This window comes from Streptomyces sp. JK94, assembly GCF_053613315.1.
Genome location: NZ_JBSICH010000029.1, coordinates 57,672 through 112,746 on the forward strand (window position 1 = coordinate 57,672; position 55,075 = coordinate 112,746).

General features: G+C 74.1%; 52 protein-coding genes, 2 tRNA genes and 3 pseudogenes (2 of these 57 only partly in view). 28 read left to right on the top strand and 29 right to left on the bottom strand.

Annotation, left to right across the window (positions count from 1 at the left end; all coding sequences use genetic code 11):
• The 6 genes in view from ACVV2G_RS24450 to mnhG are tightly spaced (at most 26 nt apart) and all read left to right on the top strand, a layout consistent with a single transcriptional unit that may run on beyond the window.
• Positions 1-2,540, top strand: the 3' portion of a protein-coding gene (locus tag ACVV2G_RS24450) for a Na+/H+ antiporter subunit A (protein ID WP_453844901.1). 367 nt of this gene lie to the left of the window's left edge; 2,540 of the gene's 2,907 nt are visible here — the last part of the coding sequence; the start codon falls outside the window, past its left edge; the stop codon is at positions 2,538-2,540.
• Positions 2,537-3,298, top strand: a complete 762-nt coding sequence (locus ACVV2G_RS24455) for a Na(+)/H(+) antiporter subunit C (RefSeq protein WP_453844902.1) — start codon at positions 2,537-2,539, stop codon at positions 3,296-3,298. The genes ACVV2G_RS24450 and ACVV2G_RS24455 overlap by 4 nt, the downstream gene beginning before the upstream one ends.
• On the top strand, positions 3,295-4,926 hold the full coding sequence (locus ACVV2G_RS24460; protein ID WP_453844903.1) for a Na+/H+ antiporter subunit D: 1,632 nt from the start codon (positions 3,295-3,297) through the stop codon (positions 4,924-4,926). The genes ACVV2G_RS24455 and ACVV2G_RS24460 overlap by 4 nt, the downstream gene beginning before the upstream one ends.
• On the top strand, positions 4,923-5,522 hold the full coding sequence (locus ACVV2G_RS24465) for a Na+/H+ antiporter subunit E (protein ID WP_453844904.1): 600 nt from the start codon (positions 4,923-4,925) through the stop codon (positions 5,520-5,522). The genes ACVV2G_RS24460 and ACVV2G_RS24465 overlap by 4 nt, the downstream gene beginning before the upstream one ends.
• A gap of 26 nt (positions 5,523-5,548) precedes the next feature.
• Positions 5,549-5,836, top strand: coding sequence for an MrpF/PhaF family protein (locus ACVV2G_RS24470; RefSeq protein ID WP_453844978.1), 288 nt, complete (start codon positions 5,549-5,551; stop codon positions 5,834-5,836).
• Positions 5,833-6,198, top strand: coding sequence for a monovalent cation/H(+) antiporter subunit G (mnhG, locus tag ACVV2G_RS24475; RefSeq protein WP_453844905.1), 366 nt, complete (start codon positions 5,833-5,835; stop codon positions 6,196-6,198). The genes ACVV2G_RS24470 and mnhG overlap by 4 nt, the downstream gene beginning before the upstream one ends.
• Positions 6,199-6,210: 12 nt before the next feature.
• Here the strand turns inward: mnhG and ACVV2G_RS24480 are convergent, their stop codons facing one another.
• The 5 genes from ACVV2G_RS24480 to ACVV2G_RS24500 form a co-directional block, all read right to left on the bottom strand.
• Complete coding sequence (locus ACVV2G_RS24480) at positions 6,211-6,738, bottom strand: NUDIX hydrolase family protein (protein WP_453844979.1); 528 nt, start codon at positions 6,736-6,738, stop codon at positions 6,211-6,213.
• A 369-nt stretch (positions 6,739-7,107) separates the two neighbouring features.
• Complete coding sequence (locus tag ACVV2G_RS24485; protein ID WP_453844906.1) at positions 7,108-7,992, bottom strand: hypothetical protein; 885 nt, start codon at positions 7,990-7,992, stop codon at positions 7,108-7,110.
• Between the two features lie 105 nt (positions 7,993-8,097).
• On the bottom strand, positions 8,098-8,748 hold the full coding sequence (locus ACVV2G_RS24490; protein WP_453844907.1) for an HhH-GDP family DNA glycosylase: 651 nt from the start codon (positions 8,746-8,748) through the stop codon (positions 8,098-8,100).
• The gene (locus ACVV2G_RS24495) at positions 8,745-9,083 is read right to left on the bottom strand and encodes a DUF3140 domain-containing protein (protein ID WP_453844908.1); all 339 of its coding nucleotides are present in this window, start codon (positions 9,081-9,083) and stop codon (positions 8,745-8,747) included. The genes ACVV2G_RS24490 and ACVV2G_RS24495 overlap by 4 nt, the downstream gene beginning before the upstream one ends.
• 143 nt (positions 9,084-9,226) lie before the next feature.
• On the bottom strand, positions 9,227-10,036 hold the full coding sequence (locus ACVV2G_RS24500; protein WP_453844909.1) for an alpha/beta hydrolase: 810 nt from the start codon (positions 10,034-10,036) through the stop codon (positions 9,227-9,229).
• Between the two features lie 184 nt (positions 10,037-10,220).
• Here ACVV2G_RS24500 and ACVV2G_RS24505 point away from each other — a divergent pair, with 184 nt between their 5' ends.
• The 4 genes from ACVV2G_RS24505 to ACVV2G_RS24520 all read left to right on the top strand — a co-directional run bounded on the left by ACVV2G_RS24505 (position 10,221) and on the right by ACVV2G_RS24520 (position 14,763).
• On the top strand, positions 10,221-11,408 hold the full coding sequence (locus ACVV2G_RS24505) for a thiolase family protein (RefSeq protein WP_453844910.1): 1,188 nt from the start codon (positions 10,221-10,223) through the stop codon (positions 11,406-11,408).
• Between the two features lie 116 nt (positions 11,409-11,524).
• On the top strand, positions 11,525-13,036 hold the full coding sequence (locus tag ACVV2G_RS24510) for a long-chain-fatty-acid--CoA ligase (RefSeq protein ID WP_453844911.1): 1,512 nt from the start codon (positions 11,525-11,527) through the stop codon (positions 13,034-13,036).
• Positions 13,037-13,099: 63 nt separating this feature from the next.
• On the top strand, positions 13,100-13,945 hold the full coding sequence (locus tag ACVV2G_RS24515; RefSeq protein ID WP_453844912.1) for a sulfite exporter TauE/SafE family protein: 846 nt from the start codon (positions 13,100-13,102) through the stop codon (positions 13,943-13,945).
• Positions 13,946-13,965: 20 nt separating this feature from the next.
• Complete coding sequence (locus ACVV2G_RS24520; protein WP_453844913.1) at positions 13,966-14,763, top strand: cobalt-precorrin-6A reductase; 798 nt, start codon at positions 13,966-13,968, stop codon at positions 14,761-14,763.
• A 324-nt stretch (positions 14,764-15,087) separates the two neighbouring features.
• Here ACVV2G_RS24520 and cobF read toward each other — a convergent pair whose 3' ends face one another.
• Together cobF and ACVV2G_RS24530 are read right to left on the bottom strand one after the other, a co-directional pair.
• Positions 15,088-15,882 (bottom strand): precorrin-6A synthase (deacetylating), encoded by a 795-nt coding sequence (gene cobF / locus ACVV2G_RS24525; protein ID WP_453844914.1) that lies wholly within the window; start codon positions 15,880-15,882, stop codon positions 15,088-15,090.
• 98 nt (positions 15,883-15,980) lie between these two features.
• On the bottom strand, positions 15,981-16,520 hold the full coding sequence (locus ACVV2G_RS24530; protein WP_453844915.1) for a DUF309 domain-containing protein: 540 nt from the start codon (positions 16,518-16,520) through the stop codon (positions 15,981-15,983).
• Positions 16,521-16,620: 100 nt separating this feature from the next.
• Here ACVV2G_RS24530 and ACVV2G_RS24535 point away from each other — a divergent pair.
• Positions 16,621-16,694 (top strand) — tRNA-Pro (locus ACVV2G_RS24535).
• Positions 16,695-16,928: 234 nt separating this feature from the next.
• Here the strand turns inward: ACVV2G_RS24535 and ACVV2G_RS24540 are convergent.
• Together ACVV2G_RS24540 and ACVV2G_RS24545 are read right to left on the bottom strand one after the other, a co-directional pair.
• Positions 16,929-17,351 carry an ankyrin repeat domain-containing protein gene (locus ACVV2G_RS24540; protein WP_453844916.1) on the bottom strand — a complete coding sequence of 141 codons (423 nt, stop codon included), beginning with the start codon at positions 17,349-17,351 and terminating at the stop codon, positions 16,929-16,931.
• Positions 17,348-17,791: a MarR family winged helix-turn-helix transcriptional regulator gene (locus ACVV2G_RS24545; protein WP_453844917.1), complete on the bottom strand. Its 444-nt coding sequence runs from the start codon at positions 17,789-17,791 to the stop codon at positions 17,348-17,350. Before ACVV2G_RS24545 ends, ACVV2G_RS24540 begins: the two co-directional genes overlap by 4 nt.
• A gap of 165 nt (positions 17,792-17,956) precedes the next feature.
• Between ACVV2G_RS24545 and ACVV2G_RS24550 the strand changes: the two genes are divergently transcribed.
• The 5 genes from ACVV2G_RS24550 (at position 17,957) to ACVV2G_RS24570 (ending at position 20,616) form a co-directional block, all read left to right on the top strand.
• Positions 17,957-18,511: a quercetin 2,3-dioxygenase gene (locus ACVV2G_RS24550; RefSeq protein WP_453844918.1), complete on the top strand. Its 555-nt coding sequence runs from the start codon at positions 17,957-17,959 to the stop codon at positions 18,509-18,511.
• A gap of 7 nt (positions 18,512-18,518) precedes the next feature.
• Positions 18,519-18,665 carry a DUF1427 family protein gene (locus ACVV2G_RS24555; RefSeq protein WP_453844919.1) on the top strand — a complete coding sequence of 49 codons (147 nt, stop codon included), beginning with the start codon at positions 18,519-18,521 and terminating at the stop codon, positions 18,663-18,665.
• Positions 18,666-18,697: 32 nt separating this feature from the next.
• The gene (locus ACVV2G_RS24560; protein ID WP_453844920.1) at positions 18,698-18,898 is read left to right on the top strand and encodes a DUF1427 family protein; all 201 of its coding nucleotides are present in this window, start codon (positions 18,698-18,700) and stop codon (positions 18,896-18,898) included.
• Positions 18,879-19,883, top strand: a complete 1,005-nt coding sequence (locus tag ACVV2G_RS24565) for an amidohydrolase family protein (RefSeq protein WP_453844921.1) — start codon at positions 18,879-18,881, stop codon at positions 19,881-19,883. Before ACVV2G_RS24560 ends, ACVV2G_RS24565 begins: the two co-directional genes overlap by 20 nt.
• Positions 19,884-20,034: 151 nt before the next feature.
• Positions 20,035-20,616 (top strand): hypothetical protein, encoded by a 582-nt coding sequence (locus ACVV2G_RS24570; protein ID WP_453844980.1) that lies wholly within the window; start codon positions 20,035-20,037, stop codon positions 20,614-20,616.
• Here ACVV2G_RS24570 and ACVV2G_RS24575 read toward each other — a convergent pair.
• The 5 genes from ACVV2G_RS24575 to iolC are packed head-to-tail and all read right to left on the bottom strand — an operon-like array spanning position 20,565 to position 26,055.
• Positions 20,565-21,350 carry a GntR family transcriptional regulator gene (locus tag ACVV2G_RS24575; protein ID WP_453844922.1) on the bottom strand — a complete coding sequence of 262 codons (786 nt, stop codon included), beginning with the start codon at positions 21,348-21,350 and terminating at the stop codon, positions 20,565-20,567. The genes ACVV2G_RS24570 and ACVV2G_RS24575 overlap by 52 nt on opposite strands.
• A 32-nt stretch (positions 21,351-21,382) precedes the next feature.
• The gene (gene iolD, locus ACVV2G_RS24580; protein WP_453844923.1) at positions 21,383-23,254 is read right to left on the bottom strand and encodes a 3D-(3,5/4)-trihydroxycyclohexane-1,2-dione acylhydrolase (decyclizing); all 1,872 of its coding nucleotides are present in this window, start codon (positions 23,252-23,254) and stop codon (positions 21,383-21,385) included.
• A complete protein-coding gene (gene iolB, locus ACVV2G_RS24585) occupies positions 23,251-24,144 on the bottom strand; it encodes a 5-deoxy-glucuronate isomerase (protein WP_453844981.1) in 894 nt (297 codons plus the stop codon). The genes iolD and iolB overlap by 4 nt, the downstream gene beginning before the upstream one ends.
• Before the next feature lie 47 nt (positions 24,145-24,191).
• Complete coding sequence (locus ACVV2G_RS24590) at positions 24,192-25,079, bottom strand: Cgl0159 family (beta/alpha)8-fold protein (RefSeq protein WP_453844924.1); 888 nt, start codon at positions 25,077-25,079, stop codon at positions 24,192-24,194.
• A gap of 13 nt (positions 25,080-25,092) precedes the next feature.
• Positions 25,093-26,055 carry a 5-dehydro-2-deoxygluconokinase gene (gene iolC, locus ACVV2G_RS24595; RefSeq protein ID WP_453844925.1) on the bottom strand — a complete coding sequence of 321 codons (963 nt, stop codon included), beginning with the start codon at positions 26,053-26,055 and terminating at the stop codon, positions 25,093-25,095.
• A gap of 235 nt (positions 26,056-26,290) precedes the next feature.
• Here iolC and ACVV2G_RS24600 point away from each other — a divergent pair, with 235 nt between their 5' ends.
• Genes ACVV2G_RS24600 through ACVV2G_RS24615 form a run of 4 tightly spaced genes read left to right on the top strand, consistent with a single transcriptional unit; the run spans position 26,291 to position 30,271 of the window.
• Positions 26,291-27,313: a sugar ABC transporter substrate-binding protein gene (locus ACVV2G_RS24600; protein WP_453844926.1), complete on the top strand. Its 1,023-nt coding sequence runs from the start codon at positions 26,291-26,293 to the stop codon at positions 27,311-27,313.
• Positions 27,313-28,389: an ABC transporter permease gene (locus ACVV2G_RS24605; RefSeq protein ID WP_453844927.1), complete on the top strand. Its 1,077-nt coding sequence runs from the start codon at positions 27,313-27,315 to the stop codon at positions 28,387-28,389. The genes ACVV2G_RS24600 and ACVV2G_RS24605 overlap by 1 nt, the downstream gene beginning before the upstream one ends.
• A gap of 6 nt (positions 28,390-28,395) precedes the next feature.
• Entirely contained in the window at positions 28,396-29,367 is a 972-nt protein-coding gene (locus tag ACVV2G_RS24610; protein ID WP_453844928.1) for an ATP-binding cassette domain-containing protein, read from the top strand.
• A gap of 1 nt (position 29,368) precedes the next feature.
• Complete coding sequence (locus tag ACVV2G_RS24615) at positions 29,369-30,271, top strand: sugar phosphate isomerase/epimerase family protein (protein ID WP_453844929.1); 903 nt, start codon at positions 29,369-29,371, stop codon at positions 30,269-30,271.
• A 119-nt stretch (positions 30,272-30,390) separates the two neighbouring features.
• On the opposite strand, the gene ACVV2G_RS24620 is transcribed toward ACVV2G_RS24615, so the two are convergent.
• The gene (locus ACVV2G_RS24620; RefSeq protein WP_453844930.1) at positions 30,391-31,395 is read right to left on the bottom strand and encodes a Gfo/Idh/MocA family protein; all 1,005 of its coding nucleotides are present in this window, start codon (positions 31,393-31,395) and stop codon (positions 30,391-30,393) included.
• A 150-nt stretch (positions 31,396-31,545) separates the two neighbouring features.
• Positions 31,546-32,709, bottom strand: coding sequence for a Gfo/Idh/MocA family protein (locus tag ACVV2G_RS24625; protein ID WP_453844931.1), 1,164 nt, complete (start codon positions 32,707-32,709; stop codon positions 31,546-31,548).
• Positions 32,710-33,215: 506 nt separating this feature from the next.
• Here ACVV2G_RS24625 and ACVV2G_RS24630 point away from each other — a divergent pair.
• Positions 33,216-33,289, top strand: a tRNA-Pro gene (locus ACVV2G_RS24630).
• A gap of 143 nt (positions 33,290-33,432) precedes the next feature.
• Here ACVV2G_RS24630 and ACVV2G_RS24635 read toward each other — a convergent pair.
• From ACVV2G_RS24635 to ACVV2G_RS24640, 3 genes and pseudogenes are all read right to left on the bottom strand, one after another.
• Complete coding sequence (locus ACVV2G_RS24635) at positions 33,433-33,789, bottom strand: hypothetical protein (RefSeq protein ID WP_453844932.1); 357 nt, start codon at positions 33,787-33,789, stop codon at positions 33,433-33,435.
• Positions 33,790-33,893: 104 nt separating this feature from the next.
• Positions 33,894-34,262 (bottom strand): annotated as a pseudogene (locus ACVV2G_RS33340) (NsdA family TPR-like regulatory protein); the annotation flags it as partial.
• Positions 34,263-34,718, bottom strand: coding sequence for a helix-turn-helix domain-containing protein (locus ACVV2G_RS24640; RefSeq protein ID WP_453844933.1), 456 nt, complete (start codon positions 34,716-34,718; stop codon positions 34,263-34,265).
• A gap of 152 nt (positions 34,719-34,870) precedes the next feature.
• On the opposite strand from ACVV2G_RS24640, the gene ACVV2G_RS24645 reads away from it, so the two are divergent.
• Positions 34,871-35,287 (top strand): ATP-binding protein, encoded by a 417-nt coding sequence (locus ACVV2G_RS24645; protein WP_453844934.1) that lies wholly within the window; start codon positions 34,871-34,873, stop codon positions 35,285-35,287.
• Positions 35,284-35,445 (top strand): hypothetical protein, encoded by a 162-nt coding sequence (locus tag ACVV2G_RS24650; RefSeq protein WP_453844935.1) that lies wholly within the window; start codon positions 35,284-35,286, stop codon positions 35,443-35,445. The genes ACVV2G_RS24645 and ACVV2G_RS24650 overlap by 4 nt, the downstream gene beginning before the upstream one ends.
• A 261-nt stretch (positions 35,446-35,706) precedes the next feature.
• On the opposite strand, the gene absR1 is transcribed toward ACVV2G_RS24650, so the two are convergent.
• The gene (absR1, locus tag ACVV2G_RS24655) at positions 35,707-36,786 is read right to left on the bottom strand and encodes a beta-glucuronidase AbsR1 (protein ID WP_453844936.1); all 1,080 of its coding nucleotides are present in this window, start codon (positions 36,784-36,786) and stop codon (positions 35,707-35,709) included.
• A gap of 71 nt (positions 36,787-36,857) precedes the next feature.
• On the opposite strand from absR1, the gene ACVV2G_RS24660 reads away from it, so the two are divergent.
• Entirely contained in the window at positions 36,858-38,678 is a 1,821-nt protein-coding gene (locus ACVV2G_RS24660; protein ID WP_453844937.1) for a LuxR family transcriptional regulator AbsR2, read from the top strand.
• A gap of 19 nt (positions 38,679-38,697) precedes the next feature.
• On the opposite strand, the gene ACVV2G_RS24665 is transcribed toward ACVV2G_RS24660, so the two are convergent.
• On the bottom strand, positions 38,698-41,481 hold the full coding sequence (locus tag ACVV2G_RS24665; protein WP_453844982.1) for a CHAT domain-containing protein: 2,784 nt from the start codon (positions 41,479-41,481) through the stop codon (positions 38,698-38,700).
• Positions 41,482-41,651: 170 nt separating this feature from the next.
• Between ACVV2G_RS24665 and ACVV2G_RS24670 the strand changes: the two genes are divergently transcribed.
• The 3 genes from ACVV2G_RS24670 to ACVV2G_RS24680 are packed head-to-tail and all read left to right on the top strand — an operon-like array spanning position 41,652 to position 44,253.
• Complete coding sequence (locus tag ACVV2G_RS24670) at positions 41,652-43,085, top strand: S8/S53 family peptidase (protein ID WP_453844938.1); 1,434 nt, start codon at positions 41,652-41,654, stop codon at positions 43,083-43,085.
• Between the two features lie 8 nt (positions 43,086-43,093).
• The gene (locus ACVV2G_RS24675) at positions 43,094-43,732 is read left to right on the top strand and encodes an RNA polymerase sigma factor (RefSeq protein WP_453844939.1); all 639 of its coding nucleotides are present in this window, start codon (positions 43,094-43,096) and stop codon (positions 43,730-43,732) included.
• Entirely contained in the window at positions 43,729-44,253 is a 525-nt protein-coding gene (locus ACVV2G_RS24680) for a hypothetical protein (RefSeq protein WP_453844940.1), read from the top strand. The genes ACVV2G_RS24675 and ACVV2G_RS24680 overlap by 4 nt, the downstream gene beginning before the upstream one ends.
• Before the next feature lie 118 nt (positions 44,254-44,371).
• On the opposite strand, the gene ACVV2G_RS24685 is transcribed toward ACVV2G_RS24680, so the two are convergent.
• From ACVV2G_RS24685 to ACVV2G_RS24700, 4 genes are all read right to left on the bottom strand, one after another.
• Entirely contained in the window at positions 44,372-45,169 is a 798-nt protein-coding gene (locus ACVV2G_RS24685) for an N-formylglutamate amidohydrolase (protein WP_453844941.1), read from the bottom strand.
• Positions 45,170-45,273: 104 nt separating this feature from the next.
• On the bottom strand, positions 45,274-47,493 hold the full coding sequence (locus tag ACVV2G_RS24690; protein ID WP_453844942.1) for an NADP-dependent isocitrate dehydrogenase: 2,220 nt from the start codon (positions 47,491-47,493) through the stop codon (positions 45,274-45,276).
• Between the two features lie 141 nt (positions 47,494-47,634).
• On the bottom strand, positions 47,635-48,714 hold the full coding sequence (locus ACVV2G_RS24695) for a mechanosensitive ion channel family protein (protein WP_453844943.1): 1,080 nt from the start codon (positions 48,712-48,714) through the stop codon (positions 47,635-47,637).
• Between the two features lie 353 nt (positions 48,715-49,067).
• Positions 49,068-49,967, bottom strand: coding sequence for a lysylphosphatidylglycerol synthase transmembrane domain-containing protein (locus ACVV2G_RS24700; protein WP_453844983.1), 900 nt, complete (start codon positions 49,965-49,967; stop codon positions 49,068-49,070).
• Between the two features lie 243 nt (positions 49,968-50,210).
• Here ACVV2G_RS24700 and ACVV2G_RS24705 point away from each other — a divergent pair, with 243 nt between their 5' ends.
• Positions 50,211-52,094 carry an ABC transporter ATP-binding protein gene (locus ACVV2G_RS24705; protein ID WP_453844984.1) on the top strand — a complete coding sequence of 628 codons (1,884 nt, stop codon included), beginning with the start codon at positions 50,211-50,213 and terminating at the stop codon, positions 52,092-52,094.
• A gap of 41 nt (positions 52,095-52,135) precedes the next feature.
• Here ACVV2G_RS24705 and ACVV2G_RS24710 read toward each other — a convergent pair whose 3' ends face one another.
• From ACVV2G_RS24710 to ACVV2G_RS24725, 4 genes and pseudogenes are all read right to left on the bottom strand, one after another.
• Positions 52,136-53,920, bottom strand: coding sequence for an ATP-binding SpoIIE family protein phosphatase (locus tag ACVV2G_RS24710; RefSeq protein ID WP_453844944.1), 1,785 nt, complete (start codon positions 53,918-53,920; stop codon positions 52,136-52,138).
• Between the two features lie 276 nt (positions 53,921-54,196).
• Positions 54,197-54,349 (bottom strand): annotated as a pseudogene (locus ACVV2G_RS24715) (sugar ABC transporter substrate-binding protein); the annotation flags it as partial.
• A pseudogene (locus ACVV2G_RS24720) lies at positions 54,346-54,465 on the bottom strand (LacI family DNA-binding transcriptional regulator); the annotation flags it as partial. The pseudogenes ACVV2G_RS24715 and ACVV2G_RS24720, both read right to left, overlap by 4 nt.
• A gap of 6 nt (positions 54,466-54,471) precedes the next feature.
• Positions 54,472-55,075 carry the 3' portion of an endonuclease/exonuclease/phosphatase family protein gene (locus tag ACVV2G_RS24725; protein WP_453844945.1) on the bottom strand. 347 nt of this gene lie beyond the right edge of the window, so only the last 604 of its 951 coding nucleotides appear in the window; its start codon lies off the right edge, out of view; the stop codon is at positions 54,472-54,474.

The following is a 55,075-nucleotide window of genomic DNA, read 5'->3' on the forward strand; positions in this document are numbered from 1 at the left end:
TCCTCGCCGACGACCTCGTCCTGCTCTACGTCTTCTGGGAACTGACGACCGTCTTCTCCTACCTGCTGATCGGCCAGACCAGCGACCACAAGCGGAACCGGCGCAGCGCCCTGCAGGCACTGACGGTCACCACGCTCGGCGGTTTGACCATGCTCGTCGGTTTCCTGATCCTCGGTCACCAGGCGGGCACCTACCGGATCTCGGCGATCCTCGCCGACCCGCCGCCCGCGTCGGCGGCACTGTCCACGGCGATCGTGCTGATCCTCGTCGGCGCCCTCTCCAAGTCCGCGGTCTGGCCGTTCAGCCTGTGGCTGCCCAACGCCATGGCCGCCCCCACCCCGGTCAGCGCCTATCTGCACGCCGCCGCGATGGTCAAGGCCGGGATCTACCTCATCGCCCGGCTCGCCCCCGCCTTCGCGGAGGTCACACCCTGGCGGCCACTCCTGCTCGTCCTGGGCTCCGCGACGATGCTGCTGGGCGGCTGGCGGGCGCTGCGCCTGCACGACCTGAAACTCGTCCTCGCCCACGGCACCGTCAGCCAGCTCGGCTTCCTCACCGTCCTCGCCGGCGCGGGCCGTCACGACACCGGCCTCGCCGCCACCGCCATGATCCTGGCCCACGCCCTGTTCAAGGCCCCGCTCTTCCTGGTCACCGGGATCATCGACCATGCCACCGGCACCCGCGACCTGCGCAGACTGTCCGGGCTCGGGCGCAGACTGCCCGCCGTGTGCGCCGTCGCCGTGGTCGCCGGACTGTCCATGGCCGCCGTCCCGCCACTGCTCGGCTTCACGGCCAAGGAGGCCGCCTTCCAGTCCCTCCTGGACGGGGACACCGTCGACCGCTGGGCACTCGCCATGACGGTCGTCGGCTCGGCGCTGACCACCGCCTACACCCTGCGCCACCTCTGGGGCGCCTTCGCCCGCAAGCCCGGCGTCCCGGACACGGAACCGCACGCCGTCGCGCCGGCCTTCCTCGCGCCGCCCGCCGTGCTGGCCCTGGCCTGCCTCGTCCTCGGCCCCGGCACGTCCTGGCTCCAGGGGCTCCTCGGCGCCTACGCCGCACAGTTCCCCGTACCCGACCACCCGTACCACCTCGCGCTGTGGCACGGGGCGGGCCTCGCCCTCGGCCTGTCCTGCGCGGCCTGGGCGGGCGGTGTGGTGCTGTTCCTCGCCGCGAGTCCCGTCCTGCGCGTCGGGCAGGCCCTCGCCTGGCGCTCCGCCGACCGGGTCTTCGGGACGTTGCTGCTGGGCCTGGAACGCACCGCCCTGCAGTGCACCGGTTTCGTGCAGCGCGGCTCGCTGTCGGTGTACCTCGTGACGACCATGAGCGTGGTCCTCGCCGGGCAGGTCGCCGTCCTCCTCGCGGACGAGCCCTGGGCCTCGGTGCCCGCCCCGCGGCTGTGGGACCACCCGGCACAGGCCGGTGTCGCGCTGCTGACCTGTGCCGCCGCCCTGCTGTGCCTGGCCGTGCGGCGCCGGATGAAGGCCGTCGTGTTCGCCGGGCTCACCGGCTACGGCGCCGCGCTGCTCTTCGTCGTGCAGGGCGCGCCCGACCTCGCGCTGACCCAGTTCTGCGTGGAGACCGTCTCGATGATCGTCTTCGTGCTCGTGCTGCGCCGGATGCCGGTGCACTTCGAGGAGAACTACCGCCGGTGGCGGCGCCTGCTGCGGATGCCGGTGGCCCTCGCGGGCGCCGCCGCCGTCTCCGTCGTCGTCTGGATCATGGCGGGGCACCGCCGGGCCGACGGCGCCGGGCCGGCGATGGTCGAGGAGACCGCCCGGCACGGCCTGAAGGACGTCGTCGCGACGATCCTCGTCGACCTGCGGGCCTGGGACACGATGGGGGAGTCCGCGGTGCTCGCCGCCGCCGCGATCGGCGTCACCAGCCTCATCTACCTGCACCGCCGCACCGACGACGCCGGGCAGCCCGTACCGACGCTGCCCGGGGACCACCCGCACGCCGGTCTGCGCACCGCCTGGCGGGCGACCCCGTACGAAGCGGCGGGCCTGCCCAGCGGCGACGAGGGCGCACCGGAGAGCACCTGGCTCGCGGCCGGCTCCACCCTCGCCCCCGAACGCCGTTCCCTCGTCCTGGAAGTGGTCGCGCGCCTCATCTTCCACCCCATCCTGGTCCTCTCCGTCTACCTGCTCATGTGCGCGGAGAACCTGCCGGGCGGCGGCTTCGTCGCGGGCCTGACCGCCGGCGTCGCCTTCATCGCCCGCTATCTCGCGGGCGGGCGGCACGAGCTGGCCGACGCGGTGCCCTTCAAGCCGGGCCTGTTCACCGGCCTCGGTCTGTTCCTGTCCACCGGGGTGGCGCTGGGCGGCCTCGTCGAGGGCACCGTGCTGCACGGCTGGACCTGGCACGGCCACCTGCCCGTGTGGGGCGACGCCCACCTGTCCACCGCCGTCCTCTTCGACTGCGGGGTCTACCTCCTGGTTCTCGGCGTGGTCCAGGACATCGTCCGGGCCCTCGGCGGCCGCATCGACCGGCACCTCGAACGGGCCGCCGCCCGACGCGCAGAGGCGGGCCCCGCATGACCGTCAGCCTCGCCCTCCTGGTGTCCGCCGCCGTTCTCGGCGCCGTCGGCGCCAGCCTGCTGCTGACCCGGTCCCTGACCCGGATCCTGCTCGGCGCGGTCGTCCTCGGCAACGGCGTCAACCTGCTGGTGCTCGCCTCGACCGGCAGTGCGGGGGACGCACCGCTGCTCTACCCGAACGTCGTCCGCAACCGGGTCACCGACCCGCTGCCCCAGGCCATCGCCCTCACCGCCATCGTCATCACTCTCGCCACCACGGCGTTCCTGCTCGCCATGGCCTACCGCAGCCACCAGGTCACCGGCTCCGACGAGATCAGCGACGACACCGAGGACCGGCTGGTCGCCCTGCGCGCCGAGTTCCTCGACCGGCGCGGTGAACTGCGCGACCGCTACCGCGAAGCACGCGCCGAGCCCGCCACCGCCCCCGAACTGGACGCCCGCTACCGTGCCGCCCGCAGACGGCTGCGCCGGCGGGTCCGCGAGGAACGCGCCCACCAGGCCCGCGCCGACGACGTCTCCGGCAACCTGTGGAACGAGATCCTCGGCGCCGACCCCGAGGACTACCGCGAGGGCCGGGAACGGGGCTCCACCGACGCGGCGGGCAGGCCGGGTCCGGCACCGGCCCGTGAGGCCGGGCCCTTCAACGACCCCGGGGAGACCGGCCGCGAACCCGACTCGCACCCCGGCGAGGACTCCTGCCACGCGCCGCCCGGCCGGGCCGACGGCCCCGGGGGCGCCGGCCCGGAAGGAACCAGGTGAACGCGCTCGTCCCCCTCCCCGTCGTGCTGCCCCTGTGCGTCACGGGTCTGAAGCTGGCCATCGGCCCGCGGCTCCAGCGGTTCCAGCGCTTCATCAGCCTCACCGTTCTGGGCGCGGTCCTCGTGCTCTCCGTGATCCTCATGGTGGCCGCCGACCGCCACGGCCCGCTCAGCGTGCACCTCGGCGACTTCGCGCCACCGGTCGGCATCACCCTCGTCGCCGACCGGCTCGCCGGCCTGATGCTCACCGTGTCCAGCGCCGTCACCCTGCTCGTCCACGTGTACTCGCTGGGCCAGGGCATGGCCGACCGCGACGACCGGACGCCGGTCGGCGTCTTCCACCCCGCCTACCTCATCCTCGTGGCGGGCGTCTCCTGCACCTTCCTGGCCGGGGACCTCGTCAACCTCTACGTCGGTTTCGAGATCATGCTCGTGGCGAGCTTCGTCCTGCTCACCATCGGCGGCACCGCGACCCGCATCCGGGCCGGGACGACGTACGTGATCATCTCGCTGTTCTCCTCGGCGCTCTTCCTCATCGCCATCGCCATGACGTACTCGGTCGCGGGGACCGTGAACCTCGCCCAGCTCGCGGTGCGGCTGCAGGAGGTCCCGGCCGGGGTCCGCACCCTGCTGGAGGCGACGCTGCTGACGGTCTTCGCCATCAAGGCGGCGGTGTTCCCGCTCGCGGCCTGGCTGCCGGACTCCTACCCGACCGCGCCCGCACCGGTCACCGCCGTCTTCGCGGGCCTGCTCACCAAGGTCGGCGTGTACGCGATGCTGCGCACCCAGACCCTGCTCTTCCCCGGCCACCGCCTCGGCGACCTGCTGATGCTCACCGCGCTCGCCTCCATGATCGTCGGCATCCTCGGCGCGGTCGCCCAGACCGACCTGAAGCGCGTGCTCTCCTTCACCCTCATCAGCCACATCGGTTACATGGTCTTCGGCATCGCGCTCGCCGGACGCGACGCGATCGCCGGTGCGATCGTGTACGTGGCCCACCACATCACCGTGCAGACGACCCTCTTCCTCGTCGCCGGGCTCATCGAGCGGCGCGGCGGCACCACGCAACTCACCCGCCTCGGCGGCCTGGCGAGGACGGCGCCGCTGCTCGCCGTGCTGTTCTTCGTGCCCGCCATGAACCTGGCGGGCATCCCGCCCCTGTCCGGTTTCATCGGCAAGCTCGGCCTGATGCGGGCGGGCGTCGACGACGGCGGCGGCTGGGCCTGGGCGCTGGTCGCCGGGTCCGCCGCCACGAGCCTGCTCACCCTGTACGTCATGGCGAAGGTCTGGAACCTCGCGTTCTGGCGCGACGCCCCGCCCGGGGCCGAGGACGAGGGCAGGGTGCTGGAGGCCGCGGAGGACGAGCCCGACGACGAGGACGAGGCGGCGACCGGTTCCGGGAGCAGCCTGCCGGAACCGGCGGGCGCCGTGGTCCCCGCCGGCCTCCTGGGGCAGTCCATCACCACCACCAAGCGGCTGCCCTGGCCGATGCCGGCGGCGACCGGCGCCGCCGTCGCCCTCGGTCTGCTCTACACCGTGCTCGGCGGCCCCCTCACCACCTTCACCGAGGCCGCCGCCACCGAACTCCTCGCCCGCACCCCCTACATCGAGGCGGTACTCGGCCGATGAGCGACCTCCTGCGCGACCGCTCCCCCTACAGCTGGTCCTTCCGCGTGGGCAGCGGCCGACGCATCCTCGACCTGCCGCTGGTCGCCTGGCTCACCGTCATCTGGATCCTGCTGTGGGGCACCCCGTCCTGGGGCGACCTCGTCAACGGCGTCGTCGTCGCGGTGGGCCTGTGCCTCGCCTTCCCCCTGCCCGCCGTGGACATCGGCCTGCGGCTGCGTCCGCAGGGCATCCTGCGGCTGGCGGCCCACCTGCTGTACGACATGCTCTCCTCCAGCGTCGAGGTCACCCGGCAGATCTTCGCCAAGGGCCCCTACCACCCCGCGGTCGTCGCCGTCCCGTTGCGGGTGCGCAGCGACCTCATGCTCACCGCCACCGCCGTCGCCGTCTCCAACGTCCCCGGCGGCTCCGTGGTCGAGGTCCGCCGGTCGACGGCCACCGTGTTCCTGCACGTCCTCGACGCCGACGACCCCGGAGCGGTCGAGAGCGCCCGGCGGTCGGTGTGGCGCATGGAGGAACTCGTCGCCCGGGCCTTCGGCACCGCCGAGGACATCGCCCACGCCTCCCGTCCCGTACCGGAAGGGGACTCGTCGCCGTGACCACCCTGCACGCCGTGGAAGGGGCCATGCTGGTCGCCTCCGCCGTGATGGTCCTCCTCGCGGGCGCCCTGCTGCTGTACCGCGTCTGGTACGGACCCTCGATGCTGGACCGCGCGGTCGCCCTGGACGTGGCGGCGGCCCTCATCATCGCCGGCATCTGCGTCAAGGCCGCCCACGACGGCGACTCCTTCTACTTCCCGGTGATGCTGGTGCTCGCCTTCCTCGGCTTCACGGGCTCGGTGGGCATCGCCCGGTTCATCGCCGTACGCGACCGGCCCTCGCTGCGGGCCGACGGGACGGAGGACCACCGGTGAACGCCTGGGGCGAGGCCGCCGACCTGGCCGGAGCGGTCCTGCTGCTCCTCGGCTGCCTGCAGTGCCTGCTCGGCGTGATCGGGATGCTCCGCTTCCCGGACGTGCTCTCCCGCAGCCACGCCGCCACCAAACCGCAGACCCTCGGGATGGTCCTCGTCCTCGCCGGGGTGGCGCTGCGGCTGCGCCACGGTGTCGACCTGGGCACCATCGCGCTGGTCGTCTTCTTCCAGCTCCTCACCGGTCCGGTCGCCTCCCACCTGGTGGCCCGTTCCGCCTACCGCACGGGCCGGACCGGGTCCCGGGGCCTGCTCCGGGACGATCTGGACCCGCAGCTGAGCGACGGGGAGCCGCGGGACGAGTAGCCCGGGGGAGGGTCAGAGCACGCAGCCCACATGTGCCAGCGCCTGCTTCAGCAGCACCCCGTGCCCGCCCGGCATCTCACTCTGCACCGCCGGGGACAGGGCCTCCTGCGGGCTGAACCACACCAGGTCCAGGGCGTCCTGACGGGGCCGGCAGTCGCCGGCCACCGGCACCACGTAGGCGAGCGAGACCGCGTGCTGCCGGGGGTCGTGGTACGGCGTGACACCGTGCGTGGGGAAGTACTCGGCCACCGTGAACGGCTGGAGCGAGGACGGCACCCGGGGCAGTGCCACCGGGCCGAGGTCCTTCTCCAGGTGGCGCAGCAGGGCGTCCCGTACCCGCTCGTGGTGCAGCACCCGGCCGGAGACCAGCGTCCGGCTGACCGTCCCGTCCGGCCCGATGCGCAGGAGCAGGCCGACGCTGGTGACTTCGCCGCTGTCGTCGACGCGCACGGGCACGGCCTCGACGTAGAGGATCGGCATGCGGGCGCGCGCCATCTCGAGTTCGTCGGTCGTCAGCCAGCCCGGCGTGGTTTCGGTCATGTCAGACATCGCTTGATCATACTTTCAGCCGTTCCCGCTTCCCGGGCGGCGCTCCGGGACTGTGACGGGTCCCACGCCGCTCGGCCGTCGCCGACCGGGCGGCCGCCGTCCACGCCCGGTCCTGACCGCTCACCGTTCACCGCTCGGCGCGGTGGCCCGTCCGGCCCCGTCCGGGCGTCTGCCGGTGAGGAGGCGCTCTCGTTCACGTCTCGGCTCCTTCGCGCGCGCTGTGCGGCGTGCACCATCGTGCCGTTCGGTGATCACGCTGTCCGGGGTTCGTCCCAGGTGCACGGGACGGTGCCCCGCGCCGCGCCGGTGACGCGCCGCGGGGCGTGGTGCCGGGCCCGTCCCGTCGCGTCCGGTGGGCGGTCAGTCCATGGGGGTGGGCTGCGGTGAAGGGGTCCCGCCGCCCAGGACGGTCCTCAGCCGCTCGGTGCCCTGTCGCACCGCCTGCTCCACGGAGGTGGCCTGGCCGCCGTCCAGGCCGCCGCCGGTGACGGTGAGGGCCGAGGTGCCGACGCGTACGGCGGCGACGTCCAGGGTGAGGGTGGCAGCCTCGCCCGCCGCGCTCCCCTGCACGGTCACGTGCAGACCCTGCCGGGCGTCGCCCGCCTCGGGCACCGACGCCTCGGTCACCTGGACCGTGCGCTCCTCGCCCGCGGAGTCGGTCGCGGTGAACCGGTCGCACGTGTCCGGCAGGGAGGCCATCCACGTCAGGCGGTCGTCCAGTCCGGCGCGGTCGTAGCCGGCGACCTGTTCCAGCAGACGGGAGTCGCCCTGCGCGAAGCCGGTGAGCGCGGACGGGCCCGACGGCTCGCCCAGCAGGCTGTCGCGGTAGAGCCCGTCCAGCAGTTCCTGGCAGTCGGCGGCGTCGGCCTTCGCGGTGAGGAAGCCGGCCACGTCGACCTCGCCGACCAGCAGCCGGTCGCGCCACTTGTCCGCGTCCTGGACCTGGTTCCAGTCACCCTCCAGGTCGGCCTCGGTGAGCAGGGCGGCCTTCGCGCCGGACTCGGAGAGGGCGGACGGGGAGGCGCCGGGGGAGTCCGTGGGCGAACCGGAGGTCGAGCCGGTGGGTGAGCCGGAGGGCGCCTTCTCCACCGCGTCCTGCTCGGCGGCCCGGGCCCGTGCGGCGGCTGTGTCCGAGGCCGTTCCCGAGGTGCCGCCCCCGTTCGAGCAGGCCGCCGTGGTCAGCAGCGCGCCCGCCGCCAGGGCGGAGGCCAGGAGGCGGACGGGGTGGGACGGACGACGGCTCATCGCGGGATGCCTCCTGGGACGGGGAACGGTGTCCTCAGCGCATCACCGCGGTCGCGGACGCACCAGCGCACGGGGCTGTCCGGGTGACCGGCCCGGTGGCGGGGCTCACCCGGCGCGGTCGAGGACGTCCTGCGCGACCCTGCTGTCCAACGACGCGCGGACGAGTGCCGCCGCGAGTACGGCGGGCTCCGTCGGTCCGGCGAGGGTGAGGAGCCGGCCGGCCTCCCCGGGCAGTCCCAGCCGTTCCGCGCCCACAAGGGCCTTGCGGTCCAGGTGGGGGGCCACCTGCGGCCAGACCCGCTGGACCTCGCGCAGGAAGATGTCCGCGCCGGCCGGGCCCACTCCGGGGAACTCCCGGAGCAGCCGCCGCAGCTCGGGGACCTCGCCGTCCGCCTGCGCGCGCAGCCGGCGCAGGTCCCCGCCCCACCGCTCGGTCAGCAGCCCGGCGGCGTCACCGAGCTGGGCGGCGGTCCGCTCGTCGTAGCGCCGGTAGCCGCCCCGGCCGAGGGCGTCCACCCGCTCCTGCCGGCCGGCGTCGGCCATGCGGCGCGGGTCGCGCAGGCCGGCCTCGTGCAGGGCCCGGGCGGTCGCCACGGCGACCGAGCCGCGGATGCGGGCGCTGAGCAGATGGGCGAGGACCAGCAGCCGGTACAGCGGCTGCGGGGCGTCCCTCATCCGGATGCCCGCCTCCTCGGCGTACGTCCGCCCGTGCGCGTCGACGAGTTCGTGTACGACGCGCCGCGGGTCGCGGCTCACGGCCGGGGCTTCAGCGGGTCGTGACCGACCGTCATCAGGCTGTGCCTGAGCCGGGTGTCGTCGGCCTTCGGCTCGTTCTCCAGGTCGGCCCGCGACGTCACGGTGTCCACGACCTCGCGCATCGCGCGCAGGTCGTCCTCCGTCAGGTCGGTGCGCCGTTTCTGCAGGATCGCGAGGACGTGCCGCCCCAGCGGCGGTCCGGCGTCGTCCGGCAGCGGTTCGGTCAGCTCGCCGGAGTCGCGTACCCGGAGCCAGTCGGCGAGTTCCGCGGAGGTCATGTTCACCACGCGGTGGAAGTCCTCCCACAGCGCGTCGAGTTCGAGGGCGTCGGCCATGAGGTGCCCCTCATTTCGTCGTGCGTACGTGCGTACTCCGTGTGCGTGCGGAGCGGAGCGACGCGTGCGGCCGGCGGGTGCGGCCCGGCCGCTCCACGGGGGCGCGGGTGCCCGCGCGGGCAACCGCGCAAACGCCCGCGCGCTCAGCGGGCGAGCACGCCGTCCAGGAACCGCGTGACGTCCGCGAACACCTCGGCCCGGTTCGTCTCGTTGAAGACCTCGTGCCGGGCGCCCGGGTAGATCCGCTCGGTCAGGTTCCCGCCGCTGAGCCGTTCGACGCCGACACGGCTGCCGGGCAGCGGCACCAGCCGGTCGTCGTCCCCGTGCACCCACAGCAGCGGGAGGCCGCCGACGTCGCCGCCCTCGGCCACGGCTGCCAGGGTCCGCAGGAACGCCTCCAGCGTCGGCCGCTTCATCGGGCCGTGCCACACGAGCGGGTCCGCCGCGTACGCCGCGCCGACCGCGGGGTCCCGGGAGAGCGAGGCCGGGCTGATCGGGACGTCCGGGATCTCGTCGTGGGCGAGCAGCCGGCGCGGCAGCTCCCAGTCGCCGACGACCGGCCCGGACAGCACCAGCGCGCTCAGCTCGCCGGGACGGCGCTGCGCGTAGCGGGAGGCGATCAGGCCTCCCATGGAGTGCCCGATCATGACCAGGGGCAGCTCCGGGTGGGCGGCGCGGGCCCGCTCCGCCAGGGTGTGGACGTCGGTGACCACGTCCTCGAAGTCCTCGATCAGCACCCGTTCGCCGTCCGACCGCCCGTGGCCGGTGTGGTCGACGCCGTACACGGCCGCACCGTGCTCCGTCAGGACGCCGGCCACCTCGTCGTAGCGGCCGGTGTGCTCGCCGTACCCGTGCACCAGCAGGGCCACGTACCTCGGCCGCCCGGTGGGCCACTCGCGGGCGCCGAGCCGCCCCCGCGTTCCGGTCAGGACGTGCTCGCGGGCCTCGGTCATGTCTCCTCCGGCTGGGTCGGTGAAGGTCACCGGAGGATCTTCCCAGGGAGGGCGCCGACGGTCTATAGTCCAAAACTAGCAGTGCTAATTAATGTGCGTTCCCTCCGCGGCGCCCAGACGCGCGGAGGCCGGCCGGACGGCGCCGTGCCGCCCGGCCGGCGAGCGACGACGGTCAGGAGTTCTTGTGCGTCCCGTCCACTTCGCGGCCGCCCGCCGCACCCCGATCGGCAAGCTCCGCGGCGCCCTGTCCTCCGTGCGGCCCGACGATCTGGCGGCCGCGGTGATCCGGGGCCTGATCGCCGACGTGCCCGCGCTCGACCCCGCCCGGGTCGACGACGTGTACTGGGGCGCCGCCAACCAGGCCGGTGAGGACAACCGCAACGTCGCCCGCATGGCCGCCCTGCTGGCCGGCCTGCCCGAGACGGTGCCCGGTGCCACGGTGAACCGGTTGTGCGCCTCCGGCCTGGAGGCCGTCACCACCGCCGCGCGCACCGTCGCCGCCGGCGAGGCCGACATCGTGCTCGCGGGCGGCTCGGAGTCGATGAGCCGCGCGCCCTTCGTGCTGCCCCGCCCCGACGAGGCGCTGCCGCACCGCATCGAGACCGCCGACACCCGGCTCGGCTGGCGCCTGGTCAACCCCGCGATGAAGGAGCTGCACGGCCTGCTGGCCATGGGCGAGACCGCGGAGGAGGTCGCCGGGCGGTACGGCATCCCGCGCGAACGCCAGGACGAGTTCGCCCTGCGCAGCCACCGCCTGGCCGCCGAGGCACGGAAGAACGGGCACTTCGACGACGAGCTGCTCCCGGTCGAGCGCCCCGACGGCGTGATCGTCGACGCCGACGAGTGCGTCCGCGAGGACACCTCCGTCGAGAAGCTGGCCCGCCTCAAGCCGGTCTTCCGTTCCGGCGGCACGGTCACCGCGGGCAACGCCTCCCCGATGAACGACGGCGCCGCCGGTCTCCTCCTGGTCAGCGAGGAGGCCCTGAACGAGCTGGGACTGGAGTCCCTCGGTCGCTACGTCGCGGGCGGCTCGGCCGGCGTCCACCCGGACGTCATGGGCATCGGCCCGGTCCCCGCCACCCGCAGGGTACTCGCCCGGGCCGGCTGGACCGTCGACGACCTCGCGGCGGCCGAGTTCAACGAGGCGTTCGCCGCGCAGGCCCTGGCCTGCGTGGACCAACTGGGCATCGACCCCGGCCTGGTCAACCCCAGCGGCGGCGCCATCGCGCTGGGCCACCCCCTCGGCTGCTCCGGCGCCCGCATCCTGACCACCCTGCTCCACCGCATGCGCCGCACGGGAGCGGACCGCGGGCTCGCCACGATGTGCGTCGGCGTGGGGCAGGGCAGCGCGGTGCTCGTCGAACGGCACTAGGCCGGGCCCGGCCCCCGCCCGCCCCCGGGCGACGACGACGGGGCCGGCCGGACACGCCCCGGCCGGCACCGCCCACCCCTTCGCAGAGCCGCAGCAAGGAAACGGAGCAACACCCCATGGCAACCCTCTCCGTCGCCGCCATCCTCGCCGAGAACGCCCGGCGCCGTCCCGACAAGGAGGCGCTGGTCGAGGGCGACCTGCGGCTGACCTTCGCCGAGGTGTGGCAGCGGGCGCGCGCCCGGGCCGGCGCCCTCACCGGCCTGGGCGTCCGGCCGGGGGACCGGGTCGCGCTGATGGCGCCCAACACCGCCGATTTCCCGCAGGCGTACTACGCGATCGCCGCGACCGGTGGCGTCGTCGTCCCGGTCCACCTGCTGCTGTCACCGGCGGAGGTCGGGCACGTCCTGCGCGACAGCGGCGCCACGCTGCTGCTGTGCCACCCGGCGCAGGCGGAGACCGCGGCCGCCGCCGCGCGAGAGGCGGGCGTGCGGATGGTCACGCTCGGCGACGAGTTCGACGGGCTCGCGGCCGGCGCCGAACCGCTGCCCTCGTACGTCACCCGCGACGCCGACGACCCGGCCGTCGTCTTCTACACCAGCGGCACCACCGGCGTCCCCAAGGGCGCCGTGCTCAGCCACTTCAACCTGGTGATGAACGCGACCGTCAACGCCTTCGACGCCAACGACATCCGGCCCGACGACGTCGCGCTCGGCGCCCTGCCGCTCTTCCACGCCTTCGGCCAGACGGTCTCCCTGAACTCCACCTGGCGCGCCGGAGCCACCCTCGTCCTGCTGCCGCGTTTCGACGCCGCGCGCGCGATCGAGCTGATGGTGAAGGAGAAGGTGAACACCTTCCACGGCGTGCCGACCATGTTCGTCGCCCTCGCCGCCGCGGCGGGCGGTGCCGACGCCCTGCCCGAGCTGCGGGTGTGCGTCTCCGGCGGTGCCTCACTTCCGGTCGCCGTGCTGGAGCGGTTCGAGAAGGCCTTCGGCGCGAAGATCTTCGAGGGCTACGGGCTGTCGGAGACCTCCCCGGCGGCGGCCGTCAACCAGCCGGTGTTCGGCGCCAGGCCCGGCACCATCGGCCACCCCCTGTGGGGCGTGGACGTGGAGATCGCCCGCGCCGAGGTCGAGGGGAGCGTCGAACTGCTGCCGCCCGGGGAACTGGGCGAGGTCGTCGTGCGCGGCCACAACGTCTTCTCCGGCTACCTCGGCCGGCCCGAGGCCACCGCCGAGGCGCTCGTCGACGGCTGGTTCCGCACCGGGGACCTCGGCACCAAGGACGACGAGGGGTTCCTCAGGATCGTCGACCGCAAGAAGGACGTCATCATCCGGGGCGGCTACAACGTCTATCCGCGGGAGGTCGAGGAGGTGCTGATGCGGCATCCGGGCATCGCCCAGGTCGCCGTCATCGGGCTCCCGGACGAACTGCACGGCGAGGAGGTGTGCGCCGTCGTCGTCCCCGCGCCGGACGCCGAACCGGACGCCGGTGAGGTCACCGAGTGGTCCCGGCAGTACCTCGGCAAGTACAAGTACCCGCGCCGCGTGGAGTTCGCGCGGACGCTGCCGCTGGGCCCGAGCATGAAGGTGCTGAAGCGGGAGCTGCGGGTGCGGTACGCGGCCGAGTGAGAGGCCGTCCGGTGAGACGGTGCCCACCGGCACCGGCCGGTGCGCATAGCATCGGTGCCCGCAATGGACACCATGACACTCTGGCACCTCACCGGCTGGGAATTCGCCGCACTCGCCTTCGCGGCCCTGCTCGTCGGCTTCTCCAAGACCGCCGTGAGCGGGGCCAACACGGTCAGCCTCGCGGTCTTCGCGGCGGTCCTGCCCGCCCGCGCCTCCACCGGCGTCCTGCTGCCGGTCCTGATCGCCGGCGACATCCTGGCCGTCCTCGTCTACCGGCGCCACGCGCACTGGCCCACGCTGTGGCGGCTGTTCCCGGCGGTGGGGGCCGGCGTGGTCGTGGGCACCCTGTTCCTGGTGTGGGCCGACGACGCGGTCGTCCGGACGTCGATCGGCGTGATCCTGCTGCTCATGGCCGGGGTGACGGTGTGGCGCCGGCGGCAGGCCGACGCGGCTGAGCGGTCCGGTGCGGGCGGGCGGTCCGATGTGGCCGAGCGGTCCGACGCGGGCGAGCTGCCCGACGGGACCGAGCCGCCCGACGGGACCGCCTCCCGGACCGGCCGGGCCAAGGCACGCTCGTACGGAGTCCTCGGCGGCTTCACCACGATGGTCGCCAACGCGGGCGGCCCGGTCATGTCGATGTACCTGCTGTCCGCGGGCTTCCGCAAGCTCGGCTTCCTGGGCACGTCGGCCTTCTTCTTCCTGATCGTCAACGTCTCCAAGCTGCCCTTCAGCGCCGGCCTCGGACTGATCGACGGCCGCTCGCTGCTCCTCGACGCCGCGCTCGTGGTGTTCGTGGTGCCCGGCGCGTTCCTCGGCACCTGGGCCGTGCGCAGAATCAACCAGCGTCTGTTCGAGCGGCTGGTGATCGCGGCGACGGTCGTGGGGGGCCTCCAGCTCCTGGTGCGCTGACGCCCCGTAGCCTCGACGCCATGTCCCGCCCGTCCCCGCCCCCCGGCGCGGCCCCGCCCCGCCGTCCGCCCCCGTCGCCGCACGTGCTGATCCTCGGCGGCACCACCGAGGCCCGCCGGCTGGCCGCCGACCTGGCGGCGCGCCCCGGCGTCCGCGTCACCACCTCCCTCGCCGGGCGCGTGTCCCGGCCGGGTTCCGTCGCCGGGGAGGTGCGGACCGGCGGTTTCGGCGGACCCGAGGGGCTGGCCGCCTGGCTGCGCGAGCAGCGCGTGGACGCCCTCGTCGACGCGACCCACCCCTTCGCCGAGACCATCACGGCGAACGCGGCCCGGGCCGCGGCGGCCACCGGCACCCCCGCGGTGGTCCTGCGCCGCCCGGGCTGGCAGCCGGGCCCGGACGACCGGTGGCATCCGGTCGCCTCGCTCGCCGGGGCGGCCGACGTGCTCCCGGCTCTCGGCCGCCGGGTGCTCCTGACCACCGGCCGCCTGGGCCTGGCGGCCTTCGCGCACCTGACCGGTCTTCACTTCGTCACCCGCTCGGTGGAGCCCCCGGACCCGCCCCTGCCGCCGGACACCCACGTCCTGCTGGCCCGCGGCCCGTTCACGGTGGCCGGCGAGACGGCCCTGCTCCTCGAGCACCGCATCGACGTCCTGGTGACGAAGGACAGCGGGGGAGGAGCCACGGAGGCCAAGCTCACGGCGGCCCGGGAGCTGGCCCTGCCGGTGGTGATGGTCCGCAGGCCCCCGCTGCCACAGGGCGTCCCGGTGGTGTCCGACGCACGGGCGGTACTGGAGCGGCTGGGCCTCGGCGGGCCGTGACCGGCTGCCGCGCGCGCCCGGGCAGACCGCTGCCGAGGTCCTCCACCGGCAGCCGCCCGGCGATCGCGTCGACCGCCGCGCGCAGGACCGTGTCCGAGGGGCGGCCGATGTCCTGCTCCACCCGGTCCTCCAGCCACGTGGCTTGGGCCCGCCCGGTCACCAGGGCCTCGCGGGCGCCGTGGAGGCCGGCGCCCATCACCAGGGCCCCGGGACCGGGAAGATCCGGTACCGCCCCGTTCTGCCGACCCCGCCGTACGATCACACCGGTGCACGGGCCACGCCCGCGGGGGCGGGCCGCCCGGGTGCGGGGCGCCGGCGGCCCGGCTACGTCTTGTCCGACGCGCCCCGGCCGTCGCCGGAACGGCGCCGCAGCAGGTACGTGTCCATGATCCAGCCCTTGCGCTCCCGGGCCTCGGCGCGCAGCCGCTCGATGCGGGGCGCGGCCTCGGCGATCGGACCGGAGGCGAGGATCTCGTCCGGGGTGCCCAGGTAGGCGCCCCAGTAGATGTCGATGTCCTGGTCCGTGTACCGCCGGAAGGCCTGGTGTGCGTCGAGCATCACCACCACGTCGTCCACGCCCTCCGGGAAGCCCTCCGCGAGCCGCCGCCCGGTGGTGATCTGCACCGGCCGCGCGACGCGGTTCAGCCCGGTGCGGTGCCGGGCGACCAGCGAGGAGACGCTGCTGATGCCCGGCACGACGTCGTACGCGAAAGTCACCTCGCCGCGCTCCAGGATCTCCTCCAGGATGCCCAGCGTGCTGTCGTACAGCGCCGGGTCGCCCCACACGAGGAAGGCTCCGCTCTCGTCCTCGCCCAGCTCGTCGGCGATCAGCCGCTCGTAGATGCCGGCGCGGGCACTGCGCCAGTCACCGACGGCGGGGGAGTACGCCGCGCCGCCCGCACTCCGGTCCCGCTCGGGGTCGCGCGCCTCGACGATCCGGTACGTCCCCTCCGGCACGTGCGTCTCCAGCATGTCCCGGCGCAGCCGCACCAGGTCGCCCTTCACCTCGCCCTTGTCCAGGACGAAGAACACGTCCGTGCCGCGCAGCGCCCTGACCGCCTGCAGGGTCAGCTGCTCGGGGTCGCCCGCGCCGATACCGATCACATGAATTGTCCGCACGCCACGAGTCTGCCGTACGCGGCCGGCAGTACTCCGGCGGGGCCGCCCGCACCGGCACGGACCGCCCGCACCGGCACGGGCCGGCCGCCGGGCGCCGTTCAGCCCCGCAGCCGGGGTGCGCGCGCCCCCGCGTCCACGGCCGCGCCGCCCTCCACGTCCCGCGCCAGGTCGCGGGCCCATCCGGCGACTCCGGGCAGATCGATCCCGTACGGCCGCTCCCGCCCGGACGCCGAAGCCGCCCAGTCCGTCACGGCCCCGGCGCCGCGGCGCAGCAGCCTGGCCCCGCCGGTCACGTTGCCGCGGGCCGCGTGTGTGAGACCGACGGCCAGCTGGGCCAGCCCCCGCCACAGCTCCCGCTCCTCCCCGGGACCCGACTTCCATGCGTCCTCGAAGACCTCGTGCGCGTGGAACGGTTTCCCCTCGTCCAGCAGCCGCTGGGCCTCGACGACCGTCTCCCCGGGGGGCCGCACGACACCCTCCGGCTGGCGGGGGACGCCGTCCGCGCCGTACGGCAGCGGGCGTCCCAGCCCGTCCCGCGGTCTGGCGTTGCGCGCGCGGCCTTCGTCGTCGCGGTCCCGCGCGTCCACCGGCCGGTCCGGGGCCGTGCTGTCCAGGGGGCTGTCGGCAGGGCTGTCCATGGGTCCGATTGTCCCCCGTCCGTGCCCGCTTAGGCGTGACGGGGGGCGTGGGGTAAAGTACTGTCCGCGTGATCGCGCGGTTCGCCGTGCGTGAGCACACCGGGACGTGGCGCAGCTTGGTAGCGCACTTGACTGGGGGTCAAGGGGTCGCAGGTTCAAATCCTGTCGTCCCGACGGTGAAGAAGCAGGTCAGAGGGGTCCTTCGGGGCCCCTTTCGATCTTTTCCAGGGCGCCGTCGCACAGAATCCCAAAGTGCCGTCGAGTGAGGCCGGCCGAGCGGTCCGCCGTGCTGCTGCCCGTACGCGAGGGCCGGCACCTCGCGGTGGGCGCCGTCGGCAGAGGTGTTTCGGACGGCTCTCGCGGGGCGGAGCCGGGGAGGCCGAGGACAAGGGGGCGGCGCGGGGCCGGTCACCGCCCCGGGCGCGCTCCCGCGGCCACGAGCAGCTCGACCGTCTCGGGGTGCGGCCCTTTCGACGCCCAGTCGAGCGGGGCCCACCCCGTGCCGTGGTCCTCCCTCAGGTTCGGGTCGGCGCCGTGAGCGAGGAGGGCGCGCACGGCCTCGGTGTGCCCCCAGCAGGCCGCGCCGCACAGCGGCGTGCCCTCCGAGCCGGTCCCGCTCTCCGTGTCGGGCGGGGCGCCCGCCGCCAGCAGCACGCGGACGAGGTCGGCGGCCCCGCTCACGGAGGCCAGGTACAGCGGCGTGGTGCCCGCGGTGTCGGTCGTCCCGGCCGGGGCGCCGGCCCGCAGCGCCGCCCTCACCCGCCCGATGTCGCCGACCAGCGCGGCGTCGACGAGGCGCCGGGACAGCTTCTTGTGCCGTCGCCTGTTCACGGGGCCTCCACGACCGGCGGCTCCCCGCGCGGCAGGGCCAGGGCGGTGCGCAGCGCGGTGGCCTCCGCGACGCCGATGCGGTCGGCCAGCACGTCCTCGATGACGGCGAGGGTCGCCTGGGCGCGCCGGTGGACGCGGGCGCCCTCCGGGGTGATGCGGATCAGGCGGTTGCGGGCCGAGGAGGGGTCCGGGACCTGCTCCAGCAGGCCGAGGCCGAGCAGGCCGTGGACCGCCTGGTGCGCGGTCTGGCGGGTCACGCCGAGCCGCCGGGCCAGCTCCGCCACCGTGGTGCCCTCCGTGTCCAGCAGGGCGAAGACCTGCCCCTGTGCACTGGTCAGCGGCTGCTCGCCGGCCGCGCGCATGCTCGCCATCAGCGCGTCGTCGAACCAGCGCCGGGCAGCCGCCAGGCGCAGGGGCATGTTCGGTGCGGCTTCGGGCATGTCTCCTCGGTCTTCTCGGGCTCCCCGGGGACGAGCATACGGGCGCCCGCTTCGGGCGGCGCCGTCGTTTTCCCGCGGAGGAACCTGTTGCCGCACCGTTTGTGTCAGGTAACCTGACCTCCGCCGAATGTCAGGCAACCTGACGTGTATCGCCGGGAGGCATCCATGACCATCGAATTCGCCAGGCGCTCCCACTCCCTCATCCCCGCCGAACCGGGCAAGCCGTACTTCATCGAGAAGGGCATGGGCGACCGGGCCCACCTCTTCGGCGACCTGTTCACCGTCTACGCGGGCGGCCCGCAGACCGAGAACACCTTCAACTTCTTCACCTGCGAAGGCCCCCAGGGCGACATCATCCCGGCCCACTCCCACCCCGACACCTACGAGGTCTTCTTCGTCACGCAGGGCGCCGTCCGCCTGTTCGTGGAGGATCTGCGGGGCGAGCAGGAGGAGAAGCTGCTCACCGCCGGCGACTTCGGCTTCGTGCCGAAGAACTGCCCGCACGCCTACCGCATCGAACGCCACCACAGCCAGGTCGTCGGCGTCGCGGCCGGCCCGGGCGGCACCTTCGAGCGGTTCTTCGAGACCCTCGGCACGGACACGGGGGAACTCGGCCTCCCGCAGCGCCCGTACGTGCCCGAGCCGCACCAGTTCGCCACCGTGCCGCAGCGGTACGACGTGACCTTCCTGCCCGACCACCAGTGGCGCACGGGGAGCTGAGCCCGCGATGGCGTACGTACGGGCGCTGCTGGCCGGCGCCCTCGTGGGCGCGCTGTACGCCGCCCTGAAGGTGAGGTCCCCGGCGCCCCCGCCGGTCGCCCTGTTCGGCCTGCTGGGCATGCTCGCGGGCCAGGCCCTGCTGGCGTCGCTGTGAGAGCCGTACGCCCGCGTGCACGCGGCCCCGTCGTGAGCCTCGCGGCCGGGCTGCTGATGGGGGCCGTCTACTGGGCCCTCGGCCTCACCTCGCCCGCCCCGCCCCTGATCGGCCTCACCGGACTGCTCGGCATCGTGCTGGGCGAGCGCGCCGTCACATGGGCGCGCGACCGGCTCGCCGCACCCGGACGGCACCCCTCGAAGGAGGACACCCATGACCCTTCCCGCTCCTGACCGCGGCCCCGGCCTCGTCGACGTCCACGCCCACTTCGTCACCGGCTCCTACGTGCGGCAGGCGAGGGCCGCCGGCCACGGAATGCCCGACGGCGTGCCCGCCTGGCCGGCCTGGTCCGCCGACGCCCATCTGGAGCTGATGGACAGGAACGGCATCCGCACCTCGGTCCTGTCCGTGTCCTCCCCCGGCGTCCACTTCGGCGACGACGCGGCCGCCCGCCGCCTCGCCCGCGAGGTGAACGAGGACGCCGCCCGCGTGGCCGGTGAACACCCGGGCCGCTTCGGCTTCTTCGCCTCCCTCCCGCTGCCGGACGTGGACGGCGCCCTCGCGGAGACGGCGTACGCACTCGACGCACTCGGAGCGGACGGCGTGGTGCTGGAGACCAACACCCACGGCGTCTACCTGGGCGACCCCCGGCTGGAACCCGTCCTCGCCGAACTCGGCCGCCGCCGCGCGGTCGTCTTCCTGCACCCGACCTCGCCCGTGTGCTGGGAGCGGTCGGCGCTCGGACGGCCGCGCCCCATGGTCGAGTTCGTCTTCGACACCGCCCGCACCGTCACCGACCTGCTGATGGCGGGCACCCTGGAACGCCACCCCGGCCTCGAGGTGATCGTCCCGCACTGCGGCGGCGCGCTGCCCGTACTGGCCGACCGCATCAACGGCTTCATGAAGCTCTTCCGGCCGCCGGGTGCGACGGACGCCCCCGACGCCGTGGAGCAGCTGCGCCGCCTGCACTACGACCTGGCCGGCCCCGCCTTCCCCCGACAGGTTCCCGCACTGCTCGGCCTGGTCGAGCCCGGCCGGCTGCTGTACGGCAGCGACTACTGCTGGACCCCGGCGCACGGCGTGGACGCCCACGTCGCGTCCGTCGACGCGGCCCCGGCGCCGACGGGCGCGTCCGACTGGCGGTCCCTGACGACGGCCAACGCGCACCGGCTGCTGCCGCGCCTCGCCGGCCGCCCGTCCCGCGACCCCGGGACGTGACGCCCGTGCGCCCGGACCCGCTCCGCTCCCGGCCCCGCCCGACGCCGCGACGCTGCCCCTGCCGCCGGCCGCAGGTCTCGGGGACGGCGTACGGCTCCTGCGCGCGGTCCCGTACGCCGTCCGCGACGGCAGTCGCCCGCTGGAACTCGACCTGTGGCTCCCCGGGGCCCCGGCCGCCGGCCCGCCGCCCGTCGTCCTCTTCGTCCACGGGGGCGCCTGGCGCACCGGACTGCGCGACGGCCTCGGCCCCCGCTTCCGGGCCTGGCGGCCCGGCCCGTTCGCCCGCCTCGCCCGCGCCGGGTTCGCCGTAGCCTGCCCCGACCACCGGCTCAGCGCGGAAGCCGTCTTCCCCGCCCCGCCGGACGACCTGGCCGAGGCGCCGGCCCGGCTGCGCACCCGCGCCCCCGGCTTCGGCATCGACCCGCAGCGGACCGTCGCCGGGGCGAGTCCGCGGGCGGCCCTCTCGCCGCGCTGCTCGCCCTCACCGCGGCCCCGGGCCCCTTGCGCGGCTGCGTCGTCTGGTACGGCCCCACCGACCTCACCGCCGCGCCCCCGCACAGCCCGGAAGCGGCACTCCTCGGCGCACCCGCCGCCGAGGTCCCGGACCGCGCCCGCGCCGCCGGCCCCCTGGCACGGGCCGCGCCCGGGGGCCGGGCCCCTCGCCACCACGGGGACAGGTGCCTACCCCCGCACCAGCAGCTGGAAGTCGAAGGCGTACCGGGACGCGCGGTAGAGGTGCGTCCCGTACTCGACCGGCCGCCCGGTGTCGTCGTACGCCGTGCGCCGCATGGTCAGCAGCGCGGCCCCCTCCCGCTCGTCGAGGCGGCCGGCCTCCTCGCGGGTGGCGGTGCGGGCGCCGACGGTCTGGCGGGCGCTGTGCAGGGTGATGCCGCGGGCGCGCATCATCCGGTACAGGCCGGTCGACTCCAGCCGGGCAGTGTCGAGTTCCAGCAGCGCGGCCGGCAGGTGGTTGCACAGCAGCGCGACCGGCTGGCCGTGGGTGAGACGCAGCCGCTCCAGAACGGTGACCTCGGTGCCCTCCGCGACGCCGAGGGCCGCCGCCACGTCGGCGGTGGCCGGAACACCCTCGTTGCGCATCACCCGCGTGCTGGGTCCCTGCCCGGCCGCCACCAGGTCGTCGTAGAGGCTGCTCAGCTCCAGGGGCCGCTTGACCTGGCTGTGCACCACCTGGGTGCCGACCCCGCGCCGCCGGACCAGGAGCCCCTTGTCGACCAGGGACTGAATGGCCTGGCGGACGGTCGGCCGGGACAGGCCGAGGCGCACGGAGAGGTCGACCTCGTTGCCCAGGAGGTTCCCCGGGGCGAGGACGCCGTGCTCTATCGCCGCCTCCAGTTGCTGGGCGAGCTGGTGGTACAGCGGCACGGGGCTGCCGCGGTCCAGGGTGAAGTCCAGGGTGCCGAGCGCGGAGGCGGGCACGCCGCGCGCGGGGTCGCCGGTTGTCGCCACGGACGTACCTCCCAGGGGTGGGTGACGGTCGGTCAGAGATGGTGGCGGCGGTCGGCGACGGCGCGTTCGTACTCCGCGCGGGCTTCGGTGGCGGGCTCCCGGGCGGACACCTCGGCCACCGGCACGTCCCACCAGGCCTCGGCCGAGGGCGTGGTCGGCGCCGGATCGGTCTCGACGTGGACGCAGGTCGGACGGGTCGCCGCGCGCGCCACGGCCAACGCCTCGCGCAGCTCGCGGACCGTCCTGGCGCGCAGCACCTCCATGCCGAGGCTGGCCGCGTTGGCGGCGAGGTCGACGGGGAGCGGGGCGCCGGTGAAGGTGCCGTCGGCGGCGCGGTGGCGGTAGTCGGTGCCGAAGCGCTCGGCACCCACCGCCTCGGAGAGGCCGCCGATGGAGGCGTACCCGTGGTTCTGGACCAGGATCAGCTTGACCGGCAGGTTCTCCTGGACGGCGGTGACCAGCTCCGTCGGGTTCATCAGGTACGTGCCGTCGCCGACCAGGGCCCACACGGGGGTGCCGGGCGCGGCCTGCTGGACGCCCAGCGAGGCCGGGATCTCGTACCCCATGCAGGAGTAGCCGTACTCCAGGTGGTACTGGCGCGGGGAGCGGGCCCGCCACAGCTTGTGCAGGTCGCCCGGGAGCGAACCGGCCGCGTTGATCACCACGTCCTCGTCGCCGACGACCGCGTCCAGCGCGCCCAGCACCTGCGTCTGGGTCGGGACGGCGCCGTCGTCGTCCGCGCGCAGGGCCGCCTCCACCCTCGCGGCCCAACGGGCCTTGCCCGCCCGGTACTCGGCCTCGTACACCGCGTCCACCCGGTGGCCCGACAGTCCCTCCGCCAGCGCCGTCAGCCCCGCCCGGGCGTCGCAGACCAGGGTGCGCGCGGCGAGCTTGTGCGCGTCGAAGGCGGTGACGTTCAGGTTCAGGAAGCGGACGTCCGGGTGCTGGAAGAGGGTGCCGGAGGCCGTGGTGAAGTCCGAGTACCGGGTGCCGACGCCGATCACCAGGTCGGCGGTGCGGGCGAGGGCGTCGCTGACGGCGGTGCCGGTGTGGCCGACGCCGCCGAGGTCGGCCGGGTGGTCGTGGCGCAGCGCGCCCTTGCCGGCCTGCGTGGAGGCGACCGGGATGCCGGTGGCGTCCACGAGTGCCGTCAGCGCCTGTTCTGCCTCGCTGTGGTGGACGCCGCCGCCCGCGATGATCAGCGGGCGTTCGGCGGCGCGGATCGCCCGCACCGCCTCGGTCAGCTCCACCGGGTCGGGGGCCGGGCGCCGTACCCGCCAGACGCGGTCGGCGAAGAACTCCTCGGGCCAGTCGTGGGCCTCCGCCTGCACGTCCTGGGGCAGCGCGAGGGTGACCGCGCCGGTCTCGGCCGGGTCGGTCAGCACGCGCATCGCCCGCAGCGCGGAGGCGACGAGGGCCGCGGGGCGGGTGATCCGGTCGAAGTACCGGGACACGGGGCGCAGCGTGTCGTTGACGGACACGTCGGCCTCGGCCGGGTGCTCCAGCTGCTGGAGCAGCGGGTCGGCGGCGCGGGAGGCGAAGTAGTCGCCGGGCAGGAGGAGCACCGGGAGGCGGTTGATCGTGGCGAGGGCGGCGCCGGTGACCAGGTTGGTGGCGCCGGGGCCGATCGACGTCGTCACGGCCTGCGCGGACAGGCGGTTGAGGTGCCGGGCGTGACCGACGGCCGCGTGCACCATGGCCTGCTCGTTGCGGCCCTGGTGGTACGGCATGGCGTCGGCGTACTCGACGAGGGCCTGGCCCATCCCGGCCACGTTGCCGTGGCCGAAGATGCCCCAGGTGCCGGCGATCAGACGGCGCCGGGTGCCGTCGCGTTCGGTGTACTGGGCGGCCAGGAAGCGCACCAGTGCCTGCGCGGTGGTCAGTCGGCGGGTGGCGGCGCTCATGCGGACCTCTCCGGTGCGGTGTAGAGGGGGAGCCGGGGGTCGACGGGCCGGTCCGGCCAGGTGTCGCGGATCCAGGCGTGGTCGGGGTGGTCGCAGATCAGCCAGGCCCGCTCGTCCTCCGGGCCGGCCATGACGTTGAGGTAGTACATGTGGTGGCCCGGCACGGCCATCGACGGCCCGTGCCAGCCGTCGGGGATGAGGACCACGTCGCCGTCGCGCACCTCGGCCAGCACGTCCGTGCCCTGTCCCCGCCCGGACGGGGAGACGCGTTGGTAGCCGAGGCCGGGGGTGCCGTCGTGGCCGGCGAACTCGAAGTAGTAGATCTCCTCCAGCACCGACTCCTCGCCGGGGCGGTGCTCGTCGTGCTTGTGCGGCGGGAAGGAGGACCAGTTGCCGCCGGGGGTGACGACCTCCACCGCGATGAGCTTGTCGCACTCGAAGACCCCGGCGGCGCCGAAGTTGTTGACCTGGCGGGAGCAGTTCCCGGTGCCCCGCAGCTCCACCGGCACCGACGACGCCGGGCCGTAGCGGGCGGGCAGGCGGCGGGTGCAGCGGGCGCCGGTGAGGGCGAACCGGCCGCCGCCGTGGGAGGTCACCGTCGTGCGGGCGTCCCGCGGCACGTACGCGAAGTCGCTGACGCCGCTGAACACGCTGTCGCGGCCCGTGAGTTCGAAGGTGTCCTGGCCGAAGTCGTCGGCCGTGGCGACGGTGCAGCCGCCGCTGAGCGGGAGGACGATCCACTCGCTGTCGCCGCTGTCGAAGGTGTGGCCGCCGCCGGGCGGCAGGTGCAGCACGCGCAGGCCGGCGTGGCCCCAGCCGGCGTCCTCGGGCCTCACGTCCACGGCGTAGGCGCCGTTCGTCGCGCTGCCCGCCGCAAGGTGGTGGGTCATCTCCTCGTCCCCTCTCGTCGTCTCGTCGCTCGTCGTCTCCTCGTCGGTCACAGCAGTCCGACGGCGGTGTCCACCGCCTGTTCCACGCTGCCCTCGGCCGGGTAGAGCAGCGACCGGCCGACGACCATCCCCTGCACGGTGGGCAGGCGGAGCGCCTTGCGCCAGCGCTCGTAGGCGGCGGTCTGATCGGCGGGGGAGCCCCCTATCTCGCCGCCCAGCAGGACGGCGGGCAGCGTGGAGGTCTCCAGCACCTCGCCCATGTCGTCGGGGTCGTGGGTGACGGGGAGTTTCAGCCAGGTGTAGGCGGAGGTTCCGCCCAGGCCCGAGGCGATGGCGACGGACCGGGTGACGGCCTCGGCGGACAAGTCGTTGCAAACCCGGCCCTCGACGCGGCGCGAGATGAACGGCTCGACGAAAACCGGCAGTCGGCGCTCGGCCATGGCGTCGACCGCGCGGGCGCCCGCCTCCAGCGTGGTCAGCGAGCCCGGGTCGTCGTAGTCGATGCGCAACAGCAGTTTCCCCGCGTCGAAGCGCAGACGGGCGATGTCCTCGGCGCGGTGGCCGGTGAAGCGGTCGTCCATCTCGAAGGCGGCGCCCGCGAGTCCGCCGCGGTTCATCGACCCCATGACGAGCTTGTTCTCCAGCACCCCGAGCAGCAGCAGGTCCTCCAGCACGTCGGCGGTGGCGAGCACCCCGTCGACGCCGGGCCGCGACAGTGCGGTGCACAGGCGTTCCAGCAGGTCGGCCCGGTTGGCCATGGCGAGCCGGCGGTCGCCGACGGCGAGCGCGCCGCGCGCCGGGTGGTCGGCGGCCACGATCATCAGGCGGCCGGAGTCGCCGATCAGCGGACGGCGTGCCCGGCGGGCCGCCGCCTGAGCGATCGCCTCCGGGTGCCGGGCTCTGACCGCGGTGAGGTCGGGGATGCTGAGGGACAAGACGAAGCTCCGTTCAGGGAGTGGCTCGCGCGAGGAGACCGTCGACCTCGGCCTCGGTGGGCATCGCGGAGGAGCAGGCGAGGCGGGAGGCGACCAGGGCGCCGGCCGCGTTGGCGTACCGCATGGTCCGCTGAAGGTCCCAGCCGGAGAGCAGGCCGTGGCAGAGCGAGCCGCCGAACGCGTCGCCCGCGCCGAGGCCGTTGACCACCTCGACCGGCACCGGCTCCACCTCGGACCTGCGGCCGTCGCGGTGCACGGCGAGGACGCCCTTCGGGCCCTGCTTGACCACGGCCAGCTCCACGCCCGCCGCGAGCAGCGCCTCGGCGCAGGCCTGCGGCTCGCGCACGCCCGTGGCGATCTCGCACTCGTCGAGGTTGCCGACCGCGACGGTCGCGTGCCGCAGCGCCTGTGCGTAGTACGGGCGGGCCTGGTCGGGATCGGTCCAGAACATCGGGCGCCAGTCCAGGTCGAAGACCGTGACCCCGGACTTGGCGCGGTGGGCCAGGGCGTCCAGGGTCGCCGTCCGGCTCGGTTCCTCGCTGAGTCCGGTGCCGGTGATCCAGAAGACGCGGGCCGCGCGGATCGCGTCGAGGTCCAGCTCCTCCGGGTGGATCTCCAGGTCCGGGGCCTTGGGGCGGCGGTAGAAGTACAGGGGGAAGTCGTCCGGCGGGAAGATCTCGCAGAAGGTGATGGGGGTCGGGAGGGCGGCGACCGGGGTGACCCAGCGGTCGTCGACCCCGAACTCCCGCAGCGCCCGGTGCAGGTAGGCGCCGAACGGGTCGTCGCCCGTTCGGGTGATGACGGCCGCGGGGCGGCCGAGACGGGCGGCGGCGACCGCCACGTTGCCGGCCGAACCGCCGAGGAATTTGCCGAAGGTCTCCACCTCCGACAGGGGCACACCCGTCTGCAGGGGATAGAGATCGACCCCGATGCGGCCCATCGTGATCAGATCGAAACGCGGGACTGACTCGGCCATGTGCGACGCTCCTCGGGCTGGGCGGGGGCCTGCCGCCTCCCAGGTGTATGGCCCCGGGGCGACCATGTCAATACTTTGTACTTACATTCGGACCTGCTTGTGAAATGATGTCTTAACAAAGTATTGACAGCGGGCGTCCCAAGGGCTTGTATCCGGTCCCAGCGCAACAGACGTTCTTCTCTGGTCTGGCACACGGCTTCCCCGTCGCACAGTCGCACAGTGAGGTGCAGGAAAGATGGACCGCTCTTCGCACGCCCGCTCCCGCGGATTCGCCCCGGCCGTGGCCCTCGCCGCCGCCGCGGCCCTGACCCTCGCCGGCTGCTCCAGCGGCTCCGGGGGGAAGAAGGCCGACGAGGAAGGGGGCTCGGGCGCCTCGGCGGGCAAGGCCGACACCCCTCGTATGACCGTCGCCCTGGTCACCCACCAGGCACCCGGCGACACCTTCTGGGACATCGTCCGCAAGGGCGCCGAGGCCGCCGCAGCCAAGGACAACGTCAAGCTCGTCTACTCCGCCGACCCGAACGCGGGCAACCAGGCCAACCTGGTGCAGAACGCGATCGACCAGAAGGTCGACGGCATCGCCGTCACCCTGGCCAAGCCGGACGCGCTGCGCAGCGTCCTCGGCAAGGCGGAGAAGGCCGGCATACCCGTGGTCGGGCTCAACTCCGGCCTCGCGGACTGGAAGAACCTCGGCCTGATGGAGTTCTTCGGGCAGGACGAGACGGTGGCCGGCGAGGCGCTCGGAAAGCGGCTCAACGAGGACGGCGCCAAGAACGCCGTCTGCGTGATCCACGAGCAGGGCAACGTCGGCCTCACCCAGCGCTGCGACGGCGTGAAGAAGACCTTCGAGGGCTCGATCGAGAACCTCTACGTCAACGGCACCGACATGCCCTCGGTGAAGTCGACCATCACCGCCAAGCTCAAGCAGGACGGCGGCATCGACCACCTCGTCACCCTCGGCGCCCCCTTCGCCATGACCGCCGTGCAGTCGGTGGACGAGGGCGGCAGCGAGGCGAAGGTCGTCACCTTCGACCTCAACAAGGAGCTGACCGGCGCCATCGAGAAGGGCGACATCGAGTTCGCCGTCGACCAGCAGCCCTACCTCCAGGGCTACCTGGCGGTCGACGGCCTGTGGCTCTACGAGAACAACGGCAACTACAGCGGCGGCGGTGAGCAGCCGGTGCTCACCGGCCCGGCCTTCGTCGACGAGTCCAACGTGAAGGCCGTCGCCGAGTTCGCCTCGAAGGGCACCCGGTGATGAGCACGACCCGGCAGGCAGAGCCGGCGGTGGCCCCGCCGCCGGCCCCGGGCCACCGGGAGACCGACGGGCGGACCCGGGAGCGCTCCCTGGCGCTGCGGCTGCTCGCCCGGCCCGAGGTCGGGGTCTTCCTCGGCGCCGTCGCCGTGTTCGTCTTCTTCCTGGTCGCCGCCCCCTCGGTGCGTGAGGGCGGCTCCATGGCGACGGTCCTGTACCAGTCGTCCACCATCGGCATCATGGCGCTGCCGGTCGCCCTGCTGATGATCGGCGGCGAGTTCGACCTGTCGGCGGGCGTCGCCGTGGTCGCCTCGGCCCTCACCGCCAGCATGCTCAGCTACCAGCTGACCATGAACGTCTGGATGGGCGTGATCGTCGCCCTCGCGGTCTCCCTCGGCATCGGCGCGTTCAACGGCTGGGTGCTGATGAAGACCGGCCTGCCGAGCTTCCTCGTGACGCTCGGCACCTTCCTGATCCTCCAGGGCGTCAACCTCGCGGTCACCAAGCTGGTCACCGGCAACGTCGCCACCGACGACATCAGCGACATGGACGGCTTCGCCCAGGCCGAGGCGGTCTTCGCCTCCTCCTTCGACGTCGTCGGCGTCCAGGTGAAGATCACGGTGGTCTGGTGGCTCGCCTTCGCCGCACTGGCCACCTGGGTGCTGCTGCGCACCAAGTACGGCAACTGGATCTTCGCGGTCGGCGGCAACCAGCAGTCCGCCCGCGCGGTCGGCGTCCCCGTCCGGTTCACCAAGATCACGCTGTTCATGCTGGTCGGCTTCGGTGCCTGGTTCGTCGGCATGCATCAGCTGTTCTCCTTCAACACCGTGCAGTCCGGCGAGGGCGTCGGCCAGGAGCTGATCTACATCGCCGCGGCGGTGATCGGCGGCTGCCTGCTCACCGGCGGCTACGGCTCCGCCATCGGCCCGGTCTTCGGCGCCTTCATGTTCGGCATGGTGAACCAGGGCATCGTCTACGCCGGCTGGAACCCCGACTGGTTCAAGGCCTTCCTGGGCGTGATGCTCCTCGGCGCCGTCCTCATCAATCTGTGGGTCCGCCGCGCGGCGACCCGGAGGTGATCGGAAATGACCAGCAAGACCACCGGCACCCACGGAGCCGTCCTCGCGGACACCCCGGCCGGCCAGGACCGGCCGATCGTCCGGCTGCGCGGCGCGGGCAAGGCCTACGGCAACGTCCGTGCCCTGCACGGCGTCGACCTCGACGTCCACCCCGGCCGGGTGGCCTGCGTGCTCGGCGACAACGGCGCCGGCAAGTCCACCCTCATCAAAATCATCTCCGGGCTGCACCAGCACACCGAGGGCGAGTTCCACGTCGACGGCGAACCGGTGCGCTTCACCACCCCCCGCGACGCCCTCGCCCGGGGCATCGCCACCGTCTACCAGGACCTCGCCACCGTGCCCCTGATGCCGGTGTGGCGCAACTTCTTCCTCGGCTCCGAGATGACCAAGGGCCCCTGGCCCGTCCGCCGCCTCGACACAGCCCGCATGAAGGAGACCGCGGACCGGGAACTGCGCAACATGGGCATCGTCCTGGACGACCTGGAACAGCCCATCGGAACCCTCTCCGGCGGCCAGCGCCAGTGCGTGGCCATCGCCCGCGCCGTCTACTTCGGCGCCCGCGTCCTCATCCTCGACGAGCCCACCGCCGCCCTGGGCGTCAAGCAGTCCGGCGTGGTCCTGAAGTACGTCGCCGCCGCCCGCGAACGCGGCCTCGGCGTCATCTTCATCACCCACAACCCCCACCACGCCTACCTGGTCGGCGACCACTTCAGCGTGCTGCGCCTGGGCACCCTCGAACTCACCGCCGCGCGCGCCGACATCACCCTCGACGAACTCACCCACCACATGGCGGGCGGCGCCGAACTCGCCGCCCTCAAGCACGAACTGGCGCAGACCGGCGGGGCCGACGTCGAGGCACTGCCGGGCCAGGACCCGGAGGCCCCCGTACCCGCCGCCCCCGTACCCGCCGCCCCCGCTCCCGGCTCCACCGGCGCCGCCGCGGTGACCGGCTCCGCATCAGCCGAAGGGAAGGCCTGACATGCCCGCTGCCCTGGACCGCATCCGCGTCGGCTCGGCCCCCGACTCCTGGGGCGTCTGGTTCCCCGACGACGCCCGGCAGGTGCCCTGGGAACGCTTCCTGGACGAGGTCACCGAGGCCGGTTACGAGTGGATCGAGCTGGGCCCCTACGGCTACCTCCCCACCGACCCGGCCCGGCTCACCGACGAGGTGACCCGGCGCGGCCTCAAGGTCTCCGCCGGCACCATCTTCTGCGGACTGCACCGGGGCCCCTCCGAGTGGGACGCCACCTGGGAGCAGGTCAGCCGCGTCGCCGCCCTCACCCGGGCCATGGACGCGAAGCACCTCGTCGTCATCCCGTCCTTCTGGCGCGACGACAAGACCGCCGAGATCCTGGAACCGCCGGAGCTGACCGGCGAGCAGTGGGCGCACCTCACCAAGGGCATGGAACGCCTCGGCCACGAAGTGCGGGAGACCTACGGGCTGGACATCGTCGTCCACCCGCACGCCGACACCCACATCGACACCGAGGAGCACGTCGAGCGCTTCCTCGACTCCACCGACTCCGACCTGGTCGGCCTCTGCCTGGACACCGGCCACTACGCCTACTGCGGTGGCGACAGCGTCAAGCTGATCGAGACCTACGGCGAGCGCATCGGCTACCTGCACCTCAAGCAGGTCGACCCGGAGATCCTCGCCGACGTGCGGGCGGGCGGGGTGCCGTTCGGTCCGGCCGTGCAGCGCGGGGTGATGTGCGAACCGCCCACCGGGGTGCCCGAGCTGGGACCGGTCCTGACCGCCGCCCAGCGGCTGGGCGTGGACCTGTTCGCCATCGTGGAGCAGGACATGTACCCGTGCGAGCCGGACAAGCCGCTCCCCATCGCCGTGCGCACCCGCAGGTTCCTGCGCTCCTGCGGAGCCTGAGGCCGGCGGGGCGGGCCCCGCCGGCGCCCCGTCCGGCCGACCGCCGAAGGGCATCGGCGCCCCGTCCGGCCGACCGCCGACGGGCGTCGGCGCGCCGGCCGCGCGGCCCGCCGGCCCGTTCAGCCCCGTCGTACCTCCGCGATCGTCACCGGCCGGTGCTCCCGTACCGACAGGGTGCACGCCTCCGCGATCCAGCCCGCCTCCAACGCGTCCTCGATCGTGCAGGGGGAGGGGCGGACACCGGCGACGACCTCGGTGAACGCGCTGAGTTCGGCGCGGTAGGCGGCGGCGAAACGGTCCATGAAGAAGTCGTGCGGAGTGCCCGCCGGGAAGGTCGCGCCGGGCTCCACCGAGCGCAGCGGCAGCTTGTCCTCCAGGCCGACCGCGATGGAGTCCGTGAAGCCGTGGATCTCCATCCGGACGTCGTAACCGCGCCCGTTGTGACGGCTGTTGGAGACCACGGCGATGGTGCCGTCGTCCAGGGTGAGGACCGCGCCGGTGGTGTCGGCGTCGCCCGCCTCCCTGATGAAGTCGGCGCCGCGGTTGCCGCCGACGGCGTACACCTCGGTCACCTCGCGGCCGGTCACCCAGCGGATGATGTCGAAGTCGTGCACCGAGCAGTCCCGGAAGACGCCCCCGGAGGCGGCGATGTACGCGGCCGGCGGCGGCGCCGGGTCCAGGGTGGTCGACCGCACGGTGTGCAGCGTGCCCAGCCCGCCCCCCTGCACGGCCGCCCGCGCGGCGACGAACCCGGCGTCGAAGCGGCGGTTGTACCCGACCTGCACCGGCACGTCACGGCCCGCGACGGCTTTGAGCACCTCGACGCCCTCCGCCATGGTGCGCGCGACGGGCTTCTCGCAGAAGACGGGGACGCCCGCCTCCACGGCGGCCAGGATCAGGCGCGGGTGGGCGTCGGTCGCCGCCGCGATCACCACCCCGTCCACCCCGGCGGCCAGGGCCGCCTCGGGGGAGTCGGCCACCTCGGCGCCGAACCGCTCGGCGGCGGCCTTCGCGGCGTCCGCGAACGGGTCGGCGACGACGAGCGAGTCGACGGCGGCGAGCCCGGAGAGGGTCTCGGCGTGGAAGGCGCCGATGCGGCCGAGGCCGAGGATGGCGATGCGCATGGTTCTCGTTGCTCCTTGTGCGTGGTTGCCGTGGTGGGGGCTCGGGTCGTGACGGGCCCGGCCGGACCCGGGCCCGTGGCCGCCCCGGGCCGGTCCGGCGGTGGCGAGGCGGTGGACCGGCGGCCGTTGATCCGTGCCGGGGCTCCGTCCTCACCCCTCGGGGCGGACCTCGACCCAGGTACCGCGCTGAGCCGACCGCGCCATCGCGTCCAGTACCGTCGCGCTGTGCACGGCGTCCGGCAGGGTGGCGCCGTACGGGGTCGCCTCCGCGATCGAGCGCAGGAAGCGGTGGGCCTCCACCACCTTGAGGTCGTCGTAGCCCATGGCGTTGGCGGCACCCGGCTGGAAGGCGGCGAACTCGCCGTGGCCGGGTCCCACGTAGACGGTGCTGACCGGCTGGTCCTGGTACGCCGTGCCCCGGCTGACGCCCAGTTCGTTCATGCGGCGGAAGTCCCAGAACACCGCGCCGGCGGTGCCGTGCACCTCGAAGCCGTAGTTGTTCTGCTCACCGACCGAGACCCGGCAGGCCTCCAGGACCCCTCGGGCCCCCGAGGCGAAGCGCAGCAGGCAGCTGACGTAGTCCTCGTTCTCCACCGCGCCCGGTTCGCCGTCCGCGGCTCGGGCGTGGCCGGCCGTGGCGGTGGTCGGGCGGGACCGCTCGGGCAGGAAGATCGCCGTGTCGGCGGTCAGGGACGTGATGTCGCCGAGCAGGAACCGGGCCAGGTCGACGCCGTGCGAGGCCAGGTCGCCGAGTACCCCGCTGCCGCCGCGCTCCCGCTCGTAGCGCCAGGTCAGGGCGGATTCGGGATGGGCGGCGTAGTCGCTGAAGAGGCGGATGCGGACATGGGTGACGGCGCCGATCCCGCCGGACGCGACGAGGTCGCGGGCGGCCTCGACGGCGGGTGCGTTGCGGTAGTTGAAGCCGACCGCGCCCTGGACACCGGCCTTGGCGACCGCGTCCGCCACCGCGCGGGCGTCCGCGGCGGTCAGACCGACCGGCTTCTCGATCCAGAGGTGCTTGCCCGCCTCGGCCATGGCCACGGCGATCTCCCGGTGCAGGAAGTTCGGGGCGGTGATGCTGACCGCCTTGACCCGCGGGTCGGCGGCCACGTCGCGCCAGTCGCGGGTCGTCGAGGCGAACCCGAACTGCGCGGCGGCCTCCTCCGCGCGCCCCGGTACCTCCTCGGCGACCGTCACCAGCTCCGGACGCAGGGCGAGCCGCGGGTAGTGGTGCCGGACGCGGGCGTACGCCTGGGTGTGCACCCGGCCCATCCAGCCGAAACCGACGACGGCGACACCGAGCGCATCCACCATGAGAGCCCCTCTTCGGACCGGTCCCTGCTCTGTCCCGCCCACCCTGGGCGAGCCTCGGTATCATGTCAACCTTTTGACAGGACAAAGCACGGCCGCCCGCACCCGTCCACCCGAGGCCGGCCGCGTACGCCTCGCGCGGCGTCTTGTGCACCGTCCACGTCGTACGGCCGCCCTCCCGCAGGACGGACGGCCTGGTCACCCGGCCCGACCGCCGGTGCCGGACCACTCGCCGCCTCTGCCGTGGCCGACCCGCTGAGCACGACGAACATCGCGTCCGCCCCGGCGTCGGCGACGACGCCCGCGGTGATCTGCCGGACGCCGCGCGCTCGTGACGGCCGTCCGCCGACCACCGGACCATCCTGCCGGTGACCTCGGGGGTGCCGGACAGGATCCGTTCGGGGGAGAGGGGCCCGGGTACGACTCCGCCTCGGCCCGTGCCCCGATGAGGTAGGCTCGACCAGCGCGATCACACGGAATCCGAGCGTACGGAACCGTGCGGCGCACACCGGGACGTGGCGCAGCTTGGTAGCGCACTTGACTGGGGGTCAAGGGGTCGCAGGTTCAAATCCTGTCGTCCCGACGGTGAAGTACACGATCAGTCGCCCTGTTTCGACAGGGCGACTGATCATTTCCAGGGCCGCCTCTGGAAGACCTCCCGCGACCCCGACCACGCGGCCAAGAAGGCCCGTGTCGAGCACCTCTGCGCGATCGCCGACGGCGAGGTCATACCCGAGGCGGACGAGCGCGCTCGGCGTATCCCCGAGCGAGCAACAAGTGCCCGTGGTCGGCCAGCACTTCGCGCGCCTCGGGTACGTCCTCGTACTCCTTCAGCCGGTGCAGGACCGTCCGGGCCCGCTCCGCCGTGCGCTCCGAGGAGAGGTCCCCGGACGTGTCGATGACGCGGCGGGCCTCCTCGGCGGCCTGCTCGGGTTCGTTCGCGTCGGCCAGGGCCACGGCCAGCCACGACCGGTACGGGGCGACCTCCCGGGCGTGCGTGGCGTCGTAGCGTCCCAGCACGTCCTGGAGCAGCGGCACCGCGCGCAGCGGGCGGCGCAGCTCGGTGAACACCCGGGCGTCCATGACCTCCAGCTCCTCGCGGTTCGCCCAGTAGGCCCACGTCGGTGCGGGGGGCCGTCGGTGGTGTCCAGAGCGGCGTGTGCCTGCCCGAGCGCCCGCAGTGCCGGTTGCGTCTCTCCGGCGCGCGTGTGCGCCCACGCCATGCGGTCCAGGAACAGGGCGCGGGTTGCGGCCGGAGCGTCCGGTCCGGCCTCCGCAACGGCCGCCTTCGCCAACTCCAGGCCCTCCCGCTCCCGGCCGCTGTTCGTCAGGTGGTAGCCGAGGCTGCCCGCGAGCTGTGCCACCAGCGGCGCGTCCCCGGCCTGGCGGGCGGCCGAGAGCCCGAGCCGGTAGGCGTGCTCCGCGTCCTCACCCCGACCGGCGTCCGAGGCGATCCATCCGGCGATCTGCCCCAACTCCCCGATCTGCACCAGCAGGTCGGGCCCCGTTTCCTCGGAGTGCTCGGACTCGCGAAACAGGCGGACGGCGGTGCGCAGCTAACGGAAGGCGGGAGCGATCAGGTCACCGCCGGACAGTACGTCGTCCGCGAGTCGGAGGCCGTGGACGCGAGCTGCCAGGCCGTCCACGGTGGTGGTGCCGATTCGACGGCCACCGGGGGCCGCCAAGGGCTCTGGAGCGTCCCCGTCGGGCAGCAGGTCCGCGAGGGTGGCCGCGACCCCGGGAAGGGTGGCCTGAGCGTCCCCCCGGGCGTACGCGGCGGCCTGCTCCAACTCGCGCACCGGCACCCCGAGCACCTGGGCAAAGGTGGGCAGCCACACGTCCGGGATGCGCTCCCCACGCTCCCACCGGGAGACCTCGTTCCGCGTGATCGACTGGGCGCCTGACACGGCGCACAGCACGGCGGCGAACTGCCGCTGCGAGCGGCCGGAGTGCCGCCGCAGACCGGCGAGGTAGGCGCCGAACTCGCGGCGTCGCTCGGTGGTGCCGCTCATGGTGGCCCCCTTCCGCATCCAGTGTGGCCCCTCCCTGGCCCCCTGGTCGGCTCCTCCGCATGATCACGCCCCCCCGGTTACCTGAACGCGAAGCGCCCCGGCGACCGCGAGAACGGCCCCGGGGCCGGCCGATCTGAAGGAAGCAGACCGACATGCCGCAACCTGCAACCCGGGCACGCCAGACCGGGCACCCCGGGTATAGCGAGACCCTGCCGAGGCGGCCCGAGAGCGCGGCCACCGCCCGGCGCCTGCTTCGTACCGCCTGTGCTGTCCGGGGACTGGACGACCTGGCCGAGGACGGGGCGCTGATCGTCTCCGAGCTGGTGGCCAACGCTGTGCAGCACGCCCGGCGGGAGTCCATCCGCGTGGTGGTGGAGCGCGCGGCCCGGGGCACGGTGCGGGTGGCCGTCGCGGACCTCTCCCGGGCGCGGCCGGTGGAGCGCGAAGCGGACGATAGCGAAGAGGGCGGGCGCGGTCTGCGTCTCGTGGCAGCGCTGGCCGCCGACTGGGGCACGGATGAGCGGCGCTGGGGCAAGATCGTGTGGGCGGACCTGGAGGGGCGCGGGTGACCACGGGAGAGGCCCCCGGCCGCAGTGCGGGGCGCGCCCATCTGTCGCAGTTGATCGAGCTGTTCGGTACGGACGGATGCCTGCGGATCAGTACGGCCCTTGCTGAACCCGGCCCGCCCGTCGTCGGCGGAGAGTACGAGGACGACGAGCAGAACTGACCGCCCCAGGGCGCGGGCGTCCGGTCGCGCGCCGCTCGGCGGCGATCCGTGCCGGCTCCGTCCCGCCGGGCCCCGGCGGGACGGAGCCGGCCGAACGATGTGACCGGGCCCGCCGCCTCCCCCGAAGCGGCGGGCCCGGTCGGCCGAGGGCGTCACCTCAACGCAGTGTCCGGACGACACTGCCCCCCGTGGGCGACGCACCCCGGCCGTCCCCGGCGCCGGACTGTGGCCGCGGCGCCCGGGTGCTGCGGAGCCGCGCGGTCACCAGCACATGACCGCCGTCTCACCCGCACCCCACGAGGAGTACAGGCGCACCCGGACGACATAGCGGCGGCCCTTGACCAAACGGGCCTTGATCGTGGCGTTGCGCGGTGTTCCTCCGTCGTCCTGCCCCGTGAGGTAACGGGGCTTCCCGTCCCGCACCTCGAAGATCACGACGACGGCGTCGCTGTCACCGAAGGTGCCCACGGTGTACTCGCGGGTCTCCGGCGGGTCGACGCGGAAGTCGGCCTGCTCGCCCGGCCCGAGACCCAGCGGCACCGAACGGAACGGCACCAGCGGTCCCGGCCGGCCGATCGGCGGGTACCAGCGCAGCGCGAACTCCTTGTCGGCGGCCGAGAGGGTGCCGGGCGGGTGCAGGCCGGAGCGGTAGTGCTCGGGCTCCAGTATCAGACCCGACGGAAACGGATACTCCATGATCGACTGCGGGTCCCAGACCGGACCGTTGGCCTCGTCCGTGTCGAGCTTGCGCAGGATGTTGTGGTACGTCCGCTCCCGGCTCCAGTGGTTCGGCGGACCCGCCAGCTCGGCGTAGACGGCCTCGTCGTCCCAGAGGATGCCGGCGAACGGGCTCTGGTGCTCGTGCAGCATGCCGAGCGCGTGCCCGATCTGGTGCAGCACCGTCGCGCGCTCCCCGGGAGCGGTCAGGTCCCAGCCGAAGTTCATCGTCCGGTCGTTCAAACCCACCTTGAGCGCGTCCTTGCCCACCGTCGACCAGGATCCGTCGTCGGGCCGGAAGCCGATGCGCAGCTCCGCCTCCGACCGGTCGCCCACCTCGGTGAGGACGAGCCCGATGCCCAGGTCCCGCCACTCCCGGAAGCAGTCGCGGACCACGTCCCGCTGCTCCTCGGTACCCACCCACGACATCCGCCGCGGCCGGCCCGTGCCCGGCATGGGAACGACGGAGGAGTCGGTGTCACCGCCGAGGAAGCAGTAGTGCAGGACCGTCCCGTTGACCCACATCCGCTGCCCGCCGACGAGCGCGGCGAGGCGCTCGGCGGCCAGTCCCGGCGCGAACGCGGGCTCAGGCTGCTGCGCGAGCGAGCAGTAGCGTGCGGTCATGTCCCCCAGACTGCCGTCCGGGCCGGTCCGGCGCCTGAGTCGGGGGCTACTCAAGTCGCCCTGTATCAGGGATGAGTACGCCGGCTCATGTTGCCGTGACGACTTCACTGCGCGACGCGAGGACGCTGGAGACCGCCTGGCCCTTCACCGGGCGGACGGACGAACTGGAACTGGTGCGCCGGACGCTGACGGCCGGACGGAACGGCATCGTGGTGACCGGCCCGGCGGGCTGTGGCAAGACCCGGCTCGTGACGGAGGCCGTCCGCGGCACCGACTGCGCCCGGGCGGCCGGGACGCCCGAGACCCGCGCCCTCCCCTTCGCCGCCTTTGCCCACCTGCTGCCCGACGGCGTCACCCTGCACCGCGCGGTCCACCTCCTGTCCGGCGTACGGCTGCTGCTGGTCGACGACGCCCACCTGCTCGACGACGCCTCCGCCGCCCTCGTGCACCAGCTCGCCGTGCACGGCCGCACCCGGCTGCTGGTCGTCGCCGCACAGGGCGAGCCCGCACCGGGCGCGGTGTCCCGGCTGTGGTCCGGCGAACTGCTGCCGCGACTCGCCCTGGAACCGCTGCCCAGAGAGGAGATCGCCGGACTGCTCGCGGCCGGCGCGGGTGCCGCCCTGGAGCCACTCACCGCCGACCGGCTGCACCGCCTGTGCCAGGGCGACCTGCGGCTGCTGCGCGAACTGCTGGCCGCCGTCCGTGAACGGGGGCTGCTCAGGCCGGTCCCGGGCACGGACCGGCAGGCGTGGCGGGGGCCGGTGCCGGTCACGCCGGCCCTGCGGGAGCGCGCCGCCCACGTACTCGACCGGGCCCGTGCGCAGGAGCGGGAGACGCTCGAACGCCTCGCCTTCGCCGAGCCGCTGCCCCTCGACCTCGACCACCTCGACGTGCGGACCCTGGAACACCTGGAGACCGAGGGGCTGATCACCGTCGACGACCACGGCGCCACCCGTCTCGCGCACCCCCTGCACGGCCCGCTCCTGCGCGCCGCCGCGGGCCGGCTGCGGGCCCGGCGCCTGGCCCGCACGCCGGACGACTCCTGCGGACCCGCCCTCGCCGCCGAACGGGCCGACCTCGCCCTGCGCATCGAGCAGGCCGACGTACGCGCGGCACAGACGCCCGTGGGGGAGTGGCTGGTGGCCGAGGGCGAGCCCCTGCCGGCGGAGTACGCGGCGCTGCGCGCCCGGTTCGCGCGCCTGCGGGGCCGGCTGGGCGAGGCCGCCGCCTGGGCCCGCGAGGGCCTGCGCACGAGCCCCGCCGACACTCCCTGCCACGACGAACTGGCCCTGGCGGTCACCCAGTCGGGCGACGTCGTGGCGGGCGGCGGGGGTGCGGCCGCCGCCTGGGCCGCCGCCGCGCGCGGGGACCTGGACGAGGCGGTCCGGGTGGCCGCCGCCGGCGATCCGTACGACGCCGTCCGGCTCGGTGCCCCCGAGCGGGCGGCCGGCCGGCTGACCGGCGTCTTCGCCGCGCACGCCGACGCGCTCGCCCGGGGCGACGGACCGGCGCTGGACGAGGTGGCCGGGCGACTGGAACGGCGGGGCTTCCTGCTCTTCGCGGCCGAGGCGCACGCCCAGGCGGTGGGCGCCCACCGCGACCCCGGCGCCGCCCGCACCGCCCGTGCCCGCGCGGTCGCCCTGGCCCGGCGCTGCGAGGGCGCTCGCACCCCCGCCCTGTCCGGCCTGGCACTGGGCGAACTCACCGCCCGCCAGCGGCAGATCGTCACGCTCGCCGCCGCCGGACTGAGCAACCGGCAGATCGCGGAGCGCCTCACCCTGTCCGTCCGCACCGTCGGCAACCACCTCTACGGCGCCTACACCCGCCTCGGCGCCGGGGACCGGGGCGCTCTGCCCTGGCTGGTGGAGCTGCCCGAGCCCCAGCCCGCCTGACCGCGCGGCGCGCGGGACCTCAGGCCGCCCCGAATGCGCAGAACGCCCACCCCGTCGCCTGGTGCACCGCGTCACCGGGCAGCGCGGCCCGCGCGTCGCGCAGCGCCTCCGCCAGGGACAGTCCCGCGTCCAGGCCCTTGTGCAGCGCGAGCATCAGCGGCACCACCGCGGCGTCGTTGACCGGCGCGCTGCACGCCACCACTCCGGCGGTGCCCAGCGGCAGCAGCGCGGTGACCAGGCCGAGCAGCTCGTCCGCGCCGACCGTGGCGAACCGCGCGGTGTCGCAGCAGGACAGGATGATCCGGTACGGACTGCGGTCCAGCCGTTCGAAGTCGTGCACGATGAGCGGACCGTCCGCCATGCGCAGCGACGAGAACAAGGGGCTGTCCGCACGGAAGGTCCCATGGGCGGCGATGTGCGCCAAAGCCGCACCGTCCAACTCCCGCAACACCCGCGGCACCCGAGCGGCGTCCCCCTCCAGCACGGTGGGCGCCCCCGGCCGGTCACTGCTCTCCGTCCGGTCACCGCTCTCTGGCCGGCCGCTGCTCTCCGTCCGGTCACCGTTTTCCTTCCGGTCACCGCCCTCCGGCCGGGCCGCCGGCCCGTGCGTCCCCGGTGCCCCGCCGCTCCCCACGGAAGCCGCCTCACCGGCCCCGCCCCCGGGCGGCGGCCCCCACGCCCGATCGCCGCCCGGCGCCCGCGACGTTCCGTAACGGTCGGCGAGTTCCGGTACCTCGGCCCCGCCGCTCGCCAGCCCCGGCCCGCGGACCAGCACCTGGCGACCGCCGGGCGGGGGAGCCGTCTCCTTCGCGCGCAGCCAGCTGGTCGCCGACGGGGAGACGCTCAGGACCCGTTCGCGCAGCGCGGGCAGCAGGGCCCACGGCACACGGTGCAGGCGGCCCGGCGGCACCACGACGACCGGACCGGAGCCCAGGTGCGCCGCGGCGGGGCCGAGCAGCAGCTCCTGAAGGCGCGCCCCCGCCGCCTCCACCAGCGGCAGCCGGGCCTGCGCCCCCGGGTGGGCCAGGCGCCGCAGACCGGCCTGGACGTGCTCGGCCTCCCGCTCCGCCTCCGCCAGCAGCCCGGCCTCGAACCGCCGCACCCGCCCCCGCCCGCACAGCAGGACGTGCACACGCCCGTCGAGTACGGCCAGCTCCACCAGACGTACGCCGTCGCCCAGCCGGTCCAGCAGCCGTCCGACGTCGAAGCGGTCACCGTCGCCGGGGTCCTCGCCCCGCATGTGCAGGGTGCGGGAGCGGATCTCCCGCTCCAGGCGCCGCTGTTCGCGTTCAAGGGCGGGGGCGGGCCGGCCACCGCCCGTGCGGGCCTCGTCCGCGCGGGCGGCCAGTTCCCGGAACGCCGTCATCGCACTCAGCAGCACCGGATCGGCCGGCGGCCGGGTGGGCGGCGCCGCCAGCACCGTCGCCCGCCAGCGTTCGCTCCACACCAGCAGCCGCCGCGGCCCGCCCGAGACCAGGCTCGCCCGCTGCGCCATCGCCGCCAGCTCCGTGCCCTGCGCGGTGGCCCGGGCCCGCAGCTCCGAGGCGCCCAGCGTCATCCGGTGGTCGTCGAGGACGTCCAGACCGCGACGGCAGGCCTCGAGCACGCCCCGCTCCGAACCCGCCGCCCGCGCCCGCAGCGCCTGCGCCGCCCAGCCCGTCATGCGCGCCAGCGGCGGACCGCCGTGCCGGCTGCGCGCGGCGACCGCCAGATGCCGCTCCGCGTCCGCCGTCCAGCCCAGGCCCAGCGCGATCCGGCCCGCGAGCAGGGACGCCTCCGGAGCGGCCGGCGCACCGAAGGCGGCCAGCCGCTCCGCCACCGCCGCCGCGTCCGCGACCAGCCGGCCCGACCCGCGCCCCGTCGCGACCCGGGCCTCGATCAGCACCAGCCGGGCGTGCGTCTCGTACCAGGTGCGCCGCTGCCCGGCGAACAGCCGCACCGCGACGGCCGCGCGCGCGAGCGCGGTCCGCGGCTCGCCCGCGAGCCGGGCCGCCCGCGCCGCCACCAGCAGCAGCTCCGCCTTGCGGGTGGACTGCCCGCCCATCCCGTCCAGCGCCGCTATCGCCCCGTCCGCCTCGGCCAGCGCCTCCGTGGCCAGGCCCGCCGCCATCAGCACCTCGCAGCGCCGGATGGTCAGCATGAACGTCGGTGTGCCCAGCTTGGCGTACCGCTCCTCGGCCTCGTCGAGCAGCCGCAGCGCCGTCGGCACGTCGCCCGAACGGAACGCCGCGAGTCCCCGGCTCTCCACCGCGTCGGCCTTGTCGTGCTCCTGGCCGGTGGTGTCCCACAGCGCCTCCGCGTCGGTGAAGTCGGCGTCCGCCCGCTCCACCGCGCCGAGCGCCAGGTGCACGGTCGCCCGCAGGGTCAGGGCCCGGGCCGTCCAGATCACGTCGTCCGCCTGCCGCAGCACCGGGATCGCCCGCCGTACGTCCTCCAGCGCCTCCCCGTGCCGGCCCAGCACCCACCACACGTACGCCCGCCGGTACAGCACCCGCGCCCGGGTGTGCCCGCTGCCGCGTGCCACTCCCTGCTCGAAGGCCGCCAGCCCCTCCCGGGTGCGGCCGGAGTGCACCAGCGCCACCCCGAGCGTGGCCAGTACGTCCGCCTCCCGCTCGGCCGAGTCGGCCCGGGCCGCGAGGTCGCGGGCACGCCGCAGATGGGCCAGGGCCTGCCGGGTGTCCCCGAAGTCCCGCTGCCAGATGCCGATCACCTGATGGGCGATCGAGGCGTGCAGCGGTGCGGGTGCGGCCCCGAGCAGCTCCTCCGCCCGCGCCAGCGCTTCGTTGGGGGCGGCGAACACCATCGGCAGCAGTTGGAGAACCGACTCGTTTCCCGCTGTCACTCCACGGATGGTAGTGCTCCGGAACCACGTCACACAGGTTCGAGTCTGTATCAATCAGGCCCCTCGGGACTCTGATTGACGACAGCGGCCACGAACGTCGTCACCACCGCCGCCTCAGTGGAGGACATGCCATGGCACCACAGCGATTCCGCGAGCAGTTCGACCAGATCCAGCGCTCGATGCCGGACGTCCCGCTGGTGATGGGGCCGGACGACTCCGCCGAGTTCTTCTACGAGAAGGGCGTCGTCCTCGCCCGCGACGGCGACGAGGCCCGCCTCGTCGAGGACACCGTGCGCGACCACTTCACCACCTTCGCCGGCCTGGCCCCGGACCACGTGCGCCGGGCGAGCCCCGAGACCAACCGCACCGGCATCACGCGCATCCAGGTCGGCGACCCCGGCGAGGGCGACCGCAGCGGCGACCCCGCCGTGGCGAACGCCCTGCGCTCCCTCCGGACGATGGAGGGGCGCGCCGGCCGCCGGCTGATCAGCCGCAACCACGTCGTCTCCATCGCCGTCAACGCCTGCCCCGGCGACGAGCCCATCCCCGTCCCGATCAGCGAGCCGCCCAACCCGGCCGCCGCCGAGACGCCGTACGACGAGGGGACCGCCGTCGGCGTCCTCGTCATCGACACCGGCCTCATGCGCGACTACCGGTCCTACCCGCTGCTCACCCACACCGACGGCGACGCCCAGCTCAGGGAGTGCGACGACGACGGCGTCCTCCAGCAGTACGTCGGCCACGGCACCTTCATCGCCGGGCTGGTCGCAGCCGTCGCCCCCAACACCGACGTGACCGTCCGCAACACGCTCAACGACGCCGGCGCCATCCTGGAGTCCGAACTGGGCGAGAAGCTCTTCGAGGCCGTCGACCGAGGCGGCTGGCCCGAGGTCCTGAGCCTCTCCGCCGGCACCCCCAACGGCCGCACCGACGGGCTGCTCGGTGTGCACGCCTTCATGGAGGAACTGCGCGAACAGCGCACCCTGCTGGTCGCCGCCGCCGGCAACAACGCCAGCGCCACGCCCTTCTGGCCCGCCGCCTACGCCGACCTGCCGGGCTGGGAGAACTCCGTGCTGTCGGTCGGCGCGCTGCGCGCCGACGGCGAGTTCGGCGCCTGCTTCAGCAACCACGGCGGCTGGGTCAAGGTCTACGCCCCCGGCGAGCGGCTCACCAGCGCCCTCACCGGCTTCGGCACGCCCGTGCCCTACGTCTACCAGCACTCCACCTACGACGCCTGCCGGTACGGCTTCGCCTACGCCTGCACCTGCCAGTACCCCCGGCACAACGGGGTGCTGAGCGAGCCCGGCGAGGCACCCGCGAAGCCGGACCAGGTGATGTTCGAGGGGCACGCCCAGTGGAGCGGCACCTCCTTCGCCACCCCCGTGGTCGCCGGCCTGGTCGCCTCCCACATGACCGCGCACAAGGAACGGGACCCGCGCGCGGCCCGCAAGCAGCTGATCGCGGCCAACACCGAGTACGCGGAGGTGCGCGGGGCGCACGTGCCGGCGCTGCTGCCGCCCACCTGGCACCCGGTCACCGTCGAGGCACCGGCCGGCGGGGCGTGAGCGGCCGCATGCCGGGCGGAACCACCCGCTCCGCGGCGTACGATGACGTGTCGTACACGAGGGGTGGGACCGTGGACCGTGCAGATGTCGGGGCGCTCGTCCAGTCGGCCGCCGACGGGGACGCGGCGGCGTGGAAGTCGCTGGTGGACGGGCTGGGCCCGCTGGTGTGGTCCGTCGTGCGGGCGCACGGCCTGTCGGACGCCGACGCGCACGAGGTGTACCAGACCGCCTGGTTCCGGTTCGCCCAGCACCTGGGGCGGATCCGCGAACCGGAGAAGACCGGCTCCTGGCTGGCGAGCACGGCGCGGCACGAGTGCCTGAAGCTGCTCAGGGCGTCGAAGCGGTGGACACCGACCGACGATCCGCAGCTGCTGGACCGGCCGAGTGAGGACCGTACGCCGGAGGAGTCGGTGCTCGACTCCGAGGAGGCCGCCGCGCAGACCGAGCGCGTGCGGCGACTGTGGCAGGAGTTCGAGGAACTGGGCGAGCGCTGCCGCCAGTTGCTGCGGGTGCTGATCTCCTCGCCGCCGCCCAGTTACCAGGAGGTGTCCGCCGCGCTGGGAATCGCGGTGGGCAGCATCGGGCCGATGCGCCAGCGCTGTCTGCGCCGGCTGCGAGCCCGACTCGAGGCACGGGGGGTGTCATGAGCGACATGCGCGACGACGGATTCGACGGGATCGACGGGATCGACGGCGGGACCGTCGGGGACGGCGAGGGGGGCTTCACGGACCTGGAGCTGGACGCCGGGCTGCTGGAGGAGGAGCTGCGGCAGGCCGCCGTGATCCTGGACCCGGTCCCGACGGAGCTGCGGCGGATCGCCGTCGACGCCTTCGCCCTGCACGACCTGGACGCCCGCGTCGCCGAGCTGACCTTCGACTCGCTGGTCGACGCCATTCCGGTCAGAGGGGAGAACGACCCGCCGCGGATGCTGACCTTCAGCGTGGACGAGGTGACGCTCGACGTCGAGGTGACCGCGGACGGCCTGATCGGCCAGGTGCTGCCGCCGGGCCCGGCCCGGATCGAGGTGCTGAGCGGTCCCCGGGCCCATGCGCGGCTGACCGCGGACGACCTGGGCCGGTTCACCGGCGAGGCCCCGCCCAGCGGCCCGTTCGCGCTGCGGCTGCGCACCGGCCGCGAGGTGGTCGTCACGGAATGGCTGCGCGCCTGACCCGCCGTCCCACCGGTGCCGGGCCCGGGTGCGGGCCGCCGGCCGGTGGGGCCGTCTCGCGTGTCCCGCGCCCCGCGTCGGGCGTGTGGGAGCCCCGGGCCGGCGGGCGGACCGGTGGTCAGCCGGACACGGCGTCGACGAGCGCCGCCAGCGACGCGGCGAGGCGGGGGAGTCCGGGCCCGGCCGGGCCGCCCGGTTCGCTCATGTAGGTGTCCCGGCGGATCTCCACCATCAGCGCGCCGACCTCGCGCCGCTTCCCGTGGAACTCCAGCGGCACGTACGCTCCGCTGAACGGGCTGTTCAGGCCGGTCTCCCCGCACGGGGCGAACGCCTTGCGGGCCGCGGCGAGCAGGTCGGGCGACGTGTGGAAGCCATCGGTGCCGAGACAGACCGGCGGGCGCGGGCCCCGGCCGTGCAGCTCGTAGGGCAGTGGCTCGGCGGGGTAGGAGTGCACGTCGACGATCACGGCCCGTCCGGTGGCGGCGAGCCGATCGGCGACCGCCTCGGTCATCGCCCGCGCGTACGGCCGGAAGTACCGCTCGATCAGGGGCGCCCGGTCGGCCCCGTCGGCCCGTAGCACCTCCCGGTGCGTGGTCCGCGTGTACACGGCGCCCATGCCGACGGCCGCCATCTCCTCCCGCTCGTCCGGGAACCGCTCCGGATCGACGACCAGCCGTGACGCATGGTTGACGAACCGCCAGGGCGTGAGGCCGGCCAGAACGGCCGCCTCCTCGGCGATCTCCGCGGTGTGCGCGTCGGTGATGCGGTCCAGCTCCCGTTCCAGCGCCGGGTCGTCCAGGACGATGCCGGCGCGGACGTCGGCCGGGACGTGCCGCGAGGAGTGCGGCACGTGGAGGATCACGGGGGACGCCGCGGCGCCGGGCAGCAGCCCGAAGGTGTGCGGGACGTCGGACATGCGGGGCGGCTCCGGGAGGCGGCGGGGACGACACGGACGGGCACCCCCGTCCCCGCCGAGCGGAAACGGGGGTGCCTGCCGTGACGTGCGTGTGGGCGCGGGGATCAGGCGAGGGACGCCAGCGCCTCGTTCCACGTGGCCGACGGACGCATGACCTCGGCGGCCTTGGCCGGGTCGGGCTGGTAGTAGCCGCCGATCCCGGCGGGGTTGCCCTGGACGGCGTTCAGCTCGTCGACGATCTTCTGCTCGTTCGCCGCGAGCGTCTCCGCGAGCGGGGCGAAGGCCTTCGCCAGGTCCGCGTCGTCGGTCTGCCGGGCCAGCTCCTGCGCCCAGTACAGGGACAGGAAGAAGTGGCTGCCGCGGTTGTCGATGCCGCCGACGCGCCGGGTCGGGGACTTGTCCTCGTTGAGGAAGGTCGCCGTGGCGCGGTCGAGGGCGTCGGCGAGGACCTTGGCCCGGCCGTTGCCGGTGACCTCGGCGTACTGCTCCAGGGACGGCACCAGGGCGAAGAACTCGCCGAGGGAGTCCCAGCGCAGGTAGTTCTCCTTGACCAGCTGCTGCACGTGCTTGGGCGCGGAGCCGCCGGCGCCGGTCTCGAAGAGGCCGCCGCCCGCCATCAGCGGGACGACCGACAGCATCTTGGCGCTGGTGCCCAGCTCCAGGATCGGGAAGAGGTCGGTCAGGTAGTCGCGCAGCACGTTGCCGGTGACGGAGATGGTGTTCTCGCCGCGGCGGATGCGCTCCACCGACAGCTTGGTCGCCTCCACCGGGGACAGGATCCTGATGTCCAGGCCCTCGGTGTCGTGCTCCGGCAGGTACGCCTTCACCTTGGCGATCAGGTTGGCGTCGTGGGCGCGGCCCTCGTCCAGCCAGAAGACCGCCGGGTCGCCGGTGGCGCGGGCGCGGGTGACGGCCAGCTTCACCCAGTCGCGGATCGGGGCGTCCTTGGTCTGGCAGGCGCGGAAGATGTCGCCGGCGGAGACCGCCTGCTCCAGGACCGCGTTGCCGTCGGCGTCGACCAGGCGGACCGTGCCCGTGGTGGGGATCTCGAAGGTCTTGTCGTGGCTGCCGTACTCCTCGGCCTTCTGCGCCATGAGGCCGACGTTCGGGACCGAGCCCATCGTGGAGGGGTCGTAGGCGCCGTTGGCGCGGCAGTCGTCGATGACGGCCTGGTACACGCCGGCGTAGGAGGAGTCCGGGATGACGGCGAGCGCGTCGTGCTCCTGGCCGTCCGGGCCCCACATGTGGCCGGAGGTGCGGATCATGGCCGGCATGGAGGCGTCGATGATGACGTCGGAGGGCACGTGCAGGTTGCTGATGCCCTTGTCGGAGTCGACCATCGCCAGCTCCGGGCCCTCGGCGAGCTCGGCGTCGAAGGAGGCCTTGATCTCGGCGCCCTCGGGCAGGGACTCCAGGCCCTTGTGGATGCCGCCCAGGCCGTCGTTCGGCGTGAGGCCGGCCTGGGCGAGCGTCTCGCCGTACCGCGCGAAGGTCTTCGGGAAGAAGGCGCGGACCACGTGGCCGAAGATGATCGGGTCGGAGACCTTCATCATCGTGGCCTTCAGGTGTACGGAGTACAGGATGCCCTCGGACTTGGCGCGGGCCACCTGGGCCGTGAGGAACTCGCGCAGCGCGGCGACGCGCAGCACGGAGGCGTCGACGACCTCGTCCTTCTTCACCGGGACGGACTCGCGCAGCACCGTGGTGGTGCCGTCGTCGCCGGCCAGCTCGATCCGCAGCGCGCCGTCCTCGGCGATCACCACGGACTTCTCGGTGGAGCGGAAGTCGTTCTCGCCCATGGTCGCGACGTTCGTCCGGGACTCGGCGGTCCAGGCGCCCATGCGGTGCGGGTGGGTCTTGGCGTAGTTCTTCACCGAGGCCGGGGCACGGCGGTCGGAGTTGCCCTCGCGCAGGACCGGGTTGACCGCGGAGCCCTTGACCTTGTCGTAGCGGGCGCGGACGTCGCGCTCCTCGTCGGTCTTCGGGTCGTCCGGGTAGGCCGGCAGCGCGTAGCCCTGGTCCTGCAGCTCGGCGATCGCGGCCTTGAGCTGCGGGATGGACGCCGAGATGTTCGGCAGCTTGATGATGTTGGCCGCGGGGGTCTTGGCCAGCTCGCCCAGCTCGGCGAGGGCGTCCGGGATGCGCTGGTCCTCGGTCAGGTACTCCGGAAACAGGGCGATGATCCGGCCGGCCAGCGAGATGTCGCGGGTCTCGACGGCGACCCCCGCCTGCGAGGCGTACGCCCGGACCACCGGCAGGAACGAATACGTCGCCAGGGCCGGGGCCTCGTCAGTGTGCGTATAGATGATGGTCGAGTCAGTCACCGGGTGCTCCGCTCCACGTCTGCAACATTGCTCGACATCAAGATATCTTGTGATCGACCTCGGCTCGACAGGGGTCGCACGGAGTTTCCGGACAACCGGCCGTGCGAACCCTGCCGGGCAGGCGAACGGGGCGGTGGGCGGTCAGGCGAAGGGGACCGCGTCCCCGCCCGCCCGCTGCTGCGGGAACACCACGGTGCCCTGCTGGAGCGCCACCGTCCGGGCGGGTGCGGGGATGCGGATGCCCTCTTCGCGGTAGCGCCGGTGCAGTCGTTTGATGAACTCGTGCTTGATCCGGTACTGGTCGCTGAACTCGCCGACGCCCAGAATCACCGTGAAGCCGATCCGGGAGTCGCCGAAGGTGTGGAACCGCACCGCCGGCTCGTGCTCCGGCACCGCTCCGGTGATCTCCCTCATCACCTCGGCGACCACCTCGGTCGTCACCCGTTCCACGTGCTCCAGGTCGCTGTCGTAGGACACCCCGGCCTGGACCAGGATGGTCAGCTTCTGCTCGGGCCGCATGAAGTTGGTCATGTTCGACTTCGCGAGCTGCCCGTTCGGGATCACGACCAGGTTGTTGGACAGTTCGCGGACGGTGGTCTGCCGCCAGTTGATGTCCTCGACGTAGCCCTCCTCGCCGCTGCTGAGCTGGATGTAGTCACCCGGCTGCACGGTCTTCGAGGCCAGGATGTGGATGCCGGCGAAGAGGTTGGCCAGGGTGTCCTGCAGGGCCAGCGCGACCGCCAGACCGCCCACGCCCAGGGCGGTGAGCAGCGGTGCTATGGAGACGCCCAGGGTCTGCAGCATCACCAGGAACCCGATGGCGAGCACCAGGATGCGGGTGATGTTGACGAAGATCGTGGCCGAGGCGGCGACCCCGGAACGGGACGTCGTCACCGTCCGTACCAGACCGGCGATCACCCGGGCCGCCGTCAGCGTCGCCACGAAGATCAGCAGGACCGTCAGCACCTGGTTGACGCCGTGCTGCACCGCCCGCGTCAGCGGTAGCGCCGCCGCGGCGCCCGCCACGCCGCCCGAGACCGCCGCCCACGGTGCCACCGTGCGCAGCGCGGCCACGATGACGTCGTCGCCGCTCCAGCGGGTGCGCCCGGCGTGTCCGGCCAGCCAGCGAAGCACCATGCGCAGCAGGAACGCCCCCGCCAGGCCCGCGGCCAGCGCGACGCCGGCGGGCACCAGGTGGTCCGCGGTCAGGTCGTCCGTCACCGGCCGCCTCCGAGGAATGCGGCTCGGGCGAAGGCCCTCGCCGACGGCCGGGTGTGGAGTTTCGTCACGTCGTCACCTGCTTGATTCCGGGGTGTGCGAACACGCCGGCCCGCAAGGCAGTTCGACCGGCGCGAGCGTCATCCTGCCGTATCCCGCGGGGTGGTCCGCACCGCGCGGGGGGAGCGGGGCCCGGTGGCTGGTCGGCGGTGGGGCTGTGTCTGTCGCGGCCCGTGTGTGGTCGGTCGGCGGTGGGGCTGTGTCTGTCGCGGCCCGTGTGTGGTCGGTCGGCGGTGGGGCTGTGTCTTCCGCGGCCCCCGTGAGCGCGGCCGGTGGTCACCTCGGTGCCGACGCCCTCAGATCACCCTCATCCGCACCAGCGCGGCCAGCGTCAGCGCCCCCGGCAGCAGGGGCAGCCACACCGTGAGGAGCCGGAAGGCGAGCACCACCGCCGTGGCCACGGCCGCCGGGCCGCCCGCCGCGACCAGCGCCACCACCAGCGCCGCCTCGACGGAACCGATACCGCCCGGGGTGGGCACCAGCGCGACGGCGACGGTCGCCGCCAGGTACGCCACCGCCATGTGCGCGGCCGGCACCGGCAGCGCCAGCGCCCGTCCCACCAGGACCAGTACCGCCGCCTGGAGCGCCGGGAAGGCGAGCGCGCCGCCCCACAGGGCCAGGGCCCGCGCCGGGCGGGCGTGCACCGAGCGGGCCTCGCCGAGGGCCGTCCGCAGGAAGGAGTCCGCCGCCCCGCGCAGCCGTGGCGCCAGCGCGAGCACGCCCGCCGCGACGACCGGCACCGCTCCGGCGGCGATCAGCAGCGGTCCCACGGCCCCTTCGGGCAGCAGCGTGCCCAGCCGCAGCGCGTCGGGGAAGGCGATCAGCAGGGCGGCCAGCAGGGCGACGCGGCCGACGCTCTCCGCCAGCAGGTACAGGGCGAGGGCGGCCGAGGACCGGGCGAGCGACAGCCCGCACACCGACATGAACCGCAGGTTGACCGCGCTCGCGCCCAGCCCCGTGGGGAGCAGGTGGTTGGCCGCGCCCGCCGCGAACTGCGTGGCCACCAGCCGCCGCCGGGGGAGCCGTTCCACCACGGCGCCCTGCCGGGTGCAGGCCGCGGCGACCCAGGTCAGACACGTCGCGCAGGCCGCCGCCAGCAGCCAGGGCCACCGGGCCGTCGCCAGATGGCCGAAGCCCTCGGCGAGCACGGGCAGGTGCCGCACCGCGACCACGGTCACCAGCAGCAGCGGGAGCACACAGAAGATCCGCCGGACCAGGCGGCCACGGTCGCGCCGACGGGCGGGGACGAGGACGGGGCCGGGGCCGGGGCCGGGTCGCTCGGAGAGTTGTACCGCTGTCACACCGCAAGAGATTCCCCCAGCCGCGCCAACTGCGGGTGGCCGACGCGCGGACGAGGGCTTACGGACCGCGGGCGCCCGGCCCACCCCCGCACCCTTGACCTCAAGGAAGATCGAGGTTCTACCGTCACCCGCATGAGCATGGAGACCACAGCCTGGACCCAGTTGCACAGCGTCATGAACGCCGAGCAGGAGCGCCGGCCCCTCGCCCGCGCGACGCTGCGCCGCGTCGGCGCGTTCGCCCGCCCGCACCGCCGCCGTATCGCCCGGTTCGTCCTGCTCGGGGTGGTGACCGCGCTGCTCGCCGTCGCCACCCCCGTCCTGGCCGGACACGTCGTCAACGCGATCGTGTCGGGCGACGACGAGGGCACGGTCGTCCGCCTCGCCCTCCTGATCGCGCTCATCGCGGTGGCGGAGGCGGGGCTCGGCATCCTCTCCCGGAGGCTGTCGGCGGCGCTCGGGGAGGGACTCATCCTCGATCTGCGCACGGCGGTGTTCGATCATGTGCAGCGCATGCCGGTCGCGTTCTTCACACGTACTCGTACGGGAGCGCTGGTCTCCCGTCTCAACAACGACGTCATCGGCGCCCAGCGGGCCTTCAGCAACACGCTGTCCGGCGTGGTCAGCAACCTGGTCACGCTGCTGCTCACCCTCGCCGTCATGCTCACCCTGTCCTGGCAGATCACCCTGCTCGCCCTGGTGCTGCTCCCGGTGTTCGTCCTCCCGGCCCGGCGGGTGGGCCGCCGCATGGCCCGCATGCAACGCGAGGCCGCCACCCTCAACGCCGCCATGGGCACCCGCATGACCGAGCGCTTCTCGGCGCCCGGCGCCACCCTGATCAAGCTCTTCGGCCGCCCGGAGGAGGAGTCGGCCGAGTTCGCCGACCGGGCCCGCCGCGTCGCGGACATCGGCGTGCGCACCGCCACCGCCCAGGCGGCGTTCATCACCGCCCTCACCCTGGTCTCCGCCCTCGCCCTGGCGCTGGTCTACGGCCTCGGCGGCTGGTTCGCCCTGCGCGGCACCCTGGACCCGGGTGCCGTCGTGGCACTCGCCCTGCTCCTGACCCGGCTGTACGCGCCGCTCACCGCCCTCGCCGGGGCCCGCGTGGAGGTCATGAGCGCCCTGGTCAGCTTCGAACGGGTCTTCGAGGTGCTGGACCTCGCCCCGCTCATCGACGAGAAGCCCGACGCCCGCCCGGTCCCCGAGGGTCCGGTCGCCGTCGAGTTCGACGACGTCCGCTTCGGCTACCCGTCCGCCGACAAGGTCTCCCTGGCCTCCCTGGAAGAGGTCGCCTCCCTGGACACCCGGGGCGGCGCCGAGGTCCTGCACGGCCTCTCCTTCCGCGCCGAACCCGGCCGGACCGTCGCGCTCGTCGGGTCCTCGGGCGCCGGCAAGTCGACCATCGCCCAGCTTCTGCCGCGCCTGTACGACACCGACGGCGGCACCGTGCGTGTCGGCGGCGTCGACGTCCGGGACCTGAGCGCCCGGTCCCTGCGCGACACCGTCGGCATGGTCACCCAGGACGGCCACCTCTTCCACGACACGGTCCGCGCCAACCTGCTGCTGGCCCGGCCCGGCGCGTCCGACGCCGAGCTGTGGGACGCGCTGGGCCGCGCCCGCCTGGTGGACCTCGTACGGTCCCTGCCCGACGGCCTCGACACCGTGGTCGGCGAGCGCGGCTACCGGCTCTCCGGCGGCGAGCGCCAGCGTATGACGATCGCCCGGCTGCTCCTGGCGCGCCAGCGCGTCGTCATCCTCGACGAGGCCACCGCCCATCTCGACAACACCTCCGAGGCGGCCGTCCAGGAGGCCCTCACGGAGGCCCTGGAGGGCAGGACCGCCGTCGTGATCGCGCACCGGCTGTCGACGATCCGGGCGGCCGACCAGATCCTGGTGGTGGAGGCCGGCCGCATCGTGGAACGCGGCACCCACGACGAGCTGCTGGCCGCCGGTGGCCGCTACGCCGAGCTGCACCGCACCCGGTTCGGACGGCGGACGGGCGTCAAGGCGGAGCAGGCGGCGTGAGCGAGCGGGCGCGCCGGGTGCGGGCCGGGGCGGTGCGGGCCCTACCGGGGGCCGGCCGGAGTGGCCCGCACGGGCAGGTCCTGTTCGGCCCAGACCACCTTGCCCGCGGGCGTGCGGCACGAGCCCCAGCGCCGGCACAGCATGTTGATCAACTGCAGACCGCGCCCGCTCTCGTCGCTCACGTCCGCGTGCTGGATCTGCGGCAGGTCGGGCCCGGAGTCGGACACTTCCACCGACAGACGCTCGTCGCGCAGCAGACGCAGCTCGCCGGGCGCGTTCCCGTAGCGCAGGGCGTTGCCGACCAGCTCGCTGACCACCAGCTCCGTCGTGTCGACCAGGTCCTGGAGGCCCCAGGCCACCAACTGCTCGCGCACCGCGGTCCGGGCCTGGCCGGCGGCCTTGCCGTCCGGCGGCAGCGTCCGTACGTACACGTCGCCGCCGGGTCCGAGCGGCCGGGCGCCGGCCACCAGGACGATCGCGTCGTCGGACCGGTCCCCGCCGACCCGTTCGGCGACCACCCGGCATCCCGAGCCGTCGCCGGGGACCCCCTCGCCGACCGCCTCGCGCAACCGTTCCAGCTGGGCGGCGAGGTCGGCTCCGTGCGACCTGACCAGGCCGTCCGTGTACAGCGTCAGCCGCCCCCGGTCGGGCACGGTGAGGTCGACCGGGTCGTACGGGATCACCCCGGTCCCCAGCGGCGCCCCGACGGGCAGGTCCAGGAACGCCGTGGTGCCGTCGGGCCCGGTCAGCAGCGGCGGCGGATGACCGGCGCTGGCGATGCGGAAGGTGCTGCCGTACGGGTCGTAGACCGCGCACAGACAGGTGGCGACCTGGTCCTCCTCCAGGTCGCGGGCGGCCAGGTCCAGCCGGGCCAGCAGCCGCTCGGGCGCGATGTCGAGCCCCATCAGAGTGCGGGCCACGGTGCGCAGCCGGCCCATGGTCGCGGCGGCGGCCAGGCCGCGTCCCATCACGTCGCCCACCATCAGCGCCGTACGGCCGCTGGGCAGCGCGACGACGTCGAACCAGTCGCCGCCCACGGCGGCCGGATCGTCGGCCGGGGCGTAGCACGTGGACACGTCCAGGCCGGGCGTACTCGGGCTGGACCGGGGGAGCAGGGCCCGCTGCAGCGTGACCACGTGCTCACGCTCACGCCCGTAGAGCCGGGCGTTGTCGATGGAGACGGCGGCCCTGGACGCCAGTTCCATGACGAGGGCCACGTCGGCCCGGGTGAAGGGTGCCCGGCTGCCGGCCCGGACGAAGTCGGCCAGTCCCAGCAGCACCCCCCGGGCGATCAGCGGCACCGCAAGGTACGAGTGCACTCCCGCGCGGCGCAACAGCTCGGCCGCCCGGGGAGAGGCCGCGACGGCGTCGAAGTCGGTCCCCTCCATCCGGGCGACCAGTACGGGCTTGCGGGTGGTCAGACACGTGCGCACCAGCCGGTCGGCGGTGTAGACGGCCACCTCGCCGACCGAGTCCGGCGCGAGGTCGAGCCCCGGGACCTCGGAGACCGCCATGGCCCTCAGCTCGGGCGTGCCCGGCTCCCCTCCGGCGCGGTCGCCCTCCTGGAACCGGAGCACCGACTCCAGCAGGTCCACCGCACACCCGTCGGCCAGCTCCGGCACGGTGAAGCCGGCCAGTTCCTCGGCCGTGCGCCGCAGGTCCAGGGTGGTGCCGATGCGCATACCGGCCTCGTTGAGCCACGCCAGCCGGCGCCGGGCGCGCACCGCCTCGGTCACCGGGTGCACGGCGGCCTTGAGGGCGCGGCGGCCGCCCGCGAGGCGTTCGGGAGGCAGGCGGACCCCGCGCAGCCACGGTCTTTCCCGCACGCGTCGCCTCCTCCCACGGCCTCCTGTCCCCGATTCTGCCTCGCTTCGGGGCGACCGGCGACGGCGACGCCCGGATTCGGCGGGACCACCGGCCGGGGCGGGGCCGCCGGGTCACCTCACGCGCGCAGCCACACCGCGGTGTCCCGCGGCAGCCGTCCGTGTCGAGGGGGCCGCCGGCCGGCAGGAGAGCGTGGGCCGGGGGCCGGCGTCGTCACTCCTCGGGACTGACCCCGTGGGCCCCGGAGGGCGGTGCGGCCCGCCTCCCGACGGAGCCGGTCACTGCGCGGCCAGTACCCGGTCGACCTGCCGCTCCGCGGTGGAGAGCAGCTTGTCGATGTCGGCGTCCTCGTTGGTGAGGAGGCCGGACGTCACGTCGTCCGGGACCTTGTGCACCTCCTGGGCCTTCGGCGGCTCGGCCCTGCCCGGGACCACGCGGGGAAGATCGGGTTCCGCAGTTCGGGCAACGCCGGCCCCACCAGTCGTGCGCGTTCTCCCCGCGGTCGCGTGGGCCGCTCGTAGCGCAGGACGTCCAACGTGCTCAGCACGGAAGGTCAGTGCGGCGTGACGCGGGCGACGACCGGAAGGTGATCGCTGCCGGTGGCGGGCAGGGTCCACAGGTGGCCGACGGTCGCGGAGCGGGCCATGACCTGGTCGATCCGGGCCAGCGGGAAGGCGGCGGGGAAGCTGAGGGCGACACCCCGCTCGGCCACGTTCAGCCGCGAGGTCAGCGGCGTCAGCGCGCGGTCGTCGACGGTGCCGTTGAGGTCGCCCAGCAGGATCACCCTGCTCAGCCTCTCGGCCGCGACGGCGTCCCCCAGCAGGCCGGCGCTCTCGTCCCGCCGGGACGCCGCGAGACCGCCGGCCCGGACGCGGACCGAGGGCAGGTGCGCCACGTAGACGGCGATATCGGCCCGTGGTGTGCGGACCACCGACCGCAGCCCGCGGTTCCACTCCCGCGTGATGCCCCGGGGCCTGATGTCGAGCCCCCGGACGTCGGTGAGTGGATACCTGGACCAGAGTCCGACCGTGCCCCGGACCGCCCGGTACGGGTACTGAGGGGCGAGGGTCTCGGCGTAGACGCCGAGGGCCGGGCGCACCAGCTCCTGGAGCGCGATGAGGTCGGGCCCGGCGTCGGCCAGGGCACGGGCCGTGCCC

Bases quoted from the DNA above. Each gene is read 5' to 3' on its own strand.
- ACVV2G_RS24530 (WP_453844915.1), bottom strand. From the start codon at position 16,520: ATGGACAGCCCTGCCGACAGCCCCCTGGACAGCACGGCCCCGGACCGG.
- ACVV2G_RS24495 (WP_453844908.1), bottom strand. From the start codon at position 9,083: ATGGCCGACGCCCTCGAACTCGACGCGCTGTGGGAGGACTTCCACCGC.
- ACVV2G_RS24620 (WP_453844930.1), bottom strand. From the start codon at position 31,395: ATGCGCATCGCCATCCTCGGCCTCGGCCGCATCGGCGCCTTCCACGCC.
- ACVV2G_RS24600 (WP_453844926.1), top strand. From the start codon at position 26,291: ATGGACCGCTCTTCGCACGCCCGCTCCCGCGGATTCGCCCCGGCCGTG.
- ACVV2G_RS24625 (WP_453844931.1), bottom strand. From the start codon at position 32,709: ATGGTGGATGCGCTCGGTGTCGCCGTCGTCGGTTTCGGCTGGATGGGC.
- ACVV2G_RS24550 (WP_453844918.1), top strand. From the start codon at position 17,957: ATGACCATCGAATTCGCCAGGCGCTCCCACTCCCTCATCCCCGCCGAA.
- absR1 (WP_453844936.1), bottom strand. From the start codon at position 36,786: ATGACCGCACGCTACTGCTCGCTCGCGCAGCAGCCTGAGCCCGCGTTC.
- ACVV2G_RS24500 (WP_453844909.1), bottom strand. From the start codon at position 10,036: ATGACCGAGGCCCGCGAGCACGTCCTGACCGGAACGCGGGGGCGGCTC.
- ACVV2G_RS24485 (WP_453844906.1), bottom strand. From the start codon at position 7,992: ATGAGCCGTCGTCCGTCCCACCCCGTCCGCCTCCTGGCCTCCGCCCTG.
- ACVV2G_RS24705 (WP_453844984.1), top strand. From the start codon at position 50,211: ATGGAGACCACAGCCTGGACCCAGTTGCACAGCGTCATGAACGCCGAG.
- ACVV2G_RS24480 (WP_453844979.1), bottom strand. From the start codon at position 6,738: ATGACCGAAACCACGCCGGGCTGGCTGACGACCGACGAACTCGAGATG.
- ACVV2G_RS24520 (WP_453844913.1), top strand. From the start codon at position 13,966: ATGTCCCGCCCGTCCCCGCCCCCCGGCGCGGCCCCGCCCCGCCGTCCG.
- ACVV2G_RS24515 (WP_453844912.1), top strand. From the start codon at position 13,100: ATGGACACCATGACACTCTGGCACCTCACCGGCTGGGAATTCGCCGCA.
- ACVV2G_RS24455 (WP_453844902.1), top strand. From the start codon at position 2,537: ATGACCGTCAGCCTCGCCCTCCTGGTGTCCGCCGCCGTTCTCGGCGCC.
- ACVV2G_RS24555 (WP_453844919.1), top strand. From the start codon at position 18,519: ATGGCGTACGTACGGGCGCTGCTGGCCGGCGCCCTCGTGGGCGCGCTG.
- ACVV2G_RS24605 (WP_453844927.1), top strand. From the start codon at position 27,313: ATGAGCACGACCCGGCAGGCAGAGCCGGCGGTGGCCCCGCCGCCGGCC.
- ACVV2G_RS24615 (WP_453844929.1), top strand. From the start codon at position 29,369: ATGCCCGCTGCCCTGGACCGCATCCGCGTCGGCTCGGCCCCCGACTCC.
- ACVV2G_RS24465 (WP_453844904.1), top strand. From the start codon at position 4,923: ATGAGCGACCTCCTGCGCGACCGCTCCCCCTACAGCTGGTCCTTCCGC.
- ACVV2G_RS24635 (WP_453844932.1), bottom strand. From the start codon at position 33,789: ATGGACGCCCGGGTGTTCACCGAGCTGCGCCGCCCGCTGCGCGCGGTG.
- iolD (WP_453844923.1), bottom strand. From the start codon at position 23,254: ATGAGCGCCGCCACCCGCCGACTGACCACCGCGCAGGCACTGGTGCGC.
- ACVV2G_RS24640 (WP_453844933.1), bottom strand. From the start codon at position 34,718: ATGAGCGGCACCACCGAGCGACGCCGCGAGTTCGGCGCCTACCTCGCC.
- ACVV2G_RS24545 (WP_453844917.1), bottom strand. From the start codon at position 17,791: ATGCCCGAAGCCGCACCGAACATGCCCCTGCGCCTGGCGGCTGCCCGG.
- ACVV2G_RS24610 (WP_453844928.1), top strand. From the start codon at position 28,396: ATGACCAGCAAGACCACCGGCACCCACGGAGCCGTCCTCGCGGACACC.
- ACVV2G_RS24645 (WP_453844934.1), top strand. From the start codon at position 34,871: ATGCCGCAACCTGCAACCCGGGCACGCCAGACCGGGCACCCCGGGTAT.
- ACVV2G_RS24470 (WP_453844978.1), top strand. From the start codon at position 5,549: ATGCTGGTCGCCTCCGCCGTGATGGTCCTCCTCGCGGGCGCCCTGCTG.
- iolB (WP_453844981.1), bottom strand. From the start codon at position 24,144: ATGACCCACCACCTTGCGGCGGGCAGCGCGACGAACGGCGCCTACGCC.
- ACVV2G_RS24660 (WP_453844937.1), top strand. From the start codon at position 36,858: ATGAGTACGCCGGCTCATGTTGCCGTGACGACTTCACTGCGCGACGCG.
- ACVV2G_RS24510 (WP_453844911.1), top strand. From the start codon at position 11,525: ATGGCAACCCTCTCCGTCGCCGCCATCCTCGCCGAGAACGCCCGGCGC.
- ACVV2G_RS24665 (WP_453844982.1), bottom strand. From the start codon at position 41,481: ATGGTGTTCGCCGCCCCCAACGAAGCGCTGGCGCGGGCGGAGGAGCTG.
- ACVV2G_RS24565 (WP_453844921.1), top strand. From the start codon at position 18,879: ATGACCCTTCCCGCTCCTGACCGCGGCCCCGGCCTCGTCGACGTCCAC.
- ACVV2G_RS24680 (WP_453844940.1), top strand. From the start codon at position 43,729: ATGAGCGACATGCGCGACGACGGATTCGACGGGATCGACGGGATCGAC.
- iolC (WP_453844925.1), bottom strand. From the start codon at position 26,055: ATGGCCGAGTCAGTCCCGCGTTTCGATCTGATCACGATGGGCCGCATC.
- ACVV2G_RS24670 (WP_453844938.1), top strand. From the start codon at position 41,652: ATGGCACCACAGCGATTCCGCGAGCAGTTCGACCAGATCCAGCGCTCG.
- ACVV2G_RS24685 (WP_453844941.1), bottom strand. From the start codon at position 45,169: ATGTCCGACGTCCCGCACACCTTCGGGCTGCTGCCCGGCGCCGCGGCG.
- ACVV2G_RS24675 (WP_453844939.1), top strand. From the start codon at position 43,094: ATGCCGGGCGGAACCACCCGCTCCGCGGCGTACGATGACGTGTCGTAC.